We start from the raw sequence: 41,525 nt of genomic DNA on the forward strand, positions 1-41,525 counted from the left end.
TCCGATGTCCGCGCTTGCGGATCCAATCTCCAATGTCTCGGATCCGATATCCACCGGCCCGACGCGGTCCCGGCCCCAGGAGGTCGGCGGATGACCCCGGTCCGGGAGGACCGCGTCCCGGCCCAGGGGCGCGCCCCGGAGTCGGGCCCTGAGCCGGGCCCGACAGGCGCGTCTCCCGCTCTCGCGAGGGACGCGCCGCTGCGGTTCGTCGTGCTCGGGGACTCGTTCAGCGAGGGAGTCGGGGACCGGGTCGACGGGGCGTGGCGCGGATGGGCGGAGCTGCTCGCCGGCGGGCTCGCCGGGCCCGGGCAGCGGGTCGAGTACGTGAACCTCGCCGTCAGCGGCGCGCTCAGCGCGGACGTCGCCGAGAAGCAGGCCCCGCGCGCCGTCGCCCTCCGGCCGCACCTCGCCTCCGTCGTCGTGGGCGTCAACGACACTCTGCGGCACACCTTCGACATCGGGCTGTTCGCCCGCCGCCTGGACCGGGTCCTGGCGGCCCTCGACGCGGCCGGAGCCGTACTCCTGACGGCCTGTCTGCCCGACCCGGGGCGGATGCTCGGGCTCCCCGGGCCGCTGGCGCGGCCGCTCGCCCGCCGCCGTACGTCCGTGAACGCGGTGGTGCACGCGCTGTCGGCCCGGCGCGGCGCCGTCCACGTCCACCTCGCCGACCCCACCTGGACCGAGGACCGGCGGTTGTGGAGCGCCGACCGGCTGCATCCGGGCGAGCGCGGGCACCGCGCGGTCGCAGGGGCCTTCCACCGGGCCCTGGCGGAGCGCGGGCTCGCCCGGGGGCCCGCGCCCTCCCCGGAAGCGTCCGAGCCGCCGCCCACCCGCGCCGAGACCGCCCTGTGGCTCGCCACGGCCGGGACCGGCTGGGTGCTGCGCCGCAGTCGCGACCTGCTGCCGCAGCTGCTGCTGCTCGCCGGGGAGGAAATGCTCCACCGGACGGACGGCGACGGCGGCGGGGTGCTCGACGCGCGCGCCGCGACCGCCCTCGCCGAGGCCCTCGCGGTCACAATGGGGGAATGAGCGGGCGCTGGGAGTTCTGGATCGACCGGGGCGGCACCTTCACCGACGTCGTGGGGCGGCGGCCCGACGGGCGCCTCGTCACCCGCAAGGTCCTCTCCCACGACCCGGCCCGCCGGCAGGACGCCGCCGTGGCCGGGATCCGGCTCCTCATGGGCCTCGCCCCCGGCGAACCCGTCCCCGCCGACCGGGTCGCCGTCGTCAAGATGGGCACCACGGTCGCCACCAACGCCCTCCTGGAGCGGCGCGGGGAGCCGACCCTGCTGCTCATCACGGAAGGCTTCCGCGACGCCCTGCGGATCGCCTACCAGAACCGGCCCCGGCTCTTCGACCGGCACATCGTGCTGCCCGAGGCGGTCTACGCGCGCGTGGCCGAGGTCCCCGAGCGGGTCGACGCCCACGGCGCGGTCGTCCGCCCCCTCGACGAGGACGCGGTGGCCGCCGCGCTCGCCGCCGCCCACCGGGACGGGATCCGCTCCGTCGCCGTCGTCCTGATGCACGGCTACCGCCACCCGGAGCACGAACAGCGCGTCGCGGCCGCCGCCAGGGCGGCCGGTTTCACCCAGGTCAGCTGCTCGCACGAGGTCAGCCCGCTCATCAAGCTCGTCCCGCGCGGCGACACCACCGTCGTCGACGCCTATCTCTCCCCGGTGCTGCGCCGCTACGTCGACGAGGTCGCCGCCGAACTCGCCGGGATCCGCCTGATGTTCATGCAGTCCAACGGCGGACTGCGGGAGGCCGCCCACTTCCGGGGCAAGGACGCCGTCCTCTCCGGCCCCGCCGGCGGCGTCGTCGGCATGGCCCGCACCTCCGCCCAGGCCGGACACGAACGCGTCATCGGCTTCGACATGGGCGGCACGTCCACGGACGTGTCGCACTACGCCGGGACCTTCGAGCGTGAACTCGGTTCACAGGTAGCCGGGGTGAGGATGCGGGCACCCATGATGAGCATCCACACCGTCGCCGCCGGCGGCGGCTCCGTCCTCCACTACGACGGGCGCCGCTACCGCGTCGGACCCGACTCGGCCGGCGCCGTCCCCGGCCCCGCCTGCTACCGGCGCGGCGGCCCCCTCACCGTCACCGACGCCCAGGTGATGCTCGGCCGGATCCAGCCCGGCCACTTCCCGGCCGTCTTCGGCCCGGACGGCGACCGCCCCCTCGACGCCGACGTCGTCCGCGCACGGTTCACCGCCCTCGCCGAGGAGGTCGGCGGCGGCCGCACCCCCGAGGAGGTCGCGGCCGGATTCCTGCGGATCGCCGTCCTCGACATGGCCAACGCCGTCAAGAAGATCTCCGTCCAGCGCGGCCACGACATCACCCGCTACGCCCTCACCTGCTTCGGCGGCGCCGGCGGCCAGCACGCCTGCGCCGTCGCGGACGCCCTCGGCGTCGACACCGTCCTCGTCCCCCCGCTCGCCGGAGTCCTCTCCGCGTACGGCATCGGCCTCGCCGACGCCACCGCCCTGCGCGAACGCTCCGTCGAGGCCCCCCTCGACGACCCCGGCACGCCCGCGCGCGTCACCGGCGTCGCCGCCGAACTCGCCGACCGCACCCGTGCCGAACTCCGCGCCGACGGCCTCCCCGACACCGCGATCACCACCCACGCGCGCGTACTCCTCCGCTACGCCGGCACCGACGCCGGCCTCCCCGTCGACCTCGGCCCCGTCGAGGAGATGGCCGCCGCCTTCACCGCCGACCACCGCGCCCGCTACGCCTTCACCATGGACAAGCCGCTCGTCGCGGAGGCCGTCACCGTCGAGGCCGTCGGCACCGCCGGACCCCACGGCCCCGTCCACGTCCCCGCCGGAGCCCGCACCGGCCCCCTCGTCCCCCGCGCCACCGTCCGCACCCACGACGGCGCCACCGCCTCCGACACCCCGCTCCACCGCCGCGAGGACCTGCGCCCCGGCGACACCGTCGACGGACCCGCGATCCTCGCCGAGGACGACGCCACCACCGTCGTCGACCCCGGCTGGCGCGCCACCGCCTCCGACACCGGCCACCTGCTGCTCACCCGCGCCGTCCCCCGCCCCGCCCGCACCGCCGCAGGCACCGACGTCGACCCGGTCCTCCTGGAGGTCTTCCACAACCTCTTCATGGCCATCGCCGAGCAGATGGGCGTCCGCCTGGAGAACACCGCCCACTCCGTCAACATCAAGGAACGGCTCGACTTCTCCTGCGCCCTCTTCGACGCCGAGGGCAACCTCGTCGCCAACGCCCCCCACATCCCCGTCCACCTCGGCTCCATGGGCGAGACCGTCAAGGAGGTCCTGCGCCGCCGCGCCGGCGACCTGCGCCCCGGCGACGTCTACGCCGTCAACGACCCGTACCACGGCGGCACCCACCTGCCCGACGTCACCGTCGTCACCCCCGTCTTCGACGACCGGGGAGAGGAACTCCTCTTCCTCGTCGCCTCCCGCGGCCACCACGCCGAGATCGGCGGCATCACCCCCGGCTCCATGCCCGCCTTCAGCCGCACCATCGACGAGGAGGGCGTCCGCTTCGACGACTGGCTCCTCGTCCGCGACGGCGGGCTCCGCGAGACCGAGACCCGCGCCCTGCTCACCGGCGCCCCGTACCCCTCCCGCGACCCCGACACCAACCTCGCCGACCTGCGCGCCCAGATCGCCGCCAACGAGAAGGGCATCGAGGAACTCCGCAAGACCGTCGCCGAGTTCGGCCTCGACGCCGTCCAGGCCTACATGGGGCACGTCCGGGCCAACGCCGAGGAGTCCGTCCGCCGCATCGTCGCCCGCCTGGAGGACGGCACCCACCGGTACGAGACCGACTCGGGCGCCGTCATCCGGGTCGCCGTCCGCGTCGACCGCGAACGGCGCTCCGCCGTCCTCGACTTCACCGGCACCTCGCCGCAGCTCCCCGGCAACGCCAACGCCCCCACCGCCGTCGTCATGGCCGCCGTCCTCTACGTCTTCCGCACCCTCGTCGACGAGTCCATCCCCCTCAACAGCGGCTGCCTGGAACCCCTGGAGATCCGCGTCCCGCCCGGCTCCATGCTCGCCCCCGAACCGCCCGCCGCCACCGTCGCCGGGAACGTCGAGACCTCCCAGGCCGTCACCGGTGCCCTCTACGCGGCCCTCGGCGTCCAGGCCGAGGGCTCCGGCACCATGAACAACCTCACCTTCGGCGACGACCGCGTCCAGTACTACGAGACCCTCGCCAGCGGCTCCGGCGCGGGCGACGGCTTCGACGGTGCCGACGCCGTCCAGACCCACATGACCAACTCCCGCCTCACCGACCCGGAGATCCTGGAGTGGCGCCACCCCGTCCGCCTCGACGCCTTCGCCGTGCGCGAGGGCAGCGGCGGCCGGGGCCGGTGGCACGGCGGCGACGGAGTGGAGCGGCGGCTGCGCTTCCTGGAGCCGATGACGGTCGCCCTCCTCACCGGACACCGGCGGGTGCCCCCGTACGGCATGGCCGGCGGGGAACCCGGCGCGCTCGGCGAGAACCTCGTCGAGCGTGCCGACGGCACCGTGGAGCACCTCGACGGCGCCGCGACCACCGAGGTCGCCCCCGGCGACGTGCTGGTCGTCCGCACGCCCGGCGGCGGGGGCTACGGCACCCCGCCGCCGGACGGCCCTACCGGAGCGTGACGAACCGGACCCGGGTCCCCGGCACGGCCTGCGCGGCCGCCCCCAGGTCCGCCTCCCGCACCACCGCCACCACCGGATAGCCGCCGGTCGTCGGATGGTCCGCCAGGAAGACCACGGGCCGCCCGTCCGGCGGCACCTGCACCGCCCCCAGGACCATGCCCTCGCTGGGGAGCTCCCCGGGACGGGCCCGCACCAGGGCGGGCCCGTCGAGCCGCAGCCCGATCCGGTTGCTCGCCGAGGACACCAGGTACGCGCGCGTGGTGAGGGCCCGGAGCGCTCCGGCGGTGAACCAGTCGTCGCGCGGCCCGAGCCGGACCCGCAGGACGAGTTCGTCCGGCGGGCCCGGCCAGGGGGGAGCGTCGACCGACCCCCGTACGGCCGTGGCCGCCCCCAGCGGCAGCACCGCCCCCTCGACCAGCGGCGCCGGGCCGAGCCCGGACAGCAGGTCGGTGGAGCGGCTGCCGAGCACCGGTTCGACGGCGATCCCGCCGCCGAACGCCACGTACGAGCGCAGCCCGCGCACGGCGGACCCGACTTCCAGGAGCGCCCCGGCCGGGACCCGTACCGCCGTGCCCCAGGGCAGCGGCCGGCCGTCCGCCCGGACCGGGCAGGGCGCCCCGCCCACCGCCACGGTCACCGCGCATCGGGGCCGCAGCGCGCAGCCGTCGACGGTGGTCTCCAGGACGGCGGCGTCCTCGGCGTTGCCGACCAGCCGGTTCACCAGCCCGGCGGCGGCCGGGTCCAGGGCCCCCGAACGGGGCACGCCCAGGTGCGCGAAGCCCGGCCGCCCCAGGTCCTGCACGGTGGTGAGGGCGCCGGCCCTGACGACGGCGACGGCACGGTCGTTCATCGGCCGGCCCCCGTCCGCGGCGCGGGCACGAACCGTACGCGCGTGCCCGGCGAGAGCAGCGCCGCCGGCTCCCGCCCGGTGTCCCACAGGACCGCGTCCGTCGACCCGATCAGCTGCCAGCCGCCCGGCGAGGCACGCGGGTACACGCCCGTGTACGGCCCCGCCAGCGCCACGGACCCGGCCGGCACCGCCGTGCGGGGCGTCGCCCGGCGCGGCACCTCGTACCGCGCCCCGAGCCCCGTCAGATAGCCGAAGCCCGGAGCGAAACCGCAGAAGGCGACACGGAACTCGGCCGAGGAGTGGATCCGTACCGCCTCCTCCGGCGACACCCCCCACCGGGCGGCCACCCCGGCCAGGTCCGGCCCGTCGTACCGGACCGGCACCTCCACGACCTCGCCCACGCGCGCGTGCCCCGGCCGCGGCTCCCAGCCGGGCAGTTCGGCCGCGAGCCGCGCGGGCTCGGCGACCCCGTCGAGCAGCACCGTCCGCGCCGCCGGCACGATCTCCCGCACGCCGGGCAGCGTGCCGGCCGCCCGGCGCCGCAGCAGCTCCGCGTGGAGGGCCTCGGCGGCGGTGGCGTCGGCCAGTTCGACCAGGAGGGCGTGCTCGCCCACCCGCAGGACCCTCACGCGAAGGCCCCCACGGTGACCCCCGCCGACTCCAGGCCCGCCCGGACGCGACGGGCCAGCTCCACCGCGCCCGGGGTGTCCCCGTGCAGGCAGAGCGAGCGTGCCCGCACGGTCACGGCCGTCCCGCAGTGCGCGGTGACCGTGCCCGCGCGGACCAGCGCGACCGACCGCTCGACCACCGCGTCCGGATCGTGCACCACGGCCCCCTCCTGCCCCCGTGGCAGCAGGGAACCGTCGGCCCGGTAGGCACGGTCGCCGAAGGCCTCGGCGACCACCGGAAGCCCCGCCCGCCCGGCCGCCTCGTGCAGCCGCGAACCGGGCAGCCCGAGCACCGGCAGCGCGCCGCCCGCGAGCAGCACCCCGTCGACGACCGCGGCCGCCTGCTCCGCGTCCCGCACCACCCGGTTGTAGAGCGCCCCGTGCGGCTTCACGTACGCCACCCGGGAGCCGGCCGCGCGGGCGAAGACCTCCAGGGCGCCGATCTGGTACGCCACCTCGGCGGCCAGCTCCGCGGACGGCACCTCCATCGCCCGCCGCCCGAAACCGGCGAGGTCCCGGTAGGACACCTGGGCCCCGATCCTCACCCCCCGCTCGGCGGCGAGCTCGCACACCCGCCGCATGGTGACCGCGTCCCCCGCGTGGAAGCCGCAGGCCACGTTGGCGCTGGTGACGACGGAGAGCAGCCGCTCGTCGTCGGTCAGCGTCCAGCGGCCGAAGCCCTCCCCGAGATCGGCGTTCAGGTCGATCGAGACCCCGTTCATGATGGTGCTGTTCCTTTCACCGGTGCTGTGGTGCCGTGGTGCCGTGGTGCTGTGGTGCTGTGGTGCTGTGGTGCGGTCGTGCTGCGCCGTGTCGTGCTGTTCGTCCTGACCCTTCGTGCTCAGACGGCGATCTCGCGAGGACCGGGGACCGGCGGTCCCCGGAGGGCGCCGCCGTTCACCCGAGCTCCTTCCCGCGGGTCTCCGGCAGGCCGAGCAGCGCGACGACCGCGATCCCGTACCCCACCGCGCCGAAGACGAGCGCCCCGCCGACGCCCCAGCTCTCCGAGAGGAAGCCGACCAGGGTCGGGAAGATCGCGCCGACCGCGCGGCCGGTGTTGTACGTGAGCCCCTGGCCGGTGCCGCGCACCGGCGTCGGGTACAGCTCGGCGAGGAAGGAGCCGAAGCCGCTGAAGATGGCCGACATGCAGAAGCCGAGCGGGAAGCCGAGGACCAGGAGGAGGGTGTTCGCGCCCGCCGGGATCTGGGTGTACGCGAGCACCGACGCCGCCGACAGGACGGCGAAGAGCGCGATGTTCCGCTTGCGGCCGATCCGGTCCGTCAGATGGCCCCCCGTCAGGTAGCCGATGAACGCGCCGGAGATCAGCAGCGTCAGATAGCCGCCGGTGCCGACGACGGTCAGTCCGCGTTCGGTCTTGAGGAAGGTCGGCACCCAGGTGGCGAGCGTGTAGTAGCCGCCCTGCACGCCCGTGGAGAGCAGGATCGCGAAGAGCGTGGTGCGCAGGAGGCCGGGCCGGAACACCGCCCGCAGGGAGCCCCGTTCCGGGCTCGCCACGCGCGCGGCGGCGGCCTGCGGGGCGTCCTCCACGTGCCGTCGGACCCAGAACACGAGCAGCGCGGGAAGGGCGCCGGTCCAGAACAGGATCCGCCACGCGAGGTCGGCGTCGAAGAACTGGAAGACCAGCGTGTAGACGATCACCGCGAGGGCCCAGCCGGCCGCCCACGCCGACTGCACGGCGCCGAGCGTGCGGCCCCGGTGCCGGGCGGAGGCGTACTCGGCGACCAGGATCGCCCCGACCGCCCACTCGCCGCCGAAGCCGAGGCCCTGGAGCGCCCGGAAGACCAGCAGGGTCTCGTAGTTCGGCGCGAAGCCGCAGAGGACGGTGAAGAGCGCGTACGTGATCACCGTGATCATCAGCGCCTTGACGCGGCCCACCCGGTCGGCGAGGACGCCCGCGAGCGCGCCGCCCACCGCCGAGACCACCAGGGTCACCGTGGTGAGGAGTCCGGTCTGGCCCTTGTCGAGGCCGAAGTAGGCGGCGATCGCCACCATCGACAGGGGGAGCGTGAAGAAGTCGTAGGAGTCGAGGGCGTAGCCGCCGAACGCGCCGCCGAAGGCGCGCCGTCCGCGCGGGCCGAGGGCGCGCAGCCAGCCGAAGGCGCCGGTCGGGCCCGTGCCTTCGGTGGGGTCGGGGGTGTCGTCCTGGGAGTGCTGCCGGGTCTGTGCCGTGCTCATCTGCACCTCGCAGTGGGTGAGGCGTGCCGGAGAGACGTACGAGAGGGCGGTGCGGGGCGGTGCGGGCGGTGCGGGACCACGCGGGGCGGTGCGGGACCACGCGGGGCGGTGCGGGACCACGCGGGGCCGGACGGGCTGTACGGGCGGTGCGGACGGTGCGGTGGCGCCAAGGTAGGGGATTGTTCAACGATCGGACAAGGGGGCTGTTGTCCCGGATCCGTTTCTGCGGTTGACTCGGCGGCCGGACGACGACGGGGCCGACCGCCCCGTGAGGAAGGGGGACCGTGGACGCGAGCGGCACCGGCACGGCCGGGACGGCCGGGGGACTGGCGGACGACCGGGCGCTGCTCGGCCGCACGAGCACGGCGGAACGGGTCGCGGACATCCTGCGCACCCGCATCGCCGAGGGCTTCTTCCCGCCCGGCACCCGGCTCTCCGAGGAGAGCATCGGCGGCGCCCTCGGGGTCTCCCGCAACACCCTGCGCGAGGCCTTCCGGCTCCTCACCCACGAGCGGCTGCTCGTCCACGAGCTCAACCGCGGGGTCTTCGTCCGCGTCCTCGCCGTGGACGACGTCGAGGACATCTACCGCACCCGCCGGCTCGTCGAATGCGCCGTCGTGCGGAGCCTCGGCGCCCCGCCCTTCCCGGTGGCCGGACTCGCGGCCGCCGTCGCCGAGGGCGAGGCCGCCGCCGAGGACGGCGACTGGCGGGGGGTCTCCACTGCCAACATCCACTTCCACCGCGAGCTCGTCGCCCTCGCCGGCAGCGCCCGTACCGACGAGCTCATGCGCGGCGTCCTCGCCGAACTCCGCCTCGCCTTCCACGTCGTGGACGACCCGCGGGCCCTCCACGAGCCCTACCTCGTCCGCAACAAGGAGATCCTGGAGGCCCTGAGCGCGGGGGAGCGGGCCGGCGCCGAACGCCTCCTCGCCCGCTATCTCGACGACTCCATCGAGCGGGTCGCGGCCGCCTACGCCCGCGCCGTGGACGAGCCCGCGGAGGCGTAGCGACGGGGCGGGGCGGCCGGCCCCAAGAGTCGGGGCGGGACCTCCCCGGCGCCGGGCGCAGGGTACCGCCCGAGCCGGGCCGGGGGCGGTGGTTTCTGCGCCGTTTCGACCCATGTCAGTGCGAGGACCTACTCTGTGCACCGTGACTTCGCCTGCCTCGACGGACCTCGCTCCGCCCCAGCTCAGCGCGGGGCCGCGCCCCGCGCAGGGGCCGGCCGCCGACGAAGGGCTCGCGCGGCGCCTGCGCGCGCTCGCCTGCACGGCGCCGCTGCACGACCTCGACACGCGCAAGGCGAACCTCGCGGGCGAGTACACGGTCTACGCGATGGCCGAGGTCGCCCTCGCCGCGATCGACCTCGTCACCCTCCACATGGACTTCGACACCGGCGCCGACCACGACCAGGTCGTCGCCCGGCTGCTGCCCCGCGTGGCCGCCCAGGCCCCGGAGCGCCCCGCCGCCGAGCACGAGCGCGTGGCCCGCTGGGTCCTGGAGAACCTGATCAACGTCGGCAGCGTCGACCGAGGCTTCCGCGCCGTCTACGGCACCTTCGGCACCGACGGCGTGTACGTCCGCCGGGACTACGACTTCAAGCTCATCGAGGAGGTCCCGGGGTACGGCGGCGCCGTCTGCCTCCGGACCACCGACGAGGCCGTCAACGTGCTGGTCGGCGCACTCGACACCGACGTCACCAGCGCCCAGATCGCCGCCGAGGTGAAGCTGGAGGTCCTCATCAGCCGGGGCCGCCTCGCCGACGCCCAGCTCGCGGCCGAGCAGGCCCGCTACCGCACCGTCCAGTACGCCGAGACCCTCCGCAGGACCCTGGAGGCCACCCGGCGCAACGTGCGCGCGGTCGACTGGCTCAACAGCGTGCCCGACATGATCGCCGAGGCGCTCGACCACGTCGCGGACCGCTACCGCCACGAGAACGCGATCCTCACCAACATCCGCAAGGCCCGGGACGAGGCCGAGGACCCCGAGCACAAGCGCCGGGCCGCGGAGCTGGTCGACATCGTCAAGGACTGCATCCGCCGCCACACCCAGCTCCAGTCCCGCCTCCTGGAGGCGGGCCCGCTCTTCCGCGCCGAGCAGGACCGGCAGGCCTTCGCCGCCCCCACCCGGTACACCGGCCTCGACCTGTACGGGCAGCTGGTCGCGCCCGTGCTGCCGCTCCCCGTCGAGCGCGCCACCCGCGTCACCGACGCCTTCTTCGCGCGCGGCACCGGTCTGCGCACCCCCGCCTCGGTCCGCCTCGGCGACCTCGTGGACCTGCTGCTCACCCCGCCCGTCGAGCGCGAGCACCTCGGCGCGGAGATGCCCGAGCCGGACCTGATCGCCACCCCCGACGACTCCCGCTTCAGCGAGCGCCAGCTCGCCGACGCGCTCGCCCTCCTCGACCTGGAGCATGACGCCCCGCGCCGCCTCTCGGGCCTGCTCGCGGACGCCCGGGCGACCGGCGGCGAGGACCTCGCCTACCTGGTCGCCCTGCTCGCCGTCCACGCGGCCAGCCCGCCGGTCGGCACCGCCTACCGCCAGGGCGAGGAGCGCCTGCTCTTCGCCGTCGACGACGGCACCCCGCTCGACGACCCCGGCTTCGGCGGCGCCGACCTCATCGTCGGAACGGCGCTCCTCGACGCCGTGGGCATGGCCGCCGACCGCTCGGAGGCGACGTGACACACGCCTCCGACACCGACCGTTCCCCGAAGCGCCCCCGCCTCCTCACCCGCGCCACCCGCGCGTGGCTCCCGAAACCGACCGCACCGGAGCACGTGCCGACCGCCACCCCCGGCACGGCACCCACCCCCTCCACGGACGGCTCCGCCGAACCGGACACGGCCCCGACGGCCCCTGCCGAGCAGCCGACGGCCCCGCAGCCCGGCGCCGCCGAGCCGGCAGCCGACCCGACGGCCCCGGCGGCCGACTTCGCCGAGCCCGCAGTCGATCCGGCGGCCCCGGCGGCCCCGGCGGCCCCGACCGACCCGGTGGCCCTGACGGCCCCGGCGGCCCCGACCGCCCCGGCGACCCCGGCGACCCAATTCGACCCGGCGGCCGCTCTGACGGCCCCGACCGCCCCGGCGGCCGCCCTGACGGAGCCCACCGGCCGGCCCGAAGGCCCCGCCCGGCGCCCCGGGCCGGAGGCCCGCACCGGCCCCCGTCTCGTACCCCCTTTCGTGGACCCGCCGTCGATGGCCGCCGCCCCGGCCGGATCCACCGTCCCGGCCGGTTCCGCCGTCCCGGCCGGTTCCGCCGTCCCGGCCGGTTCCGCCGTCCCCGCGCCCACCTCGACCCCGGAGACCGGCACCGAGCCCACCCCGGCGTCCACCGGCACCCCCGCCCCCACCCTCCGCCCCCGCTTCGCCGTCGTCTCCCTGCCGGAGGCGCCGCTCCGGGGCGACGTACGCCGGCGGGCGCTGCCGAGCGTGCGGGCCGTGCGCCTGGGCGGGGTCGTCGAGCCGCCGCCCGGGCCGGGCGGGAGCGCCGTACCGCCCGCCGCCGTCACCCCCGTGCCGCTGCCCCTGCCGAGGGCCGCCGGCACCACCGCCGTACCGAACGAGAGCCGCACCGAGGAGCCCCAGCCGTGAGCGACAACCACGTCGAGTACGCCGAGTACCCGGACGCGTGGAGCGAGCAGGAGTCCCCCCGGCCCCAGGCCACGGCCCCCGCGCACACCGCCGTCACCCCCGCGGACGCCGCCGACGCGGCGCGGCTCGTCTCCTTCGGGCTCCAGCCCAAGCTGCTGCCCGCCCGGGACGCCGAGTACGCCGAGCTGCTCCGCCGCTACCAGGAGGACCCGGCCTTCGCGCGGCTCGCCGACGCCGTCGCGACCGGTCTCGGACTGATCGTCCTGGAGGTCTCCCCGCGCGCGGGCATGGCCGTCACCGCCGGCGAGGACTCCGTCTTCGCCGTCCGCATGGGCGACTACGCGCGCCGCGCCAACACCGACTCCGCCGACCGCTTCCTGCACGGCCTGGCGCACCTCGCCGTCGCCGCGATGGCCTTCCCGCGCCCCGAGGACCTCGCCGACGACGCGTACATCGGCCGCCTCACCGTCAACGGCGTGGACGCCTTCGTCCGCCAGGCCTGCCTCCGCCTGGAGCAGCGCGCCGAGGAGGAGGGCGAGAACACCGACCCGGCCTCCGACGCCCCCGGCCTGGAGGCCGCCTGGCGCGTCTGGTCCCGCCGCTCCACCACCGGCGCCACCAAGGACGCACGCCGCCTCGCGGGCTCCACCACCGGCATCGTCGCCAAGGCCGTCGCCTTCCTCACGGACTCCGGCTTCCTCCAGCGCACCGGCGACGAGAACGGCGGCTCGTACCGCACCACCGCCCGCTACCAGCTGCAGGTCCGCGACATGGCCGGTTCCGCCGCCCTCACCGAACTGCTCGACCTCGGGATCGTCCCGGTCAGCGACGGCACCGCCACCCTCGTCCCGCCGCCCGAGGGCGACGACCTGGACCTCGCCGCCGACGCCGGCCTCCCCTTCCACGCGTAACCCCGCCCACGGCCCCGCCCCCACCCCAGCCACACCCCCGGGCCGCCGCATCCCGCCCCACCGAACTCCCCGAGCACGAGAGCACGAGAGTCCCTCGCCATGTACGAGCTGTCCCGGGTCCGCCTCTACTCCATCGGCCCCGCCGGCGCCCGCTACGCCGACACCGTCCTGGACCTGCGCGGCGTCGGCGCGCCCGTGCCGAACCCGGCACCCACCCAGGCGGAGTTCTTCGAGGAGGAGCCCGTCGGCCCGCCGCGCCGCCCCGCCCCCGCGGGCGTGCTCTTCCTGGAGAACGGCGGCGGCAAGTCCGTCCTCCTCAAGCTGATCTTCTCGGTGATGCTCCCGGGCCACCGCAACACCCTCGGCGGCGCCAGCTCCGGCGTGCTCCGCAAGTTCCTGCTCGCCGACGACTGCGGCCACGTCGCCCTGGAGTGGCAGCACACCCTCACCGGCGAGCTCGTCGTCGTCGGCAAGGTCAGCGAATGGCGCGGCCGCCAGGTCTCCAACGACCCGCGGAAGTTCGCCGAGGCCTGGTACTCCTTCCGCCCCGGCCCCGGCCTCAGCCTGGACAACCTGCCGGTCGCCGAGGCGAACGCGGTCCGTCCCGCCGTCGAGGGCGCCTCCGCCGCCACCGGCCGCCGCCGCACCATGAAGGGCTTCCGCGACGCCCTCACCGAGGCCGGCAAGGCCTACCCCCACCTGGACGTGGTGTGGGAGGAGATCCACGACCGCTGGAACGAGCACCTCGGCGAGCTCGGCCTCGACCCCGAACTCTTCCGCTACCAGCGCGAGATGAACGCCGACGAGGGCGAGGCCGCCGGCCTCTTCGCGGTCAAGAAGGACTCCGACTTCACCGACCTCCTCCTCCGCGCGGTCACCGACACCCGCGACACCGACGGCCTCGCCGACCTCGTCGGCGGCTTCGGCAACAAGCTCGGCCGCCGCGCCGAACTCACCGCCGAACGCGACTTCACCGCCGGCTCCGTCGACCTCCTGGGCCGCATCGTCGACGCCGCAGGAACCCGCTCCCACGCCCGCGAGGTGCACGCCGGAGCCGAGCGCCGCACCCGCACCCTCGCCCGCCGCCTCTCCGGCCGCGCCGCCGGGGAGCGGGCGCGCGCCGCCGAGCTGGCCGAGCGGGTCACCGCCGCCGGCCACGCCGTCGCCGAGGCCGAGACGGCCCGCGAGCGCAGCGCCCTCATCGCCGCCGAACTCGCCTACCGGCACGCCTCCCTGGCGCTCGCCGCCGCCGAGAAGGGCGCCGCCTCCCAGCGCCGCGAGCTGATCGAGGCCCGCACCCTGCACTCGGCCTGGCAGGCCGCCGAGTCGGTGCTCCGCCACCGCGCCGCGGGCGACCGCTCCGCGCGCGTGGCGGCCGCCATCCGCGAGGCCGAGCGCGACGCCGCCCCGGCCCTCGCCGCCCGCGCCGAGGCCGCCGCCGATCTCGTACGGGCCCTGGCCGCGGCCGCCGAGGAGGGCGAGCGGCACGCCGCCGAGGAGGAGGAACGGTCCACCGCCCTCCAGGAGGCCGGCGAGGCCGCCCACCGGGACGCCACCGCCGCCGCCACCGAGGCCCAGCGCGCCCGCAGCGAGGCCGGCCACCTGCGCCAGCGGCTGGCCGAGGTCGAGCAGGAGACCGCCGAGGCCGTCCGGGCCGGTTGGTTCGACGACTCCGCGCCCGACGCCGACCCGGCCCGCGCCGCGCTCGCCGCCGCCGATGCCGAGAAGACCACCGTCGCCGCCTGGGACGCGGCCCGCGAGGCGGCCCGCACCGCGAGCGACCGGGCCCGCGAGACGGCCGCCGCCGAGTCCCGCGCCGAACTCGCCGCCGCCCGCGCCGCCGACGCCGCCGAGGCCGCCGGCAACGCCTACGACGCCGAGCGCCGCGCCGCCGAGGCCCTGGCCTCCGAGGAACGCCTCGCCGAACTCCTCGGCCTGCCCGCCTCCGGCTCCCCGCTCCCCGGCCAGCGCGCCGCCGACACGGACGAGGAGGCCGGCGGGAGGCCCGACGCGACGCAGACCGGGACCCCGCTCTCCGTCACCGACTTCGACCGCTACGCCGAGGAGCTGCGCCGCCTGCTCGACGAGGCCGTCTCCTCCGCCGAGCGCCGCCTCTTCGACCTGCGCACCGCCGCCGCCGACGACTCCCGGATCCTCGGCGCCCTCGGCGACGGCGGCCTGCTGCCGCCGGGCCCGGACGTCCTCGCCACCGTCGAGTTCCTCGGCGAGCACGGCATCCCCGCGCTCCCCGGCTGGCGCTACCTCGCCCAGTCCGTCGACCCCGCCGACCACGCGCGCGTGCTCGCCGCCCGCCCCGAACTCGTCGACGGCGTCGTCATCACCGACCCCGTCTCGTACGGGCGCGCCCGCGAGGCCCTCGGCTCCGCGGCCCTGCTGCCCCGCTCCGCCGTCGCCGTCGGCACCGCCGCCGCCCTCCTCGCCCCCGTACCGGCGCAGGACCCCGGGGACGACACCGGCGTGTTCCTGGTGCCGCCGAACCCGGCCATGCACGACGAACACGCCGCCGACGAGGAGCGCCAGGCGCTCCGCGCGCGTGCCGCCGCCCGCGACGAGGAGATCCGCGCGCTCGCCGCCCGGCTCGCCGGCGACCGCGCCCTCGCCGCCCGCATCGGCGCCTGGCGCGCCGACTGCCCGCCCGGCATGCTCGCCGAGCTCGCGGCCGTCGCCGCCACCGCCCGCGAGACCGCGGAGACGGCCGCCCGCGCCCTGGACGAGGCCCGCGCCCTGCGCGCGGAGGCCGAGGAGACCGCCGCCGAGGCCCTCGCCGTCCGCGACGACCGGCAGGAGGCCGCCCAGCGCGCCCGCCGCGTCGCCGACGCCCTCGCCGGACTCGCGTACCGGCTCCGCGAGCGCTCCGCCTGGCAGGCCAAGCTCCGCGAACTCGCCGACGACGCCACCGAGTCCGAGGCCCGCGCCCAGACCTGCCTGGAACGCGCCCGCGCCGCCGACGAGGACCGCAGGGCCGCCCAGCGCGCCGCCGACGACGCCCACCGCACCGCCCGCGCGCTGCGCGCCGAGCGCGCCGAGATCGCCGGCGCCCCCGAGCAGCTGCCGGAGGAGACCCCGGGCGCCCCCCGCGCCGCGCTCCCCACCCTCCGCGAGGCCTACCGGGCCGCCTCCCAGGTGTACGAGAAGGTCGGCGTCGGCGCCGACCTGCGCGCCGAGCAGGCCCGCGCCGAGAGCGACGAGTCCGCCGCCCTCGCCGAACTGGACCGGCTCACCAACAAGGTCCGCACCCGGGCCGAGCAGCTCCTGGAGTCCACCGACGGCGCCGACGGCCCGTCCCGGCAGGCCGCAGCGGCCCGCGCCGAGTCCCTCGTGCAGATGCTGGAGTCCCGCGCCTCCGAGGCGAGCGAGAAGCTCGGCCGGCTCCGCGGCGAGTCCGAGCGGCTCGCGCCCGAGGACGGCGAGGCCCACACCGAGCTGCCGGAGGAGCTGGTCCCGGCCGACGCCGAACGCGCCCAGGCCCTGCTGCGTACCGCGAGCGGCGAACTCGCCGCCCGCAGCGACGCCCTGGACGCGGCCCGCGCCGCCCACGCCGGGCTGCTGCGCGACCACCGGGCCGCCGAGGACGCCGCCGGCGGCTTCGACGAGACCGCCGCCCTCCTGCGGGACCTGCTGCGCGACCACGCGGAGGAGGAGCAGGAGGAGCAGGAGCCGTACGCCGGCTCCCTGGAGGAGGCCAGGCACGCGGCCGGCGAGGCCCGGCGGGCGCTGCGCGCCTGCACGGCCGAGCTGTCCGCCGCCGACGCCGCCGTCCGCGAGGCGAGCGACATCCTCGTCCGGCACGCCAACTCCACCCGCTACGAACAGGTCCGCACGCCGGCCCGCCTGCAGATCCGCGAACTGCCCGCCTCCGCGCTGCCCGAGCACGCCGCCAAGTGGGCCGAGGCCTTCGCGCCCCGGCTGCGCGTCCTCACCGACGAACTGGCCCAGCTGGAGCGCAACCGCGAGTCGATCGTGGACCGGCTGCGCGGCCTGGTGGAGACCTCGCTCGCCACGCTCCGCTCCGCCCAGCGGCTCTCCCGGCTTCCCGAGGGCCTCGGCGAGTGGTCGGGCCAGGAGTTCCTGCGGATCCGCTTCGAGGAGCCCGACCAGGCCACCCTCACCGAGCGGCTCGGCGAGGTCGTCGACGAGGCGACCCGGGCCGCCGTGAAGAAGAACTCCGACCTGCGCCGCGACGGCATGTCGCTGCTGCTGCGCGGGGTGCAGGCGGCGCTCGAACCCAAGGGCATCGCCGTGGAGATCCTCAAGCCGGACGCGGTGCTCCGCGCCGAGCGGGTGCCCGTCGGGCAGATGGGCGACGTCTTCTCCGGCGGCCAGCTGCTCACCGCGGCCATCGCGCTCTACTGCACGATGGCGGCGCTCCGCTCCAACGACCGGGGCCGCGACAAGCACCGGCACGCGGGCACGCTGTTCCTGGACAATCCGATCGGCCGCGCCAACGCCACGTACCTGCTCGAACTCCAGCGGGCCGTGTCGGACGCGCTCGGCGTCCAGCTGCTGTACACCACGGGCCTGTTCGACACGACGGCCCTCGCCGAGTTCCCGCTGGTGATCCGGCTGCGCAACGACGCGGACCTGCGGGCGGGACTGAAGTACATCAGCGTCGAGGAGCACCTGCGCCCGGGCCTGCCGCAGCCGGCCGGCGAGGGCGAGACGATCCACGGCGAGATCACGGCCACCCGGATGTTCCGCCGCCACCAGGACGAGGAGCCGCCGGCCGCGCCGTAGGCGCGACGGAGGCCCGGCACCTCAGGGGTGCCGGGCCTCCGCTCCGTCCCGGTTCAGGCGGTCCGCTCCTCCGCGACCCGCTCGCGCGCCCGTCCCGGATACGCGCTGCTGCTCGGCTCGGAGACCACGCCGTTGCGCTGCCGCCAGACCTGGCGGGTGATCCAGATGTCCAGCACGCTCCAGGTGGCCACGACGGTCGCGACCACCGCCGCGATCGTCATCGGATAGGCCAGCCAGGAGCTCGTCACGGAGGTCAGGAAGGCGACCACGGCGAGGATGAGGGTCACCGACATGATCATCACCGCCCGCACCGCCGCGTTCCGCACCGGATCCGGCATCCTCTGCCGTCCGCGCTCGTCCTCCACCCACAACTGACGCGCGGCCCGCGTCTCGTCTTCCATCTGTCCTGTCACTCCCCACCGCACGACGCTCCCAGGGGTGGCTGCCCGGATCCGTCCGCTTTACACGGCGCGCACGACCGGCGGCCCCCGGCGCACGGCGGCCCGTCCTCGGACAGGGCGTTCCCCCGTACTTCATGACGCTCCGGACAGGTAAAAGGTTTCCCCGACTCACCCGTGACATCGCCGACACCGCGAGCGGAACGAATGATTCCAGCCATTGCGTCGCAGGCGGAAAAGGACGCATCGTCAAGTGTCCTGCGCCACAGTGCCTCATCCGAACTCCTGGAATACCAGGACATCTCATGATCAACGCTCACTCGACAGGCTGAAAATCGCCCAGACACACCTTCGAGAAGGTCGCGATGCAGTAGTAGGCTCGCGCCGCCGTTTGTTGAAACCGAAGGTTGACCCGCCGTGTTGACGCGGCGACACCGTTCGAGAGACCTCCGTGGCCGCGGGGGCCGTACTGGGGGAGGCCATGCGCTTTCGCGGGAAGTCCATCCGCCGGAAGATCGTGGCGCTGCTCCTCGTACCGCTCGTCTCCCTCACCGGGCTCTGGGTCTTCGCCACCGTCCTCACCGGACGCGAGGCGGACCAGCTCCTGGACGTCGGCTACGTCGTCGACAAGGTCGGCTACCCCATCGAGGACACCGCCCGGGTCATCCAGCTCGAACGCCGCCAGTCCCTCGTCTACCTCGCCGACCCGCGCGGCTCCGAGGCACTCCCGCAGCTCCGCGCCGCCCGCCTCGCCACCGACCGCCAGATCGCCCGCATCCGCGCCAACGCCCAGGACCCCGGCGTCCGCGAGGAGATGCGACCGGTCACCACCCAGCGGCTCAACTCCCTGCTCACCGCCTTCGAGGAGATCACCTCGCTGCGCCGCTCGGTCGAGAAGCGCAGCATCGGCCGCCTCCAGGCCCTGGAGTTCTACAACCGCCTGGTCGACCCCTGCTACAGCTTCCTCGTCACCCTCCACGCCCTGGAGAACGTGGAGATGGACAAGCAGGGCCGCGCCCTCGTCGGCATCACCCGGGCCCGTGAACTCCTCTCCCGCGAGGACGCCCTCGTCCTCTCCGCCCTCGTCGCCGACCGCGTCACCGCCCAGGAGATCCGCGCCGTCTCCGACCTGGTCGCGGGACGCAAGCAGTACTACGAGGTCAACCTCGAACTCCTCCCCGCCGACGAGCGGCAGCGCTACGAGAAGTACTGGCGCAGCGCCGAGACCGCGGCCCTGCGCACCGCCGAGGAGGAGTTCATCAAGGCCGGTCCGACGGAACGGCCGAAAAGCGTCACCCCCGCCTACTGGCAGGACGAGGCCAGCCCCGTCCTCGACGAGCTCGCCCGCGCCAACACCGCCGCCGGCGACCGCTACCAGGAGCGCGTCGAGCCCGCCGCGTACAGCGTCCTGCTGAAGGCGGGCGTCGCGGGCGTCCTCGGCTTCCTCGCCCTCCTCGCCTCCGTCGGCATCTCGGTCCGCGTCGGCCGCTCCCTCGTCCGCGACCTGCGCCGCCTCCAGAAGGAGTCCCAGGAGGTCTCCGGAGTCCGCCTGCCGAGCGTCATGCGCCGCCTGGCCGCCGGCGAGCACGTCGACGTCGAGACCGAGGTGCCCCACCTGCGGTACGGCGAGGACGAGGTCGGCCAGGTCGGGCAGGCCCTGAACACCCTGCAGCGCGCCGCCGTCGAGGCCGCCGTCAAGCAGGCCGACATGCGCCGCGGCGTCGCCGAGGTCTTCGTCAACCTCGCCCGCCGCAACCAGGTCCTGCTCCACCGTCAGCTCACCCTGCTCGACACCATGGAGCGCCGCACCGAGGACACCGAGGAGCTCGCGGACCTCTTCCGCCTCGACCACCTCACCACCCGCATGCGCCGCCACGCCGAGGGCCTGGTGATCCTCTCCGGCGCCGCCCCCTCCCGCCAGTGGCGCAAGCCCGTGCAGCTCATGGACGTGGTCCGGGCCGCCGTCGCCGAGGTCGAGGACTACGAGCGCGTCGAGGTCCGCCGGCTGCCCCGGCTCGGCGTCGGCGGCCCCGCCGTCGCCGACCTCACCCACCTCATCGCCGAACTCCTCGAGAACGCCACCGTGTTCTCGCCCCCGCACACCGCCGTCCAGGTCCTCGGCGAGCGCGTCGCCAACGGCTTCACGCTGGAGATCCACGACCGCGGCCTCGGCATGAGCCCCGAGGTCCTCCTCGACGCCAACCTCCGGCTCGCGGAGACCCCCGAGTTCGAGCTCTCCGACACCGACCGCCTCGGCCTCTTCGTGGTCAGCCGGCTCGCCCAGCGCCAGCACGTCCGCGTCTCGCTCCAGACCTCCCCGTACGGCGGCACCACCGCGGTCGTGTTCATCCCGGCCGCGCTGCTCACCGACGCCCCCGAGACCCAGGGCGCGGGCTTCCGCCTCGACCGCACGTCCCCCGACCCCCGCACGGCCGACGTCGCCCCGCACCAGGCCTCCGGCGGATCCGGTACGACCTCCGGGGCGCCCGCCGGCGCGCTCGGCGACGGACTCCTCCCGCAGCGCCGGCCGGCTCTCGCCCGGGTCCCCGACCTCGCCGACGAGACGGGCCCCGCGGGAGCCAAGACCGGGCCGCTCGCGCGCCCCCTGGACGGCCCCGTCGAGCTGGAGGGGCCCCTGGACACCGAAGACCTCGACGCGCTCCTCGACCGCTCCGCCGACCTCCTGGACAGCGACAGCGAGCGCGGCGGCCTCTTCCGCCCGCAGCGCCGCCGGGGCGGGCTCGTCCCGGCCGCCGAGCAGCACCAGCAGGCCGCCGACCAGACCTCGGGACACGGCGACGACCCGGCGGGCGAGGACGGCGCCCCGGGCGCCCACGGCGCCGTGCCGCTGCCGCGCCGCCGCCCGCCGACGCTCGTCGTCGACCACGGACGCCGGCTCGACGAGCAGGGACGCGCCCACCCGGCCCCCGGCCGGCGCGGTGCCGAGGACGGCCCGGTGCCGGCGCGCCCGGCCGGGCCCACGCTCGTCCCCGTACGCCCGGAGGGCACCGAGTCCCGTACGGCACCGGCGCCCGCGCCCACGCCGCGCGCGGAGGTGCCGGAAGGGCTCGACGGGCTGCCGCGCCGGGTCCGGCAGGCCAGCCTCGTGCCGCAGCTGCGCGAGCCCGACCGGCCGGCCCCGGCCGACGACCGGCCCGCCGAGGGCGGCCGGGCCGAGGACGACTTCGAACGCGACGCCGAGGAAGTGCGGGCCCGCATGGCCGCCATGCAGCGCGGCTGGCAGCGCGGCCGCCGGCACGGCTCGGGACCGGACGACAGCACAGCACACGGAACGACACCCGAGGGGGACGGTCGATGACCGCACCGAACGCCGCAGCAGGCACCAGCAGCACCGTCCACGGCAACGGCGAGCTCAACTGGCTCCTCGACGAGCTGGTCCAGCGCGTCGCCGCCATCCGCAAGGCCCTGATCCTCTCCAGCGACGGCCTGCCCACCGGCGCGTCGAAGGACCTGAGCCGCGAGGACGGCGAGCACCTGGCCGCCGTCGCCTCCGGCTTCCACAGCCTCGCCAAGGGTGTCGGCCGCCACTTCGAGGCGGGCAGGGTCCGCCAGACGGTGGTCGAGCTGGAGGACGCCTTCCTCTTCGTCACCGCCGCCGGCGACGGCAGCTGCCTCGCCGTCCTCGCCGACGCGGACTCCGACGTCGGCCAGGTCGCCTACGAGATGACCCTGATGGTCAAGCGGGTCGGCACCCATCTCGGCACGGCCCCCCGGACCGGTCTGACGACAGGAGGGTGAGCCGCCCCGCATGAGCGACGCAGCCGAGCGCAATCAGCCCGACGGGGACGTCCCAGGCCGGCGGAGCGCCGTCCCCCACCACTGGTACGACGACGAGGCGGGCCCGGTCGTCCGCCCGTACGCGATGACCCGCGGCCGGACGAGCGCCGCGGGCCGGCACCGGCTCGACCTCATCGCCCTGGTGGTGCCCGAGCCGGCCGCCGACGACCCCGGCCGTGACCAGTCGCTCTCCCCGGAACACGTGGAGATCGTCGAACGCTGCTCCGAGCAGCCCCAGTCGATCGCCGAGCTCGCCGCCGGACTCGACCTCCCCGTCGGGGTGGTCCGGGTCCTGGTCGGCGACCTCGTCGACGAGGAACTCGTGCACGTGACCCGCCCCGTTCCGCCGGCCCAGCTGCCGGACGTGAGCATCCTCCGCGAGGTGATCAATGGCCTTCGGGCGCTCTAGCCGCAAGAAGACCCCCGTCGAGCCGGTGACCTTGAAGATCCTGGTGGCGGGTGGTTTCGGAGTCGGCAAGACGACACTGGTCGGCGCGGTCAGCGAGATCCGGCCGCTGCGGACCGAGGAGGTCCTCACCGAGGCCGGCCGTCCCGTGGACGACCTGCACGGCGTCGAGGCCAAGACGACCACCACGGTCGCCATGGACTTCGGCCGGATCACGCTCCGCGAGGACCTCGTCCTGTACCTGTTCGGCACCCCGGGCCAGGACCGCTTCTGGTTCCTCTGGGACGAGCTGGCGCAGGGCGCGCTCGGCGCGGTCGTGCTCGCCGACACCCGCCGCCTGGAGGACAGCTTCGCCGCCATCGACTACTTCGAGCGGCGCGGCATCCCCTTCACGGTGGCCGTCAACTGCTTCGAGGGCGCCCGCCGCTACCCGACGGAGACCGTGCGGGCCGCGCTCGACCTCGACCCCGAGGTCGAGCTGGTGCTGTGCGACGCCCGCGACCGCGAGTCGGTCAAGGCCGTCCTCGTCGCCGTCGTCGAACACGCCCTCGTCCTCGCGGACCGGGGTCAGCAGCCGGTCGCGACCTGATCCGCACGACCTGACCCGCACGACCTGACCGTACGACCTGATCCGCACGGCCCCAAGCCGTACGGATCAGGTCCCGGGTCCGTCCTCCGGGCGGCCTCAGCGGACCGCCACCACCGCCGACCCGTGCCCGAACAGGCCCTGGTTGGCGGTGATCCCGGCCCGCGCCCCCGGCACCTGCCGGTCGCCGGCCGCGCCCCGCAGCTGCCACGTCAGCTCGCAGACCTGGGCGATCGCCTGTGCGGGCACGGCCTCCCCGAAGGAGGCGAGCCCGCCGCTCGTGTTGACGGGCAGCGCGCCGCCGAGCCGGGTCACCCCCTTGCGCAGCAGCTCGGCGCCCTCCCCGGGCCCGCACAGGCCCAGGTCCTCGTACCACTCCAGCTCCAGGGCCGTCGACAGGTCGTACACCTCGGCCAGCGACAGGTCCTCCGGCCCGAGCCCCGCCTCCTCGTAGGCCGCCCGCGCGAGCGAGGCCTTGAAGCCCTGCGGCGGGGGCGCGAGCGCGGTGGTCGCGTCGGTGGCGATGTCGGGCAGGTCGAGGACGGCCCTGGGGTAGGTGGGGGAGACCGTCGACACGGCCCGGATCCGCACCGGTTCGGCGTGCCCGTGCCGCCGGGCGAAGTCCAGGCTGGACAGCACCAGCGCCGCCCCGCCGTCGGAGGTGGCGCAGATGTCGAGCAGCCGCAGCGGATCGGCGACCACCGCCGAGGCGGCGACCTCCTCCGCGGTGACCGTCTTCCGGTAGCGGGCCAGCGGGTTGAGCGCCCCCGCCGCCGCGTTCTTCACCTTGACCCGGGCGAAGTCCTCGACGGTGTCCCCGTACAGCGCCATCCGGCGGCGGGCGTAGAGCGCGAAGTACGCCGGGTTGGTGGCGCCGAGCACCCGGAACCGCAGCCAGTCCGGATCCCCGGGCCGCTCCCCGCCGGCCGGCGCGAAGAACCCCTTCGGGGTCGAGTCGGCGCCCACGACGAGCACCGCGTCGGCGAGCCCGGCGAGGATCTGCGCCCGTGCCGCGCCGATGGCCTGGGCGCCCGAGGCGCACGCCGCGTACACGCTGGTCACCCGCGCGCCCTGCCAGCCGAGGGCCTGTGCGAAGGTCGCCCCGGCCACGTATCCCGGATATCCGCACCGCATGGTGTCGGCCCCGACGATGGATCCAATATCCGACCACTGCACTCCGGCGTCGGCGAGCGCGGCGCGGGCGGCGGCGGTCCCGTACGAGACGAAGCTCCGCCCCCACTTGCCCCAGGGGTGCATCCCGGCCCCGATGACGGCGATGTCGTTCACGCGCGCTCCTCCGTCGCCACGGGCCGCCACCGCCAGGTGGTCCAGATGTGCTCGGCGTCCTCGTTCAGCACCCCGGGCACGACCTCGACCTCCATGCCCACCGCCAGGTCCGCGGTGCGCACACCGGGCGCGGCCTGTCCGAGCACCACCATCCCCTCGGCGGCGAGCTCGACCGCGACGAGGACGTACGGCTCCCAGGGCTCCTGCGGATCGGAGACGTACGGGGCGGGGGGCCGGTAGCGCCCGTCGGTGTACGACCACACCCGCCCGCGCGGCGAGAGCGGCGTCTCGTCGAGCGCGCCCCCGCCCGCGCAGCCCGGGTTGCGGCAGGCGTCGTCCTCGCGCGGGAAGAACACTGCCGCGCAGGCCGAGCACCGGGTGCCCAGCAGCCGGAACTCCCCGTCCGGAACGGTGTCGTCGGTGAACCAGCCGCCCACGACCGGCCTGCGCGTCCGTGCCATCCCCGACCCTCCCGCCCAGATCTGACGCTACGTCAGAATTCTGCGGCCGAGTCTGGCACGCCCGTGGAGGAGGCGGAAGACGTCAGTGCCCGGCCACCGACCTCCGGGCCACGGGGAAGTCGAAGTACGTCGAAGGGAACGGCTCCGGCTTGAACGTGAAGTGCCACCACTCCTCCGGCAGGTTCACGAACCCCTCCGCCTCCAGGAGGCCCTTCAGCAGCTGTCGGTTGGCCCGCTGGACGCCCGTGACCCTCGGGTCCTCGGTGTGCGAGAGCGTGTCGAAGCAGTCGTACCCGGTCCCCATGTCCACCGAGCTGTCCGGGAACCGCTCCTCCCGCGGTCCGGTGCACGAGGTCAGCTCCTCGCCCGGCACGTACGCGCGCGTGCGCGCCGCCGGCAGCCGTACCACCGTCAGGTCCACGGTCGACCCCCGGCTGTGCCCGGACTTCTCCGCGATGTACCCGTCGGCGAAGAGCCGGTCCTTCGCCACCGCCGGATAGAACTCCGCCTTCATCCGCTCGTCCGCCAGGTCCTCCGCCCAGCGCACGAAGTGGTCCACCGCCCGCTGCGGCCGGTAGCAGTCGTAGACCTTCAGCGTGTACCCCTGCGCCAGCAGCCGCGTCTGCGCCCGGTGCAGCGCCTCCGCCGCCGGCCGCGTCAGCACGCACACGGGCTGCCGGTACCCGTCGATCGGCTCGCCCACGAAGTTGTGCGCCGTCGTGTACCGCATCTCCTGAAGGATCGTCCGGTCCACCGAGTCCAGGGCCACGAACTCCCGAGGCGCCTTCGGTTCGGGCGCGCCGACGGCAGGGGAGCCGACACCTCCCCCGCAGACGAGCAGCAAGGCCGCACCCAGGGAACGCGTCATCACACCAAGTCGAGTCATGCGCACCGGGTCTACCAGTTCCGCCCCCACCGGGAAACCCCCTCGCGTACGGTCGACGCCGTGACCAACCCCGTACACGACTCCCATTGCTCGGCCTGCGGAGCCCCCTACCCGGCCGGCACCACGCCCTGGCCCCGCACGTGCGGCTCCTGCGGCACCACCGCCTACCGCAACCCCCTCCCGGTGGCCGTCGCCCTCCTTCCGGTCACCGACTCGACGGGCACCGGCCTCCTCGCCATCACCCGCGCCATCCACCCCGGCCACGGCGGCACCGCCCTCCCCGGCGGCTTCATCGACCACGGCGAGGACTGGCGCACCGCCGTCACCCGCGAACTCCGCGAGGAGACCGGCATCGTGGCCGCCGCCGAGGCCGTCCGCCTCGCCGATGTCCTCTCCTCCGCCGACCACCTCCTCGTCTTCGGCCTCCTCCCGGCCGTCGAGGCGGCCGCCCTGCCCGCCTTCACCCCAACCTCGGAGACCTCCGCCCGCCTCGTCCTCCCGGAACCGCGCGAACTGGTCTTCCCGCTCCACACGGAGGCGGCCGGGAAGTGGTTCGGGGGCGTGTACGGCTGAGGCGGATGTCGGATCCAACATCCGGGATCCAACATCCAGCATCCTGGATCCAAAATCTGGGATCCGATATCCAGGGTCCTGGATCCGACCTCTTGGATCCGACCTCCGTGATCCATGATCCTGGATCCGATATCCAAGATCCGCTCTTCAGGATCCAGTCAGCCCCGACCGCACGCGGTCAACGCCACCACCCCCTGCCCCGAGACCGCGGTGTGCGGCCCCAGCGCACCGGGGTTCACCGACAGCCGCGCGGCGATGTCGTCGGCGTAGCAGGTGTCCGGAATGCCGAGCTCCCGCTTGAGCCGGTTGTGGAGGGCGGTGAACGCCGCCGAGTCGCTGACGTCCACGTCGTCGAAGGCGTCCTCCGGGAACCCGTCCTCGTGCGGCAGCAGGTATCCGGCCTCCGCCGGGTGCCGCGGCCCGTCGTCGCCGTTCTCCTCCGCGTCGAAGGCGTCGTAGTGGCGCAGCACCTCGCCGTTCTCGGCGACGCACCAGGCGGTCCACCCGTCGCCGCAGCTCATCCCGTACCAGTGCGCGGCGCCGAACCGCCGGCTGAGCGCCACGCACCGCTCCCGCACCACCGGGGCGAGCGCCGCCTCCGGGTCGTCCGCGTCCTCGACGCGGTGATGGTCCAGGGAGGACGAGCCGAAGATCAGCGTCCAGCCGTCCAGGACGGGGCTGACGAAGACCCGGGAGCAGGCCGCGTGGGCGTCGTCGGCGTCCCAGGCGTGCTGGTCCAGGTTCCAGATCTCCGCGCCGGCGCGCAGGGACACCACCTGTTCCTCGCCCAGGTCGAAGGCGTCGAGCACCGAGCCCTGGTCCGCGGTCGGCACGGCGTACCAGAACCCGCAGAGGTGCACGGGACCAGGCACTTCGTTCGTGTGGTCGGTCATGCCGCACACCGTAGGAGAGGCCACCGACAAGGTCGTTCCGCAGGCCCGGTCACAGACCCCGCACCCGCACCGGCAACTCCGCCGCCGCGCACCCCTCCTCCGTCACCCGCTCGACCACGACCCGCCCGTCCACGAGCCGCGACTGGTACCGCTCGATCTCCGCCGGCTCCCAGCCGTCGCCGCTGTCGCGGACGACGAGCCCGCCGCCCGTCCGGCCGGCCGCGGGCGCCCACACCTCCAGCGTCGGCTCCCCGTCCGCGCCCCGCACCGGAAGGACGGCGCCCGCGCGCGCGAGGACCGGCACGCGCGCGAGGGGCGCGTCGAGCAGCACCTGCCCGGGGCCCTCGTACGCCTCCCCGGTCGCCGTGTCGTACCAGCGGCCGCGCGGCAGCCGTACCGCCCGCCGGTCCTGGCCCCGCTGCAGGACCGGCGCGACCAGCAGACCGTCGCCCAGCAGGAAGGCGTCCTCGCACTCCCGCAGCGCCCGGTCCTCCGGCGTCCCCCACCACACCGGCCGCACGTAGGGCGCGCCCGTCATCCGGGCGAGCCGGGAAAGGGTCACGAAGTACGGCTGGAGCCGCTCGCGTTCGGCCAGTGCCACGCGCGCGTGCTCCAGCACCTCGGGACCGAACTCCCACGGCTCCCGCCGCCCCGCGTCCAGCGCCGCGTGCGTCCGGAACAGCGGCAGCCACGCCCCCAGCTGGTACCAGCGCAGGAACAGCTCGGGCGACGGGCTCCCGTCGAAGCCGCCGACGTCCGGCCCCGAGTACGGCACCCCGCACAGCCCGAGCCCGAGCACCAGCGCGAGCGAGGCCCGAAGCCCCGGCCAGCCGGTCGCGACGTCGCCGGACCAGGTGCCCCCGTACCGCTGCATCCCCGCCCACCCCGCGCGCGTGAACAGGAACGGCCGCTCCCCGGGCCGCAGCCGCCGCAGCCCGTCGTAGCCGGCCCGGGCCATCAGCAGCCCGTACACGTTGTGCGCCTCCCGGTGGTCGCCCCCGCGCCCGTCCAGGTGGTGCCGGGCCGACCGGGGGAGCGTCGGATCGCCGAAGGCCGCGAACGACACCGGCTCGTTCATGTCGTGCCACACCCCGGAGAAGCCCTGCCGCAACCGCTCCTCGTACAGCCCGCCCCACCACTTCCGCACGTCCGGATCCGTGAAGTCCGGGAAGGCGCACTCCCCGGGCCACACCACCCCCCGCACCTCCTCGCCCCGCGCGTCCCGCACGAACGCCCCGGCCGCCCGCCCCTCCTCGTACAGCACGTTCCCCGGCTCCGCCGCGACCGCCGGATCGACGATCGACACCAGCCGCACCCCCTGCCCCCGAAGCTCCTCCGCGAGCCCGGGAAGGTCGGGGAACCGCTCCCGGTCCACCGTGAACACCCGGTGGCCGTCGTAGTGGTCGATGTCCAGATGGACCGCCGCCAGCGGCAGCCCCCGCTCCCGGTAGCCAGCCACCACCCGCCGTACCTCCGCCGCGCTCCCGAACCCCCAGCGCGCGTGCTGCGGCCCCAGCGCCCACGCCGGAGGCAGCGCCGGCGCGCCCGTCAGCGCCGCCCAGCCGTGGAGCACGCGCGCGGGGGGCCCGACGATCACCCAGCACCGCAGCGGACCGCCCTCCATCCGCACCTCGCTCGTGCCCGGCCGGTCGTGCCCCGACCCCGCCCCCTCCTCGCCCTCCGCGAGGGTCACCCGCCCGTCCCACGTGTTGTCGTGGAACGCCAGATGCGTCCCCGCGTCCGCGACCACGAACTGCACCGGCATCGTGATGTACAGCGGATCGTCCCCCGGCCCGAACCGCCCCTTGGGGTCCGTGTTCCACAGCCGGTACGCCCCGTCCCGCAGCCGCGGCCCCGCCGACCGCCCGCCGAGGCCGAAGAACCGCGCGTCCGCCGGTACCTCCGCCCGCTGCGCCCACCGCGCCGGCCCCCCGCCCACCGGCTCCCACCAGCGCGGCGGCAGGTCCCGCCGCAGCATCACCCCGCCCGGCGTGCGGATCTCCACCGCCCCGTGCCGCGAGACGGCCACCGTCACCCGCTCCGACACCACCCGCCAGCCGCCGTCCGTGTCCGGCTCCAGGACCGCCCGGGGATCCGGCTCGGGCGCCGCCCCCACGAGCGCGTACGAGGGCTCGGGGGCCGCCCCGTCCCAGCCCCAGAACACCGTGCCGCCCGCCGACACGCACACCCGCAGCGACGACCGGGCGAACCGCACCGTCCCGCCGCCCGGAGCCGGCTCCGCGCCCTCCGCGAGCCCCGGCACCCTGGCCCGCTCCGCCCCCCGAGGCGGAAGCGCCGCCGCGTCCGCCCGCCGCTGCCGCCACGCCGCCCGTACCGTCCTGAGCCCCCGCACCGAACCGAACACCCTCACCGAACGCACCAGTCCACGACCGTCCATGAGGGCCACCCTGCCACCCACCAGCGGCGATACGAGCCTCGTTCAGCTGCCGTTCACCCGTGGTGGGAGCACATGTTCAACTCACCGACCATGTGCGGGCGGCCCTGGTGCGAACGCCGCTCCCATGGCATCGTCCTGTCAGCCGCGTCACGCGCACACCCCCGCACGTGCGCGCGACACACGCCGACCCGCGTACAGCCAGGGAGCCACCCGATGACAACTGCGCCGACCGAGCCGACCGAGCCGCTCTGGCAGCCGGACGAGGAGCGCATCGCCCACGCCGCCGTCACCCGTTTCCAGGCGTGGGCCGCCGAACACCACGGCGCCCCCGCCGGCGGCGGATACCCGGCCCTGCACCGCTGGTCCGTCGAGGAGCTGGAGACCTTCTGGGGGGCCGTCGCCGAATGGTTCGACGTCCGCTTCACCACCCCCTACGCGCGCGTACTGGGCGACCGCTCGATGCCCGGCGCCGACTGGTTCCCGGGAGCCACCCTCAACTACGCCGAGCACGCCCTGCGCGCCGCCACGGAGCGCCCCCGGGACACGGCCCTCCTCCACGTGGACGAGACCCACGAGCCGACCCCGATCACCTGGGGCGAACTCCGCCGCCAGGTCGGCTCGCTCGCCGCCGAACTGCGTGCCCTCGGCGTCCGCCCCGGCGACCGCGTCAGCGGCTACCTGCCGAACGTCCCCCAGGCCGTCGTCGCCCTCCTCGCCACCGCCGCCGTCGGCGGCGTCTGGACCTCCTGCGCCCCCGACTTCGGCGCCCGCTCCGTCCTCGACCGCTTCCAGCAGGTCGAGCCGGTCGTCCTCTTCACCGTCGACGGCTACCGCTACGGCGGCAAGGAGCACGACCGCCGCGAGACGGTCGCCGAGCTCCGCGCCGAGCTCCCCACCCTCCGCGCCGTCGTCCACATCCCGCTCCTCGGCACCCCGGCCACCGAAGGCGCCCTCGAATGGGCCGACCTCGTCGCCGCCGACACGGACCCCGTCTTCGAGCAGGTCCCGTTCGCCCACCCCCTGTGGGTCCTGTACTCCTCCGGCACCACCGGCCTGCCGAAGGCGATCGTCCAGTCCCAGGGCGGCATCCTGATCGAGCACCTCAAGCAGCTCGGCCTCCACTGCGACCTCGGCCCCGAGGACGTCTTCTTCTGGTACACCTCCACCGGCTGGATGATGTGGAACTTCCTCGTCTCCGGCCTCCTCACCGGCACCACCGTGGTCCTGTACGACGGCAGCCCCGGCTACCCGGACACCGGCGCCCAGTGGCGCGTCGCCGAGCGCACCGGCGCCACCCTGTACGGCACCTCCGCCGCCTACGTCATGGCCTGCGCCAAGGCCGACGTCCACCCCGGCCGCGACTTCGACCTCTCCGCCGTGAAGTGCGTCGCCACCACCGGCTCCCCGCTGCCGCCCGACGGCTTCCGCTGGCTCCACGACGAGGTCCGCGAGGACCTGTGGATCGCCAGCGTCAGCGGCGGCACCGACGTCTGCTCCTGCTTCGCGGGAGCCGTCCCCACGCTCCCCGTGCACATCGGGGAGCTCCAGGCGGCCGGCCTCGGCACCGACCTCCAGTCCTGGGACCCCTCCGGCAAGCCCGTCGTCGGGGAGGTCGGCGAACTCGTCGTCACCAACCCCATGCCGTCCATGCCGATCCACTTCTGGAACGACCCCGACGGCAGCCGCTACCACGACAGCTACTTCGAGATGTTCCCCGGTGTGTGGCGCCACGGCGACTGGATCACGATCACCGACCACGGCTCGGTCGTCATCCACGGCCGCTCCGACTCCACCCTCAACCGCCAGGGCGTGCGCATGGGAAGCGCCGACATCTACGAGGCGGTCGAGCGGCTTCCCGAGATCCGCGAATCCCTCGTCATCGGCCTGGAGGAACCGGATGGTGGATATTGGATGCCACTCTTCGTCCACCTTGCCGAGGGCGCGGCCCTCGACGACGACCTGATCGCCCGGATCAAGAGCACGATCCGCACCGAACTCTCGCCGCGCCACGTCCCCGACGAGATCATCGAGGTCCCGGGCGTCCCGCACACCCTCACCGGCAAGCGCATCGAGGTCCCCGTCAAGCGCCTCCTCCAGGGCACCCCCCTGGAGAAGGCCGTCAACGCGGGCTCCGTCGACAACCTCGACCTCCTGCGCTTCTACGCGTCCCTCGCGGCGACCCGCCGAGGCTGACGCGCGAAGGGGCGCCCCACGCGGGGCGCCCCTTCCCGTCACCTACCGGTTCGGCCGGGCACCTGCCCGACCCGTGCCACCGCCGCCTTCCTGAGCACAGCGGTCTCGCTCAGCACCGTCCCGGCCGCACCGGCGGCCGAGGCCGAGACGAGCACGGTCCGCTCCCCGAGGAAGGCGGAGGTCGACCGGTCGAAGACCCACTGGGTCCGCTCCGCCCCGGAGGTACGGGCCACGGCCACGCCCTCCCGGCCGGCCGCGTCCCGCGCCGACTGCACCACCACGACACCGGGGATCCGCCCGGCCGCCTCGAACAGCGCGGCCGTCACCTTCGGCGGCGCCCAGGTCTCGGCGAGCAGCGTCCCGATCGCGGCGAACGCCCGCTGGTCCGCGTCCCCGCCACCGGTACGGGTCTGCTCCCGTACCAGCCGCAGGAGCGCCTCCGGCTCGGTGGGCAGCCCCTCCACGAACGCGTGCGTCGGCTCGGTCACCGACGGTTCGCCCGACTCCAGATACGTCCGCCGGGGCTCGGCACCGGGCCGGTCCAGCTCGTACGCGGGCAGCCGGGGCGACAGCTCGGAATCCGCGGCCCCCTCCTCCCGCAGCAGCCCGGCCCGGCTGCCGTCGGCCGACAGCCACACCTGCCGCCGGTGTACGGGTTCCACGACGGCCGCCCCACCTCCCGCCGGAAGCCCGGCCCGCGACACCAGGCTCTCCACGTACACGAACTCCTCCGGCCGCGCGTCCGGCGCGGGCGCCGAGGCGGCGGCGAGCGCGGCCCGCGACAGCAGCACGGCGGCGCCCTCCGCCCGGATCGCGGGCCGCGGCTCGCGCGGCTCCGGGGGAGCGGCGACGAGCACCGCACCCGCCGCGATGCCGCACACCACCGCCGGCACGGCGAACCGCACGGCCCTCCTCGTCCACCACCCCGCCGGCCGCGAGGGCCGCACCGAGGCCATCAGCTCGCGTCGCAGCTCCCGCTGCCGATCCGGCGCGAACTCCGGTACGGCGGGCGGAGGCAACAGCTCGCTCAAGTCACCGAGCAGCGGATCCCGGTCGGAACGGGTCAGGGAACGGGGATCGATGTCGTTCATACCGGCTTCTCCGGGGAGGTTCGGGGGACGAGGACGGTACGGCCGTCACTCACGGACAGGGAAGGACCGCCGGCCACGGCACCGGCACCGGCACCGGGACCGGATCCGGCACCGCGCCGACCGGCGCGCAGTTCGGCCTCGGCGAGGGCCCGCAGCCGCTCCCGGGCCCGCGAGAGCCGGGAGCGCACCGTACCGACGGGCACGCCCAACGCCTCGCCCGCCGTCGCGTAGTCGAGTCCGGCCCACACCACGAGCCCGAACACCTCCCGCTCACGGCGCCGCAGCCGGCCGAGGGCCACCCGCGCGGCCCGCAGCCGCTCCTCGTCGGCGAGCCGCGAGTCCACCGCGTCACTGAAGTCCGGCAACACCCCCCGGTCCGGCATCCGCGCCAGCGCCGCGTCCCGCCGCCGCGCCTCCCGCGCGGCCCCGCGCAGCACATTGGTGGCGATCCCGAGCAGCCACGGCCGCAGACTCCCGCCCTCGGCATGGACCTTGCCCCGGCAGCGCCACGCCTCCAGGAAGGTCGCGGACACGACGTCCTCGGCCGAGGCCCGGTCCCCGCACATCCGGTACGCGTACTGGAACAGCACCCGTGCGTGCTCGTCGTACGCCTCACCGAGCGCCGCGGGATCCCCGGCCCGGAAACGTTCTCTCATCTCTGGTTCCACACTGGGTACTGCTCACCGGTTCGCCCGGGTTCCCGTGACCCGCACCACACTCCCGGTCCACCCCGCGCCGCATGTGGCCCAGGTCACGGGAACTCCGGCCGCGCGGCGCCCAGTTCCCTGCATGAACGAAACACCGACGCAGCGCACCACGCCCCAGACGTCTGGATCCAACATCCAGGGCATTGGATCCAAGATCCACAACACTGGATCCCGTACCCAGAACATCGGATCCAGTCTCCAGAACGTTGGATCCGGAACCCAGGGCATCGGATCCAACATCCAGAACCTTGGATCCAGGATCCCGGACACACCCTCCGCGATCCGCCCCAGGAAGGGATCCAGGATCCGCCCGGCCCTTCCCGCCCTCGCTCTCGCCGCCGCCCTCACGGCCACGGCCTTCACGGTCCCGCCCGCCACCGCCCAGAGCGAGACGTTCATTCTGACCCTCCGCCACCTCGACCGCGAGGGCGCGCCGACCGACTCCTACTCGACCCGCGTCGTCGGCGTCTCCGGCGCGGGCGAGGCCGTCGAGGAGAAGCCTCACGACGCCTCCGGCACCGTCACCCTGCGGCTGCCCAAGGGCCGCTACCTCCTCGACTCGCAGCTGCTCCCCGCGTCCGAGGGCGCCGGCGTCGACTGGCTCGTCCAGCCCCGCCTCGACCTCGACCACGACACGACGGTCACCCTGGACGCCCGAACCACGTCGCCGGTCGACGTGCGCCCGCCCGAGGCAGGCGCCCGTCCCGAGCACGCCATGTCGTTCGTCGAGGTCCACCACGACGGACGGACCCGCTCCGCGAACCTGATGTCCTCGGCGGACGGGCTGCGCGTGGCGCACCTCGGTCCCGCCGCCGAACCCGGCTCGGTGACGGCCTCGTTCGACGCCTACTGGATCGGCGAGCGGTCCGACTACGGCCTCGGCTACCGCTTCACCTCCGGCCGCGCCCTGACCGGCTTCGCCCGCAGGCCCGCCGCCGGCGATCTGGCCACGCTCAAGGTCCGCGCGGCCGACCGCGACGCCACCGGCGGCGTCGGCTCCGCCGCGATCCTGCCGTCCGAGGGCACCACCGTCGGACTCGGCGCCCGGTTCGCCCGCCCCGGCACCGCGACCTTCCACGTCACTCCCGAGCGCGGCGCATGGGACCTTTCGTACACCACACCCGGCACGCCCGAGACGCCGCCCAACCGGTACGAGGCGCCGGACCTGCCGGTCCGCGCCGGTGCGACCACCACCCACACCTTCGACAACGCCGTCCTCGGCCCCGCCCTCGACCCGACCCCCGGCGCGGCGCCCGCCGGCGTCCGCGACGGCGACCGGCTCGCCCTCGACGTGCCGCTGCTCGCCGACGGCGAGGGGCACACCCCCTCCGCCCCGGTCTTCCGCTCGGCGGCCACGACCCTCCACCGCGACGGCGTCCTCGTCGGCACCCACCGCGGTGACCCGGGCCGGGCCTCCTTCACCCTCGGCACCGCCGCGCAGGCCCGCTACCGGCTCACCGCCACCGCCCTCCACGGCACCGGCACGCGCGCGGGGAGCACGACCGCCGTCTGGACCTTCGACTCCGCCGCGACCACCACCCCGACCGCACTGCCCCTGAGCGTCGTCCGCTTCACCCCGACGCTCGCCCTCGACGGCACCGCCACCGCCGGCGCGGAACTCCGCGTCCCCGTCACGGTCCAGGGCCCGGCCGCCGGCGCGGGCACCCGGTCGCTGCGCGTCCGGACCTCCGTCGACGGCGGCGGCACCTGGACCGAGGCGCCCGTCGTGAACGGCGCCGTCGTGGTCCGCAACCCCTCCGCCGGCGGCACGGTCTCGTTCCGCGCCACGCTCACCGACTCCCAGGGCAACACCCTGGACCAGACCCTCGGCAACGCCTACCGCACCCGCTGACCACCCGCCACGCGCGCGTGAGCCCGCCGCCCGACCGTCTCCCGGTCCGGGCGGCGGGCTCACGCCACGTCAGCCCCCGTACGTCGCCTGGGTGTCCCCGAGCACCCGCGCGAAGTCCGACGCCAGCCGCTCGGCGGCCTCCGGCAGGAGCACGGAAGCGGTGATCCGTACGGCGGGAGGCGCGGCGATCCGGAAGCGGGCGCCCGCGGCCACCCACCATCCGTACGTCCGCAGTCCGTTGACGACCGCCGACTCGTCCCGCACCGGTACCCACACGTTCAGGCCGGCGGCCCCGACCGCGCGGATGCCGCGGGTGCCGAGGGCGTCGACCAGCGCCCGCCGGCGCTCGGCGTACGCGGTCTCCCCGCGCGCCACGAGCCGTGCCGTCTCCGGGTCGGAGAAGAGCCCGACGACGGTCTCCTGGAGCACATGACTGACCCAGCCGGAGGTCATCACCATCCGGCCGTCGTGCCGGGCGAGCGTCACCGCGTCTCCCGTCACCCCGGCCCACCGCAGGTCGACGCCCAGCCGCTTCGAGACCGTGCGCACCTGGGCCCAGCGGGCGGGCGCCAGCGCGCTCACCGTCGGCGCCGCGGGCCCGTCGAGCTCGGCGAAGTAGTCGTCCTCGATCACCAGGACCTCGGGGAACTCCCGGAACAGCGCCCCCAGCTCGTCCCGCCGCGCGGGGGAGAGGGACGCCCCGGTGGGGCACTGCGCGCGCGGGCTGAGGACGACGGCCCGTACGCCGGCCCGCAGCGCCGCCCGCAGCGCGTCCGGCGTGAGCCCCTCGCCGTCGACGGCCACCGGCACCATCCGCAGTCCCAGCGCGGGCACCAGGTCGAGGAGGTGGTGGAAGCCGGGGTCCTCGACGGCCACCGCGTCACCGGGCCGGAGCTCCACCGAGAGCAGCCGGGCGACGCAGTCGAGCGCCCCGTGCGCGAAGGTCACCCGCTCCGCGGGCACCCCGTCCCGCCGGAACCACGCCCGGGTCAGCTCCTCCAGGGCGGCGAGCCGCGGTGCCGCCCGGTGCGAGCCGTAGACGGGCCGTACGTCGCGGGGCGGGTGGAGCACCGGCAGGAAGGCGGGATCGGGCAGACCGCTCGCGAGGTCCGTCAGCCCCTCCGGCATGCGCGGCGGACGCCGGGACGCCACCGACGGCGCCTCCGCCACGACCGTGCCGCCCCGCCCGCGGGTCACCACGAGCCCCCGTCCGCGCAGTTCCTTGTACGCGGTCGCCACCGTGCCCGGACTGACCCCCAGGTCGTCCGCGAGCTTCCGCACGGGGGGCAGCGCGTCGCCCGGGGCGAGTTCCCCCTCGGCCACCCCGCGTTCGACGGACGCGGCGATCCCCTTGGCTGTCGTCCCCTGAATCCCATATTGTGTTGCCACATTCAAAATTATGTATCAATACATAAGTCGGGTCAAGGGGGAACCACGTGAGTCGGCCGTCGTCATGGCACCGCACCGCGCTCGACCGCATCCCGGGAGGCCGCGACGGCCGCCGCATGCTCGTCGTCAGCATCGTCGACAAGACGGGCACCGGCCTCTGGGCCGGCTGCACCGCCCTCTACTTCACCTACGTCTCAGGGCTGAGTCTCGGTCAGGTCGGCCTGCTCATGACCGTCTCCGGCGGCGTCGGCATAGCCGGAGCCCCCCTCGCCGGCCTCCTCGCCGACCGCTTCCCCCTCGTCCGCGTCATCGCCGCCACCCAGCTCATGCGCGGAGCCACCCTCCTCGCCCTCCTCACCACCGACCACTTCCTCCTCCTCACCCTCTACTCCGCCCTCGGAGCCCTCCCCGACCGCGCCGGCAGCGTCCTCATCAAGCTGTACGCGGCCCGCCAGGCCGGTACCGAACGCGCCCGCTACCAGGCCATCCAGCGCACCACCGTCAACATCGGCTGGTCCATCGGCGGCCTCGGCGCCGCGGCCGCCCTCGCCACCGGATCCACCCAGGCCTACACCTGGCTCCTCGTCGGCAACGTCCTCACCTACCTCGCCATCACCGTCCTCACCCTCCGCTGCGCCGAACCGGCGTCCGCCGGCCGCACCGTCTCCCCGGCCTCCGCCACCCCGCGCGACACCGTCCGGGACAAGCCCGCCGGACCCTGGCGCGACCGCACCTTCCTCGGCTACACCGCCACCGACGCCGCCCTCTTCCTCGACGACACGATCCTCCAGGTCGCCGTCCCCCTCTGGATCGTCCACGCCACCGAGGCCCCCGTCGGCCTCGTCCCGCTCCTCCTCGTCCTCAACACCGTCCTCGTCGTCCTCTTCCAGGTCCCCCTCGCCCGCTTCGGAGCCACCCCCGAGGCCGCCCGCCGCCTCCTCGTCCCCCTCTCCGCCCTCTTTCTCGTCGGCACGCTCGCCCTCGCCGCCTCCGCCGCCGGCGGCCGCGCCTTCGCCGTCTCCGCGCTCGTCGTGGCCGTCGTCGCCCTCACCTTCGCCGAGATCGTCCACGCCACCGCCTCGTGGGAACTCTCCGTCGCCCTGGCCCCCGCCGACGCCCAGGGCGCCTACCTGGGCGCCCACGGCACCGCCCAGTCGAGCCAGCGCTTCGCCGGACCCCTCCTCGTCACCGCCGTCATGACCGCCGGCCCCCTGGCCTGGCCCCTCCTCGGCCTCGCGCTCGCCGGCGCGGGCGCCGCCCAGCACCGCCTCATCCGCGACCGCGTCACCCGACCCACCAATCCGTCACTGTCAGTGCCGACGGTTACGGTAAGTGAGCATTGATCGCCGTGATCAGACCGCCACGACCGAGGGGGACCCATGACGACCACCACCACGACCCGCCTCCGCCGCGCCCTGCGCCGCGAGATCCCCAGCACCGTCGGACTCCTCGCCGACGAGCAGGACTTCGCCGCCATGCGCCGCTACCGCACCTTCGCCTTCGACGACCACGGCACCTACCTCAAGGAGATCGAAGCCCTCCTCAAATCCCTCGCCCGCCAGGGCACCCACACCACCGTGGCCCTCTTCGACCCCGACGAATACGTCTCCTACTGCGCCGAGACCGGCCTGGACCCCGACCACCCCACCAGCCGCAGCCGCTTCACCGACCACCTGGCCGCCACCGGCGCCCGCGTCACCTACACCGGACAGCCCCTCACCACCCTCCTCCCCGAACTCGTCGACACCGCCGTCCGCCGCGCCACCTGGGAATACGCCACCACCGTCCTCGCCACCGCCGGAGACTGCCCCGACTGCGACCTGGACCTCGGCCGCGACGCCTTCGACCACGCCACCCGCCTGCTCCTCGCCCTCCTCGACGGCGCGGGAACCGGCACCCACCACCTCGTCTGCAGCGTCCCCGCCGCCGACGACCACCTGCTCGCCGTCCTCCACACCGCCCGCGACGACCAGGGAACCAACCACCACGACCCCACCGCCGCCACCGAGTTCGCCGCCGTCCTCGCCGCCGGGCTCGTCCTCGCCGCCCCGGGCGGACTCGTCCTGCGCGCCACCCGCCCCGGGCGCCCCGACCGCCTCCACGGCTGGCGGCTCGCCGCCGGCACCCTCGCCCCGCTGACCGAGGCCGAGGTCTTCGCCGCCTACTGCACCGACGCCCGCACCGGCGAACCCCTTCCCCCGGAGCACGGCGTCGACCACCGCGCCGGTTTCCCTCTCGCCCCCGACCCCGGCACCCACCGCCACCCCTGACCCCGGACACGACGAAGGGGCTCCCCGCCACCAGGTGACGGGAAGCCCCTCCGAACCACGCGCTACGACTCCGGGGTCACTCCCCGGACAGCACCGCCTGCGCGGCCAGCCGCGCCTCGTGCGCCGTGTCCGCGGCCCGAGCCGCGGCCGCCGCACGCTCGCACTGCGCCAGCGTGTACTTCGCCAGCGTCGCCCGCACGTACGGGATCGACGCCGCGCCCATCGACAGGGAGGTGACACCCAGACCGGTCAGCACACACGCGAGCAGCGGATCCGAGGCGGCCTCGCCACAGACACCACAGCTCTTGCCCTCGGCCTTGGCCGCCTCGGCGGACATCGCCACCAGGTCGAGCAGCGCGGGCTGCCACGGGTCCTGCAGCCGGGACACCGCGCCCACCTGACGGTCGGCGGCGAAGGTGTACTGGGCCAGGTCGTTCGTACCCAGCGACAGGAACTCGACCTCCTGGAGGATCGAGCGGGCCCGGAGCGCGGCGGACGGGATCTCCACCATCGCGCCGAACTTCGCCCGGAGCCCCGCCTCACGGCACGCGTCGGCGAACGCCTTCGCGTCCGTCCGGTCGGCCACCATCGGCGCCATGACCTCCAGGTACACGGGCAGACCCTCGGCGGCCTTCGCCAGCGCGGTCAGCTGCGTCCGCAGCACCTCCGGGTGGTCGAGCAGCGACCGCAGCCCGCGCACGCCGAGCGCCGGGTTGGGCTCGTCCGTGGGCGTCAGGAAGTCGAGCGGCTTGTCGGCGCCGGCGTCGAGCACCCGCACCACCACACGGCCCTCGGGGAAGGCCTCCAGGACCCTCCGGTACGCCTCGATCTGCTTCTCCTCGGACGGGGCCTTCTGGCTGTCGTCCAGGAAGAGGAACTCGGTACGGAACAGACCGACGCCCTCGGCGCCCGCCTCCACCGCGGCCGGCACGTCCGCCGGGCCACCGACGTTGGCGAGCAGCGGCACCTTGTGCCCGTCCGAGGTGGCACCCGGGCCACTGGACGCGGACAGCGCGGCCTTCCGCTCCTCGGCGGCCTTGGTCAGCGCCGCCTTCTTCTCCTCGCTCGGGTCCACGAAGATCTCGCCGGTGGAACCGTCCACCGCGATCTCCGTGCCCTCCGCCAGCTCACCGGCACCGGGCAGCGCCACCACGGCCGGCACACCCAGGGCACGCGCCAGGATGGCGCTGTGGCTGGTCGGCCCGCCCTCCTCGGTCACGAACCCGAGCACGAGCGCCGGGTCGAGCAGCGCCGTGTCGGCCGGCGCCAGGTCCCGCGCGATGAGCACGTACGGCTCGTCGCTGTCCGGAACACCCGGCATCGGCACCCCGAGCAGCCGCGCCACGATCCGGTTCCGTACGTCGTCCAGGTCGGCGACCCGACCCGCCATGTACTCACCGGCACCCGCAAGCAGCTCGCGGTAGTGCGAGAAGGCGTCGTAGATACCGCGCTCGGCCGTGCTCCCGACCGCGATCCTGCGGTCGACGTCGGCGATGAGCTCCGGGTCCTGGGCGATCATCGCCTGGGCCTCCAGCACCGCCTGGGCCTCGCCGCCGGCCAGGTTGCCACGCGCGATCAGATCAGCGGCAACGGCCTCCACCGCCTGGCGGGCGCGCCCCTGTTCGCGCTCCGCGTCCTCGGCGGGAATCTGCTTGGCGGGCGGTTCGAGAACCGCCGTACCCATGTGCCGGACCTGGCCGATCGCCACACCGTGGCTGACGCCGACGCCTCGCAGCGTTGTCTCCATCTCACCCGTCTCCGATTGAGCGGCGGCCGAAGCCACCGCGTTGAATGTCGTACTCGCGGCCGTCCGGACGACGGACCGGACTCAGCTCCAGTCGAAGAGCTGGTCGCCGGCCTTCACGTCGCCGTCCTCACGGACGCCGGACAGCGAGTCGGCCGTGGCCTCGAGGGCGACGACGGGACAGATGGGCGACTTGCCGGCGGCCTCGACGACGGCGGGGTTCCACCGCACGACGGCCTGCCCGCGCGCCACGGTGTCCCCCTTGTTGACGAGCAGCTCGAAGCCCTCGCCGTTGAGCTGGACGGTGTCGATGCCGAGGTGCGTCAGCACCCCGTGTCCCTCGCTGTCCACGACGACGAAGGCGTGCGGGTGCATGGAGACGACGACCCCGTCGATGGGGGAGACCGCCTCGGAGGGCTCACGTACGGGATCGATGGCGGTGCCGGGCCCGACCATGGCACCGGAGAAGACCGGGTCGGGAACGTTGGCGAGACCGATGGCGCGTCCAGCGAGTGGCGACGTCACGGTTGACATGGGAAGCCTCCCAGGGGCGGAGATCGTGTGGCGCCGCCACACCTGTCCTGGGCGGCGCGTACTGTTCAGAAGCGTAAGTCATAAGAAGTCCCGGTTCCGCACGAGACGTACCAGTTGGCGGACCTAGGGACTACCGGAAACGATTTGCCTCTACTGACGGTGGGATGTACTGTCGTACTCCTGCCTGACCCCAACGCGGCTTTGAGTCGCGGTCGGCAGCACCGATCAAGCCAGATCCTAACCCCAGTGGTCTACACCTCTGCCTGCCCCGGTTCATCCGGTGAACGCGGAGGGGTGGTCAGGGGGACGGAGAAAGCCTGGTAATGTTTGACCCCGCCGGAAGGTCCCGAGAAATTCAATTCGGGACCGGAAAGCACCGAGGAAATCGGATCGGAAAGATCTGATAGAGTCGGAAACGAAGGAAGCGCCCGGAGGGCCTGGAAACAGGAACGAAG

Annotated in this window: 33 protein-coding genes (1 of these 33 only partly in view); 17 read left to right on the top strand and 16 right to left on the bottom strand. The window is 74.9% G+C overall.

What is annotated here, in order from left to right; all coding sequences use genetic code 11:
- The 3 genes in view from AB0E19_RS31585 to AB0E19_RS31595 are tightly spaced (each overlapping or abutting the next) and all read left to right on the top strand, a layout consistent with a single transcriptional unit that may run on beyond the window.
- Positions 1–94, top strand: partial view of a glycosyltransferase gene (locus AB0E19_RS31585; RefSeq protein WP_362186135.1) — the 3' portion only. 1,229 nt of this gene lie to the left of the window's left edge; the window shows 94 of its 1,323 coding nt (coding positions 1,230–1,323); its start codon lies beyond the left edge, outside the window; it ends in the stop codon at positions 92–94.
- Positions 91–1,029, top strand: a complete 939-nt coding sequence (locus AB0E19_RS31590; RefSeq protein WP_362186041.1) for an SGNH/GDSL hydrolase family protein — start codon at positions 91–93, stop codon at positions 1,027–1,029. The genes AB0E19_RS31585 and AB0E19_RS31590 overlap by 4 nt, the downstream gene beginning before the upstream one ends.
- Positions 1,026–4,637: a hydantoinase B/oxoprolinase family protein gene (locus AB0E19_RS31595; RefSeq protein ID WP_362186044.1), complete on the top strand. Its 3,612-nt coding sequence runs from the start codon at positions 1,026–1,028 to the stop codon at positions 4,635–4,637. The genes AB0E19_RS31590 and AB0E19_RS31595 overlap by 4 nt, the downstream gene beginning before the upstream one ends.
- Here the strand turns inward: AB0E19_RS31595 and AB0E19_RS31600 are convergent.
- The 4 genes from AB0E19_RS31600 to AB0E19_RS31615 form a co-directional block, all read right to left on the bottom strand.
- Positions 4,624–5,487 (bottom strand): biotin-dependent carboxyltransferase family protein, encoded by an 864-nt coding sequence (locus AB0E19_RS31600; RefSeq protein WP_362186047.1) that lies wholly within the window; start codon positions 5,485–5,487, stop codon positions 4,624–4,626. The two genes, AB0E19_RS31595 and AB0E19_RS31600, sit on opposite strands and share 14 nt — an antisense overlap.
- Complete coding sequence (locus AB0E19_RS31605; protein WP_362186050.1) at positions 5,484–6,116, bottom strand: allophanate hydrolase subunit 1; 633 nt, start codon at positions 6,114–6,116, stop codon at positions 5,484–5,486. Before AB0E19_RS31605 ends, AB0E19_RS31600 begins: the two co-directional genes overlap by 4 nt.
- Complete coding sequence (locus AB0E19_RS31610) at positions 6,113–6,877, bottom strand: 5-oxoprolinase subunit PxpA (protein WP_362186053.1); 765 nt, start codon at positions 6,875–6,877, stop codon at positions 6,113–6,115. The genes AB0E19_RS31605 and AB0E19_RS31610 overlap by 4 nt, the downstream gene beginning before the upstream one ends.
- Before the next feature lie 175 nt (positions 6,878–7,052).
- Entirely contained in the window at positions 7,053–8,351 is a 1,299-nt protein-coding gene (locus AB0E19_RS31615; protein ID WP_362186056.1) for an MFS transporter, read from the bottom strand.
- A gap of 284 nt (positions 8,352–8,635) precedes the next feature.
- Here AB0E19_RS31615 and AB0E19_RS31620 point away from each other — a divergent pair, with 284 nt between their 5' ends.
- From AB0E19_RS31620 to AB0E19_RS31640, 5 genes are all read left to right on the top strand, one after another.
- Positions 8,636–9,358 (top strand): GntR family transcriptional regulator, encoded by a 723-nt coding sequence (locus tag AB0E19_RS31620; protein WP_362186059.1) that lies wholly within the window; start codon positions 8,636–8,638, stop codon positions 9,356–9,358.
- Positions 9,359–9,500: 142 nt separating this feature from the next.
- A complete protein-coding gene (locus AB0E19_RS31625; protein WP_362186062.1) occupies positions 9,501–11,030 on the top strand; it encodes a hypothetical protein in 1,530 nt (509 codons plus the stop codon).
- On the top strand, positions 11,027–11,938 hold the full coding sequence (locus tag AB0E19_RS31630; RefSeq protein WP_362186065.1) for a hypothetical protein: 912 nt from the start codon (positions 11,027–11,029) through the stop codon (positions 11,936–11,938). Before AB0E19_RS31625 ends, AB0E19_RS31630 begins: the two co-directional genes overlap by 4 nt.
- The gene (locus AB0E19_RS31635) at positions 11,935–12,849 is read left to right on the top strand and encodes a hypothetical protein (RefSeq protein WP_362186069.1); all 915 of its coding nucleotides are present in this window, start codon (positions 11,935–11,937) and stop codon (positions 12,847–12,849) included. Before AB0E19_RS31630 ends, AB0E19_RS31635 begins: the two co-directional genes overlap by 4 nt.
- Positions 12,850–12,948: 99 nt before the next feature.
- Entirely contained in the window at positions 12,949–17,604 is a 4,656-nt protein-coding gene (locus tag AB0E19_RS31640) for a hypothetical protein (RefSeq protein ID WP_362186072.1), read from the top strand.
- Positions 17,605–17,657: 53 nt separating this feature from the next.
- Here the strand turns inward: AB0E19_RS31640 and AB0E19_RS31645 are convergent, their stop codons facing one another.
- On the bottom strand, positions 17,658–18,005 hold the full coding sequence (locus AB0E19_RS31645) for a hypothetical protein (RefSeq protein WP_362186075.1): 348 nt from the start codon (positions 18,003–18,005) through the stop codon (positions 17,658–17,660).
- A gap of 478 nt (positions 18,006–18,483) precedes the next feature.
- Between AB0E19_RS31645 and AB0E19_RS31650 the strand changes: the two genes are divergently transcribed.
- From AB0E19_RS31650 to AB0E19_RS31665, 4 genes are read left to right on the top strand one after another with little or no spacing between them, the layout of a single operon-like run.
- Entirely contained in the window at positions 18,484–21,321 is a 2,838-nt protein-coding gene (locus AB0E19_RS31650; protein WP_362186078.1) for a nitrate- and nitrite sensing domain-containing protein, read from the top strand.
- Entirely contained in the window at positions 21,318–21,761 is a 444-nt protein-coding gene (locus tag AB0E19_RS31655; RefSeq protein ID WP_360610869.1) for a roadblock/LC7 domain-containing protein, read from the top strand. Before AB0E19_RS31650 ends, AB0E19_RS31655 begins: the two co-directional genes overlap by 4 nt.
- A gap of 10 nt (positions 21,762–21,771) precedes the next feature.
- Positions 21,772–22,209, top strand: a complete 438-nt coding sequence (locus AB0E19_RS31660; RefSeq protein ID WP_362186082.1) for a DUF742 domain-containing protein — start codon at positions 21,772–21,774, stop codon at positions 22,207–22,209.
- Positions 22,190–22,795, top strand: coding sequence for an ATP/GTP-binding protein (locus AB0E19_RS31665; protein WP_362186085.1), 606 nt, complete (start codon positions 22,190–22,192; stop codon positions 22,793–22,795). Before AB0E19_RS31660 ends, AB0E19_RS31665 begins: the two co-directional genes overlap by 20 nt.
- A gap of 96 nt (positions 22,796–22,891) precedes the next feature.
- Here the strand turns inward: AB0E19_RS31665 and AB0E19_RS31670 are convergent, their stop codons facing one another.
- The 3 genes from AB0E19_RS31670 to AB0E19_RS31680 form a co-directional block, all read right to left on the bottom strand.
- Entirely contained in the window at positions 22,892–24,079 is a 1,188-nt protein-coding gene (locus AB0E19_RS31670) for a lipid-transfer protein (RefSeq protein WP_362186088.1), read from the bottom strand.
- Positions 24,076–24,540 (bottom strand): zinc ribbon domain-containing protein, encoded by a 465-nt coding sequence (locus tag AB0E19_RS31675; RefSeq protein WP_362186091.1) that lies wholly within the window; start codon positions 24,538–24,540, stop codon positions 24,076–24,078. Before AB0E19_RS31675 ends, AB0E19_RS31670 begins: the two co-directional genes overlap by 4 nt.
- A gap of 82 nt (positions 24,541–24,622) precedes the next feature.
- Positions 24,623–25,426 (bottom strand): M15 family metallopeptidase, encoded by an 804-nt coding sequence (locus AB0E19_RS31680; protein WP_362186094.1) that lies wholly within the window; start codon positions 25,424–25,426, stop codon positions 24,623–24,625.
- Positions 25,427–25,486: 60 nt separating this feature from the next.
- On the opposite strand from AB0E19_RS31680, the gene AB0E19_RS31685 reads away from it, so the two are divergent.
- Positions 25,487–25,999: an NUDIX domain-containing protein gene (locus AB0E19_RS31685; protein WP_362186097.1), complete on the top strand. Its 513-nt coding sequence runs from the start codon at positions 25,487–25,489 to the stop codon at positions 25,997–25,999.
- A gap of 158 nt (positions 26,000–26,157) precedes the next feature.
- On the opposite strand, the gene AB0E19_RS31690 is transcribed toward AB0E19_RS31685, so the two are convergent.
- Together AB0E19_RS31690 and AB0E19_RS31695 are read right to left on the bottom strand one after the other, a co-directional pair.
- Positions 26,158–26,892: a hypothetical protein gene (locus AB0E19_RS31690; protein WP_362186100.1), complete on the bottom strand. Its 735-nt coding sequence runs from the start codon at positions 26,890–26,892 to the stop codon at positions 26,158–26,160.
- Positions 26,893–26,941: 49 nt separating this feature from the next.
- Entirely contained in the window at positions 26,942–29,290 is a 2,349-nt protein-coding gene (locus AB0E19_RS31695; protein ID WP_362186103.1) for a TIM-barrel domain-containing protein, read from the bottom strand.
- 213 nt (positions 29,291–29,503) lie between these two features.
- Between AB0E19_RS31695 and AB0E19_RS31700 the strand changes: the two genes are divergently transcribed.
- Positions 29,504–31,483: an acetoacetate--CoA ligase gene (locus AB0E19_RS31700; RefSeq protein ID WP_362186106.1), complete on the top strand. Its 1,980-nt coding sequence runs from the start codon at positions 29,504–29,506 to the stop codon at positions 31,481–31,483.
- A 38-nt stretch (positions 31,484–31,521) separates the two neighbouring features.
- On the opposite strand, the gene AB0E19_RS31705 is transcribed toward AB0E19_RS31700, so the two are convergent.
- A complete protein-coding gene (locus AB0E19_RS31705) occupies positions 31,522–32,574 on the bottom strand; it encodes a CU044_5270 family protein (protein ID WP_362186109.1) in 1,053 nt (350 codons plus the stop codon).
- Positions 32,571–33,230 (bottom strand): RNA polymerase sigma factor, encoded by a 660-nt coding sequence (locus AB0E19_RS31710; RefSeq protein WP_362186112.1) that lies wholly within the window; start codon positions 33,228–33,230, stop codon positions 32,571–32,573. Before AB0E19_RS31710 ends, AB0E19_RS31705 begins: the two co-directional genes overlap by 4 nt.
- Positions 33,231–33,363: 133 nt before the next feature.
- On the opposite strand from AB0E19_RS31710, the gene AB0E19_RS31715 reads away from it, so the two are divergent.
- Entirely contained in the window at positions 33,364–35,133 is a 1,770-nt protein-coding gene (locus AB0E19_RS31715; protein ID WP_362186115.1) for a serine protease, read from the top strand.
- A gap of 69 nt (positions 35,134–35,202) precedes the next feature.
- Here the strand turns inward: AB0E19_RS31715 and AB0E19_RS31720 are convergent, their stop codons facing one another.
- On the bottom strand, positions 35,203–36,522 hold the full coding sequence (locus AB0E19_RS31720) for an aminotransferase class I/II-fold pyridoxal phosphate-dependent enzyme (protein ID WP_362186118.1): 1,320 nt from the start codon (positions 36,520–36,522) through the stop codon (positions 35,203–35,205).
- 47 nt (positions 36,523–36,569) lie between these two features.
- On the opposite strand from AB0E19_RS31720, the gene AB0E19_RS31725 reads away from it, so the two are divergent.
- Both AB0E19_RS31725 and AB0E19_RS31730 read left to right on the top strand, forming a co-directional pair.
- Complete coding sequence (locus tag AB0E19_RS31725; RefSeq protein ID WP_362186121.1) at positions 36,570–37,865, top strand: MFS transporter; 1,296 nt, start codon at positions 36,570–36,572, stop codon at positions 37,863–37,865.
- Between the two features lie 36 nt (positions 37,866–37,901).
- Complete coding sequence (locus AB0E19_RS31730) at positions 37,902–38,792, top strand: hypothetical protein (RefSeq protein ID WP_362186124.1); 891 nt, start codon at positions 37,902–37,904, stop codon at positions 38,790–38,792.
- Between the two features lie 76 nt (positions 38,793–38,868).
- Here the strand turns inward: AB0E19_RS31730 and ptsP are convergent, their stop codons facing one another.
- The 3 genes from ptsP to AB0E19_RS31745 all read right to left on the bottom strand — a co-directional run.
- Entirely contained in the window at positions 38,869–40,539 is a 1,671-nt protein-coding gene (ptsP, locus tag AB0E19_RS31735) for a phosphoenolpyruvate--protein phosphotransferase (protein WP_362186127.1), read from the bottom strand.
- Between the two features lie 81 nt (positions 40,540–40,620).
- Complete coding sequence (locus AB0E19_RS31740; RefSeq protein ID WP_362186130.1) at positions 40,621–41,070, bottom strand: PTS glucose transporter subunit IIA; 450 nt, start codon at positions 41,068–41,070, stop codon at positions 40,621–40,623.
- Between the two features lie 251 nt (positions 41,071–41,321).
- On the bottom strand, positions 41,322–41,525 hold a 204-nt coding region (locus AB0E19_RS31745), incomplete at its 5' end, for a hypothetical protein (protein WP_360610904.1).

The sequence above is a fragment of the Streptomyces sp. NPDC047974 genome (genome assembly GCF_040653375.1).
Taxonomy (GTDB): domain Bacteria; phylum Actinomycetota; class Actinomycetes; order Streptomycetales; family Streptomycetaceae; genus Streptomyces.

Bases quoted from the DNA above. Each gene is read 5' to 3' on its own strand.
- AB0E19_RS31710 (WP_362186112.1), bottom strand. From the start codon at position 33,230: ATGAGAGAACGTTTCCGGGCCGGGGATCCCGCGGCGCTCGGTGAGGCG.
- AB0E19_RS31730 (WP_362186124.1), top strand. From the start codon at position 37,902: ATGACGACCACCACCACGACCCGCCTCCGCCGCGCCCTGCGCCGCGAG.
- AB0E19_RS31700 (WP_362186106.1), top strand. From the start codon at position 29,504: ATGACAACTGCGCCGACCGAGCCGACCGAGCCGCTCTGGCAGCCGGAC.
- AB0E19_RS31740 (WP_362186130.1), bottom strand. From the start codon at position 41,070: ATGTCAACCGTGACGTCGCCACTCGCTGGACGCGCCATCGGTCTCGCC.
- AB0E19_RS31615 (WP_362186056.1), bottom strand. From the start codon at position 8,351: ATGAGCACGGCACAGACCCGGCAGCACTCCCAGGACGACACCCCCGAC.
- ptsP (WP_362186127.1), bottom strand. From the start codon at position 40,539: ATGGAGACAACGCTGCGAGGCGTCGGCGTCAGCCACGGTGTGGCGATC.
- AB0E19_RS31690 (WP_362186100.1), bottom strand. From the start codon at position 26,892: ATGACCGACCACACGAACGAAGTGCCTGGTCCCGTGCACCTCTGCGGG.
- AB0E19_RS31640 (WP_362186072.1), top strand. From the start codon at position 12,949: ATGTACGAGCTGTCCCGGGTCCGCCTCTACTCCATCGGCCCCGCCGGC.
- AB0E19_RS31600 (WP_362186047.1), bottom strand. From the start codon at position 5,487: ATGAACGACCGTGCCGTCGCCGTCGTCAGGGCCGGCGCCCTCACCACC.
- AB0E19_RS31705 (WP_362186109.1), bottom strand. From the start codon at position 32,574: ATGAACGACATCGATCCCCGTTCCCTGACCCGTTCCGACCGGGATCCG.
- AB0E19_RS31590 (WP_362186041.1), top strand. From the start codon at position 91: ATGACCCCGGTCCGGGAGGACCGCGTCCCGGCCCAGGGGCGCGCCCCG.
- AB0E19_RS31680 (WP_362186094.1), bottom strand. From the start codon at position 25,426: ATGACTCGACTTGGTGTGATGACGCGTTCCCTGGGTGCGGCCTTGCTG.
- AB0E19_RS31695 (WP_362186103.1), bottom strand. From the start codon at position 29,290: ATGGACGGTCGTGGACTGGTGCGTTCGGTGAGGGTGTTCGGTTCGGTG.
- AB0E19_RS31665 (WP_362186085.1), top strand. From the start codon at position 22,190: ATGGCCTTCGGGCGCTCTAGCCGCAAGAAGACCCCCGTCGAGCCGGTG.
- AB0E19_RS31610 (WP_362186053.1), bottom strand. From the start codon at position 6,877: ATGAACGGGGTCTCGATCGACCTGAACGCCGATCTCGGGGAGGGCTTC.
- AB0E19_RS31650 (WP_362186078.1), top strand. From the start codon at position 18,484: ATGCGCTTTCGCGGGAAGTCCATCCGCCGGAAGATCGTGGCGCTGCTC.
- AB0E19_RS31645 (WP_362186075.1), bottom strand. From the start codon at position 18,005: ATGGAAGACGAGACGCGGGCCGCGCGTCAGTTGTGGGTGGAGGACGAG.
- AB0E19_RS31660 (WP_362186082.1), top strand. From the start codon at position 21,772: ATGAGCGACGCAGCCGAGCGCAATCAGCCCGACGGGGACGTCCCAGGC.
- AB0E19_RS31715 (WP_362186115.1), top strand. From the start codon at position 33,364: ATGAACGAAACACCGACGCAGCGCACCACGCCCCAGACGTCTGGATCC.
- AB0E19_RS31655 (WP_360610869.1), top strand. From the start codon at position 21,318: ATGACCGCACCGAACGCCGCAGCAGGCACCAGCAGCACCGTCCACGGC.
- AB0E19_RS31595 (WP_362186044.1), top strand. From the start codon at position 1,026: ATGAGCGGGCGCTGGGAGTTCTGGATCGACCGGGGCGGCACCTTCACC.
- AB0E19_RS31675 (WP_362186091.1), bottom strand. From the start codon at position 24,540: ATGGCACGGACGCGCAGGCCGGTCGTGGGCGGCTGGTTCACCGACGAC.